The 57,671-nt window shown below is 71.5% G+C and carries 45 protein-coding genes and 1 riboswitch (2 of these 46 running past the window's edge); of the genes, 12 read left to right on the top strand and 33 right to left on the bottom strand.

The genetic code is table 11. The features are described 5' to 3' along the window. On the bottom strand, positions 1-119 hold the start of the coding sequence (locus ABZ154_RS01765) for a GNAT family N-acetyltransferase (protein WP_356828044.1). Its footprint begins 2,815 nt before the window's first position; the window shows 119 of its 2,934 coding nt (coding positions 1-119); it begins with the start codon at positions 117-119; the stop codon falls past the left edge of the window. 164 nt (positions 120-283) lie between these two features. Here ABZ154_RS01765 and ABZ154_RS01760 point away from each other — a divergent pair, with 164 nt between their 5' ends. Beyond that, positions 284-565 (top strand): HPr family phosphocarrier protein, encoded by a 282-nt coding sequence (locus ABZ154_RS01760; RefSeq protein WP_007449776.1) that lies wholly within the window; start codon positions 284-286, stop codon positions 563-565. Positions 566-748: 183 nt separating this feature from the next. On the opposite strand, the gene ABZ154_RS01755 is transcribed toward ABZ154_RS01760, so the two are convergent. The 4 genes from ABZ154_RS01755 to ABZ154_RS01740 form a co-directional block, all read right to left on the bottom strand. Continuing rightward, positions 749-1,456, bottom strand: coding sequence for a GntR family transcriptional regulator (locus ABZ154_RS01755; RefSeq protein ID WP_356828042.1), 708 nt, complete (start codon positions 1,454-1,456; stop codon positions 749-751). Between the two features lie 223 nt (positions 1,457-1,679). Next, positions 1,680-2,495 (bottom strand): M23 family metallopeptidase, encoded by an 816-nt coding sequence (locus tag ABZ154_RS01750; protein WP_356828040.1) that lies wholly within the window; start codon positions 2,493-2,495, stop codon positions 1,680-1,682. Positions 2,496-2,508: 13 nt separating this feature from the next. Beyond that, positions 2,509-2,675: riboswitch (cyclic di-AMP (ydaO/yuaA leader) on the bottom strand. Positions 2,676-2,898: 223 nt separating this feature from the next. After that, positions 2,899-4,269 (bottom strand): pitrilysin family protein, encoded by a 1,371-nt coding sequence (locus ABZ154_RS01745; protein WP_356828181.1) that lies wholly within the window; start codon positions 4,267-4,269, stop codon positions 2,899-2,901. Positions 4,270-4,295: 26 nt separating this feature from the next. Continuing rightward, positions 4,296-5,651, bottom strand: coding sequence for a pitrilysin family protein (locus tag ABZ154_RS01740; protein ID WP_356828038.1), 1,356 nt, complete (start codon positions 5,649-5,651; stop codon positions 4,296-4,298). Positions 5,652-5,931: 280 nt separating this feature from the next. Between ABZ154_RS01740 and ABZ154_RS01735 the strand changes: the two genes are divergently transcribed. Then, positions 5,932-8,385, top strand: coding sequence for a DNA topoisomerase IV subunit A (locus tag ABZ154_RS01735; protein ID WP_356828036.1), 2,454 nt, complete (start codon positions 5,932-5,934; stop codon positions 8,383-8,385). A 36-nt stretch (positions 8,386-8,421) separates the two neighbouring features. Here ABZ154_RS01735 and ABZ154_RS01730 read toward each other — a convergent pair whose 3' ends face one another. Both ABZ154_RS01730 and ABZ154_RS01725 read right to left on the bottom strand, forming a co-directional pair. Beyond that, complete coding sequence (locus tag ABZ154_RS01730) at positions 8,422-9,573, bottom strand: GTP-binding protein (protein WP_356828034.1); 1,152 nt, start codon at positions 9,571-9,573, stop codon at positions 8,422-8,424. A 24-nt stretch (positions 9,574-9,597) separates the two neighbouring features. Then, a complete protein-coding gene (locus ABZ154_RS01725; RefSeq protein WP_356828032.1) occupies positions 9,598-10,752 on the bottom strand; it encodes a citrate/2-methylcitrate synthase in 1,155 nt (384 codons plus the stop codon). Between the two features lie 109 nt (positions 10,753-10,861). Here ABZ154_RS01725 and ABZ154_RS01720 point away from each other — a divergent pair, with 109 nt between their 5' ends. After that, positions 10,862-12,109: a citrate synthase gene (locus ABZ154_RS01720; protein WP_356828030.1), complete on the top strand. Its 1,248-nt coding sequence runs from the start codon at positions 10,862-10,864 to the stop codon at positions 12,107-12,109. 35 nt (positions 12,110-12,144) lie between these two features. Here the strand turns inward: ABZ154_RS01720 and ABZ154_RS01715 are convergent, their stop codons facing one another. Continuing rightward, complete coding sequence (locus ABZ154_RS01715) at positions 12,145-13,164, bottom strand: LacI family DNA-binding transcriptional regulator (protein WP_356828028.1); 1,020 nt, start codon at positions 13,162-13,164, stop codon at positions 12,145-12,147. A 194-nt stretch (positions 13,165-13,358) separates the two neighbouring features. Here ABZ154_RS01715 and ABZ154_RS01710 point away from each other — a divergent pair, with 194 nt between their 5' ends. Then, positions 13,359-15,026, top strand: coding sequence for a sensor histidine kinase (locus ABZ154_RS01710; RefSeq protein WP_356828026.1), 1,668 nt, complete (start codon positions 13,359-13,361; stop codon positions 15,024-15,026). Next, positions 15,023-15,691: a response regulator gene (locus ABZ154_RS01705; RefSeq protein ID WP_356828024.1), complete on the top strand. Its 669-nt coding sequence runs from the start codon at positions 15,023-15,025 to the stop codon at positions 15,689-15,691. Before ABZ154_RS01710 ends, ABZ154_RS01705 begins: the two co-directional genes overlap by 4 nt. 7 nt (positions 15,692-15,698) lie before the next feature. Here ABZ154_RS01705 and ABZ154_RS01700 read toward each other — a convergent pair whose 3' ends face one another. From ABZ154_RS01700 to ABZ154_RS01690, 3 genes are all read right to left on the bottom strand, one after another. Then, positions 15,699-17,291 carry a cation acetate symporter gene (locus tag ABZ154_RS01700; protein ID WP_356828022.1) on the bottom strand — a complete coding sequence of 531 codons (1,593 nt, stop codon included), beginning with the start codon at positions 17,289-17,291 and terminating at the stop codon, positions 15,699-15,701. Further along, positions 17,288-17,764: a DUF485 domain-containing protein gene (locus ABZ154_RS01695; RefSeq protein ID WP_356828020.1), complete on the bottom strand. Its 477-nt coding sequence runs from the start codon at positions 17,762-17,764 to the stop codon at positions 17,288-17,290. Before ABZ154_RS01695 ends, ABZ154_RS01700 begins: the two co-directional genes overlap by 4 nt. Before the next feature lie 181 nt (positions 17,765-17,945). Further along, entirely contained in the window at positions 17,946-20,072 is a 2,127-nt protein-coding gene (locus ABZ154_RS01690; protein WP_356828018.1) for a DNA topoisomerase IV subunit B, read from the bottom strand. Positions 20,073-20,519: 447 nt separating this feature from the next. Here ABZ154_RS01690 and ABZ154_RS01685 point away from each other — a divergent pair, with 447 nt between their 5' ends. Next, positions 20,520-20,756 (top strand): hypothetical protein, encoded by a 237-nt coding sequence (locus ABZ154_RS01685; protein WP_356828016.1) that lies wholly within the window; start codon positions 20,520-20,522, stop codon positions 20,754-20,756. Positions 20,757-20,876: 120 nt separating this feature from the next. Here ABZ154_RS01685 and ABZ154_RS01680 read toward each other — a convergent pair whose 3' ends face one another. The 6 genes from ABZ154_RS01680 to ABZ154_RS01655 all read right to left on the bottom strand — a co-directional run bounded on the left by ABZ154_RS01680 (position 20,877) and on the right by ABZ154_RS01655 (position 28,956). Continuing rightward, the gene (locus ABZ154_RS01680; protein ID WP_356828014.1) at positions 20,877-21,707 is read right to left on the bottom strand and encodes a serine protease; all 831 of its coding nucleotides are present in this window, start codon (positions 21,705-21,707) and stop codon (positions 20,877-20,879) included. A gap of 166 nt (positions 21,708-21,873) precedes the next feature. Further along, positions 21,874-23,421 carry an RNA polymerase sigma factor gene (locus ABZ154_RS01675; RefSeq protein ID WP_031125811.1) on the bottom strand — a complete coding sequence of 516 codons (1,548 nt, stop codon included), beginning with the start codon at positions 23,419-23,421 and terminating at the stop codon, positions 21,874-21,876. A gap of 324 nt (positions 23,422-23,745) precedes the next feature. Next, a complete protein-coding gene (locus tag ABZ154_RS01670; protein WP_356828012.1) occupies positions 23,746-24,636 on the bottom strand; it encodes a FadR/GntR family transcriptional regulator in 891 nt (296 codons plus the stop codon). A 160-nt stretch (positions 24,637-24,796) separates the two neighbouring features. After that, a complete protein-coding gene (locus ABZ154_RS01665; RefSeq protein ID WP_356828010.1) occupies positions 24,797-26,533 on the bottom strand; it encodes an ATP-binding cassette domain-containing protein in 1,737 nt (578 codons plus the stop codon). Positions 26,534-26,679: 146 nt separating this feature from the next. Then, positions 26,680-27,423, bottom strand: a complete 744-nt coding sequence (locus tag ABZ154_RS01660; RefSeq protein ID WP_161267410.1) for an NUDIX domain-containing protein — start codon at positions 27,421-27,423, stop codon at positions 26,680-26,682. A 138-nt stretch (positions 27,424-27,561) separates the two neighbouring features. Beyond that, positions 27,562-28,956: a DUF4192 domain-containing protein gene (locus ABZ154_RS01655; protein ID WP_356828008.1), complete on the bottom strand. Its 1,395-nt coding sequence runs from the start codon at positions 28,954-28,956 to the stop codon at positions 27,562-27,564. Positions 28,957-29,066: 110 nt separating this feature from the next. Here ABZ154_RS01655 and ABZ154_RS01650 point away from each other — a divergent pair, with 110 nt between their 5' ends. Both ABZ154_RS01650 and ABZ154_RS01645 read left to right on the top strand, forming a co-directional pair. Beyond that, positions 29,067-31,238, top strand: coding sequence for a RecQ family ATP-dependent DNA helicase (locus ABZ154_RS01650; protein WP_356828006.1), 2,172 nt, complete (start codon positions 29,067-29,069; stop codon positions 31,236-31,238). A gap of 216 nt (positions 31,239-31,454) precedes the next feature. Next, positions 31,455-32,105: a hypothetical protein gene (locus ABZ154_RS01645; RefSeq protein WP_356828004.1), complete on the top strand. Its 651-nt coding sequence runs from the start codon at positions 31,455-31,457 to the stop codon at positions 32,103-32,105. 76 nt (positions 32,106-32,181) lie between these two features. On the opposite strand, the gene ABZ154_RS01640 is transcribed toward ABZ154_RS01645, so the two are convergent. From ABZ154_RS01640 to ABZ154_RS01615, 6 genes are all read right to left on the bottom strand, one after another. Further along, a complete protein-coding gene (locus ABZ154_RS01640; protein ID WP_356828179.1) occupies positions 32,182-32,832 on the bottom strand; it encodes a hypothetical protein in 651 nt (216 codons plus the stop codon). 62 nt (positions 32,833-32,894) lie between these two features. Further along, positions 32,895-33,605: a ribonuclease HII gene (locus tag ABZ154_RS01635; RefSeq protein WP_356828002.1), complete on the bottom strand. Its 711-nt coding sequence runs from the start codon at positions 33,603-33,605 to the stop codon at positions 32,895-32,897. Between the two features lie 95 nt (positions 33,606-33,700). After that, positions 33,701-35,527 (bottom strand): DUF4173 domain-containing protein, encoded by a 1,827-nt coding sequence (locus ABZ154_RS01630; RefSeq protein WP_356828000.1) that lies wholly within the window; start codon positions 35,525-35,527, stop codon positions 33,701-33,703. 225 nt (positions 35,528-35,752) lie between these two features. Further along, positions 35,753-36,661: an ADP-ribosylglycohydrolase family protein gene (locus tag ABZ154_RS01625; protein ID WP_356827998.1), complete on the bottom strand. Its 909-nt coding sequence runs from the start codon at positions 36,659-36,661 to the stop codon at positions 35,753-35,755. A gap of 12 nt (positions 36,662-36,673) precedes the next feature. After that, entirely contained in the window at positions 36,674-37,333 is a 660-nt protein-coding gene (locus ABZ154_RS01620) for a histidine phosphatase family protein (protein WP_356827996.1), read from the bottom strand. A 113-nt stretch (positions 37,334-37,446) separates the two neighbouring features. Next, a complete protein-coding gene (locus tag ABZ154_RS01615; RefSeq protein ID WP_356827994.1) occupies positions 37,447-38,052 on the bottom strand; it encodes a YdbC family protein in 606 nt (201 codons plus the stop codon). A 207-nt stretch (positions 38,053-38,259) separates the two neighbouring features. On the opposite strand from ABZ154_RS01615, the gene ABZ154_RS01610 reads away from it, so the two are divergent. After that, positions 38,260-38,796 carry a TerD family protein gene (locus ABZ154_RS01610; protein ID WP_356827992.1) on the top strand — a complete coding sequence of 179 codons (537 nt, stop codon included), beginning with the start codon at positions 38,260-38,262 and terminating at the stop codon, positions 38,794-38,796. A 284-nt stretch (positions 38,797-39,080) separates the two neighbouring features. On the opposite strand, the gene ABZ154_RS01605 is transcribed toward ABZ154_RS01610, so the two are convergent. Continuing rightward, positions 39,081-41,972 (bottom strand): vitamin B12-dependent ribonucleotide reductase, encoded by a 2,892-nt coding sequence (locus tag ABZ154_RS01605; protein WP_356827990.1) that lies wholly within the window; start codon positions 41,970-41,972, stop codon positions 39,081-39,083. A 164-nt stretch (positions 41,973-42,136) separates the two neighbouring features. Continuing rightward, positions 42,137-42,649 (bottom strand): transcriptional regulator NrdR, encoded by a 513-nt coding sequence (gene nrdR, locus ABZ154_RS01600; protein WP_356827988.1) that lies wholly within the window; start codon positions 42,647-42,649, stop codon positions 42,137-42,139. A 480-nt stretch (positions 42,650-43,129) separates the two neighbouring features. On the opposite strand from nrdR, the gene lexA reads away from it, so the two are divergent. Then, positions 43,130-43,927, top strand: coding sequence for a transcriptional repressor LexA (gene lexA / locus ABZ154_RS01595; protein WP_026242273.1), 798 nt, complete (start codon positions 43,130-43,132; stop codon positions 43,925-43,927). A gap of 101 nt (positions 43,928-44,028) precedes the next feature. On the opposite strand, the gene ABZ154_RS01590 is transcribed toward lexA, so the two are convergent. Genes ABZ154_RS01590 through ABZ154_RS01570 form a run of 5 tightly spaced genes read right to left on the bottom strand, consistent with a single transcriptional unit; the run spans position 44,029 to position 52,197 of the window. Continuing rightward, positions 44,029-45,999 (bottom strand): ATP-dependent DNA helicase, encoded by a 1,971-nt coding sequence (locus ABZ154_RS01590; RefSeq protein WP_356827986.1) that lies wholly within the window; start codon positions 45,997-45,999, stop codon positions 44,029-44,031. A gap of 38 nt (positions 46,000-46,037) precedes the next feature. Then, positions 46,038-47,981 (bottom strand): IucA/IucC family siderophore biosynthesis protein, encoded by a 1,944-nt coding sequence (locus ABZ154_RS01585; protein WP_356827984.1) that lies wholly within the window; start codon positions 47,979-47,981, stop codon positions 46,038-46,040. A 60-nt stretch (positions 47,982-48,041) separates the two neighbouring features. Then, positions 48,042-48,803: a GNAT family N-acetyltransferase gene (locus ABZ154_RS01580; RefSeq protein ID WP_356827982.1), complete on the bottom strand. Its 762-nt coding sequence runs from the start codon at positions 48,801-48,803 to the stop codon at positions 48,042-48,044. A gap of 36 nt (positions 48,804-48,839) precedes the next feature. After that, positions 48,840-50,774: an IucA/IucC family protein gene (locus ABZ154_RS01575; RefSeq protein ID WP_356827980.1), complete on the bottom strand. Its 1,935-nt coding sequence runs from the start codon at positions 50,772-50,774 to the stop codon at positions 48,840-48,842. A 28-nt stretch (positions 50,775-50,802) separates the two neighbouring features. Next, positions 50,803-52,197: a diaminobutyrate--2-oxoglutarate transaminase family protein gene (locus ABZ154_RS01570; protein ID WP_356827978.1), complete on the bottom strand. Its 1,395-nt coding sequence runs from the start codon at positions 52,195-52,197 to the stop codon at positions 50,803-50,805. Between the two features lie 356 nt (positions 52,198-52,553). Here ABZ154_RS01570 and ABZ154_RS01565 point away from each other — a divergent pair, with 356 nt between their 5' ends. Beyond that, on the top strand, positions 52,554-53,723 hold the full coding sequence (locus ABZ154_RS01565; protein ID WP_356828177.1) for a hypothetical protein: 1,170 nt from the start codon (positions 52,554-52,556) through the stop codon (positions 53,721-53,723). A gap of 130 nt (positions 53,724-53,853) precedes the next feature. Continuing rightward, the gene (locus tag ABZ154_RS01560) at positions 53,854-54,306 is read left to right on the top strand and encodes an ATP-binding protein (RefSeq protein ID WP_356827976.1); all 453 of its coding nucleotides are present in this window, start codon (positions 53,854-53,856) and stop codon (positions 54,304-54,306) included. A 79-nt stretch (positions 54,307-54,385) separates the two neighbouring features. On the opposite strand, the gene hflX is transcribed toward ABZ154_RS01560, so the two are convergent. From hflX to ABZ154_RS01545, 3 genes are all read right to left on the bottom strand, one after another. Further along, a complete protein-coding gene (hflX, locus tag ABZ154_RS01555) occupies positions 54,386-55,906 on the bottom strand; it encodes a GTPase HflX (RefSeq protein WP_356827974.1) in 1,521 nt (506 codons plus the stop codon). A 162-nt stretch (positions 55,907-56,068) separates the two neighbouring features. Further along, positions 56,069-57,523 (bottom strand): M1 family metallopeptidase, encoded by a 1,455-nt coding sequence (locus ABZ154_RS01550; protein ID WP_356827973.1) that lies wholly within the window; start codon positions 57,521-57,523, stop codon positions 56,069-56,071. Between the two features lie 85 nt (positions 57,524-57,608). Next, a protein-coding gene (locus ABZ154_RS01545; RefSeq protein ID WP_356827971.1) for an HD domain-containing protein crosses the window boundary here: on the bottom strand, positions 57,609-57,671 show its 3' end. Its footprint extends 2,103 nt past the window's final position; only the last 63 of its 2,166 coding nucleotides appear in the window; the start codon falls outside the window, past its right edge; it ends in the stop codon at positions 57,609-57,611.

The following is a 57,671-nucleotide window of genomic DNA, read 5'->3' as shown; positions in this document are numbered from 1 at the left end:
TCGGCATCGTCCGTGGTGATCGGTCTGATGCGTGCGGTGCCACCGTCGCGGAGCACCACGTCCGCTTCCCAGTGATCGGGGTACGCGTGATGCGGACTCTGCTCCGGCGTGGGCTCCATGGGCAAAGCCTACGGCCGGTATCCCGGTCGCGGAGGGATCGGTACCGGGGCAGTGTGAGGACCACCCCGGCCAGGCGTGCCGGAGGGGAGGGAGGCCGGGCACAGCATTGCGCACCGCATGAGAGACTGGTCTAGACAACCGTTGATATGTGAAGGGCAGAACCATGGCTGAGCGCCGCGTAAACGTCGGTTGGGCCGAGGGCCTGCACGCCCGCCCCGCTTCCATCTTCGTCCGTGCCGCCACGGCTTCCGGCGTCCCCGTGACGATCGCCAAGGCCGACGGCAACCCGGTCAACGCCGCCTCCATGCTCGCGGTGCTGGGTCTGGGTGCGCAGGGTGGCGAGGAGATCGTGCTCGCGTCCGACGCGGACGACGCCGAGGCCGCCCTGGACCGTCTGGCGAAGCTGGTCGCCGAGGGACTCGAAGAGCTTCCCGAGACCGTCTGAGGAACCCGAGACCGCACAACGGCGACGGACCCTGAGCCGTGGTTCCCCGAGGGGGGCCACGGCTCTTTCGTTATTTCTGACGCCGATGCGTCGCCCCCTCAGAGCTTGGCTCACTCAGGGCCTTATTCAGGCAGCATGGATAAAGCCCTCGGCAATTACTTCTCTTTGTATACGGTGCCCTTGTTAATGACGGGCACCCGCGATGTTTACGCCGTGTTGCGAAGAACTCACCCGGGGCGGCGGCGCCGCTCGCCGGCCGGGGCGGTCCGGGCGGCGCAGCCGGTGTGCCCCGGCGGCTCGTTCCGCATGCTGGGCGGTCAGCACCCTGGCCCGTTCCGTGTCGCCGCGCGCCACCGCGTCCACGATGGCCCCGTGCTCGGCCCAGGAGTCGACCGGGCGGGCCGGCTGCTCGACAGCGTACATCCAGGCGATCTTGTGTCGGAGCTGGGTGAGCAGGGCGATGAGACCGGGGCTGCCGGAGGCCTGGGCGAGGGTCTCGTGGAACCAGCCGCCCAGCGACCGCAGATCCTCCCCTTCGCCCCGGCGGGCCCGCTCCTGGCCCAGTCTGACCAGGCCGCGGAGCACCTTCAGGTGGGCCTCCGTGCGGCGCTGGGCGGCCCGGGCCGCACCGAGCGGCTCCAGGAGCATCCGCACCTCCAGCAGGTCGGCGGCCTCCCGCTCGGTGGGCTCGGCGACACAGGCCCCGGCGTGCCTGCGGGTGACGACGAAGCCCTCGGACTCCAGGGTGCGCAGCGCCTCGCGCACCGGGACGCGGGAGACCCCGTACCGGCGCGCCAGCAGCTCTTCGGTGAGGCGGCTGCCGCGCTCGTAGACACCGGAGACGATGTCGTCACGGATTGCCGTGCATACCGAGTGCGCGGGAACGCGCATGTCCGAACCTCCGCCTTGATCCCCGCGAAACGCGGCCGGCCGACGCCTGTTCCGTGACTCTATTGCAGTCTGCCGCAATTTCCGATGGCAGGCCGGAGTTGCTGGATATCTTCTGGCCAGGGCCGGGGCGGGAGCGACTCGGTACTGGGCTTTCCCCGGCGCATACCGAAGGCCCCGGCGGCAAACCGGGGCCTTCGGAAGTCGGGCGTCGCGCGAGGTGGGGTCAGAGGCTCAGACCGTGCGAGCGCAGGTAGCCGACCGGGTCCATGTCCGAGCCGTACTCCGGGGTGGTCCGGGCCTCGAAGTGGAGGTGCGGGCCGGTGGAGTTGCCGGTGGAGCCGGAAAGGCCGATCTGCTGGCCGGAGGTGACGCTCTGGCCGACGGAGACGCCGATCGAAGAGAGGTGGCCGTACTGGGTGTAGGTGCCGTCCGTCATCCGGAGCACGATGTTGTTGCCGTACGCGCCGCCCCAGCCTGCCTCGACGACCGTACCGGCGCCGACCGCGACGACGGAGCTGCCGGAGGCTGCGCGGAAGTCCACGCCGGAGTGGCTGCCGGAGGACCAGAGCGCGCCACCCGACTTGTAGCCGGTGGTGACGTACGAGCCGGCGACCGGGAGGTGGAAGGCGTTGAGGCGGGCGCGCTCGGCGGCGCGGGCGGCCCGGGCCTTCTCCTCGCGCACCTCCTTGGCGCGGGCGTCGGCCTTGCGCTGGGCCTCGGCCTTCGCCTTGGCCTTCGCGGCCTTGGCCTTGGCTTCGGCGGCCGCCTTGGCCTTCGCCTTGGCGATGGCTTCGGCCTGCTGGTGCTGCGCCCGGGCCTGGGCGTCGATCTGCTCGGCGAGCGTGGCGTCGAGGGCGACGGCCTGCGTGAGTCCAGTCTCGACGGTCTTGGGGGCCTCGGAGTCCGCTGCGACGGCCGGGGAGGCCAGGGAGCCGAGGACTCCGGTGGTGGCCAGGGCCGCGACGCCGGCGACCTGGGCGCTGCGGCGCGTCAGGCGGCTCGGGGCACGGTGCTTCCCGGTGGCACGGGTGAACGCCATGGAGGGGCTGATCCTTTCCTTCCTTCTCGCCTACCGGGTTAGCTGACGGGTTCGGAGCAGGAAGGTCTCCTACGGAGCTCCGCGCCGGGTCACGGCACGGGGATCCGATTCACCCCAGGGACTGCGTGGGTCCCCGGCTCCCCAGGCTCGCGCCTGACGGGGACTCGGCGATGGCTGCCCGGCGCCGCGGATGCGGCATACGGGTTACGGACAGCTGGGCCGACGCTAGGCGGGGCGGCTTCCCGCCACCAAACGGACAGGGCGATTTGTCGCGCATCCCACAGGGCATATATGCGCTCTCTCCAATGAATGGAATGAATAGCCCTTAACGGACAAATGCGAGGACCCCGGCGGATCGCACTCCGCCGGGGTCCTCTTCGTCCTGTTGTGTACCGACGACGCGTCAGCCGCTGACGACGGTCACCTCGCCGATGCCGAGCGCCTTCACCGGCTCCGCGATCTGGGCCGCGTCCCCCACCAGGACCGTGACCAGCCGGTCCACCGGGAAGGCACTGACCACGGCCGCGGTCGCCTCCACGGTGCCCGTCTCGGCGAGGCGGGCGTACAGCTGGGCCTGGTAGTCGTCGGGCAGGTGCTGCTCGACCTGGTCGGCCAGCGTGCTCGCGACCGAGGCGGCCGTCTCGAACTTCAGCGGGGCGACGCCCACCAGGTTCTGCACGGCCGTCTCGCGCTCGGCGTCGGTCAGCCCCTCGGCCGCCAGCGTCCGCAGGACCTTCCAGAGGTCCTCCAGCGCCGGGCCGGTGGACTCGGTGTCCACCGAACCGCTGATGGCGAGCATCGCCGCGCCGCCCGAGTCGGGGCCGGTGGAGCGCAGAACCTGGGCGAAGGCGCGTACGCCGTAGGTGTAACCCTTCTCCTCGCGCAGCACCCGGTCCAGCCGGGAGGTGAGCGTGCCGCCCAGGCAGTACGCGCCGAGCACCTGGGCCGGCCAGACGCGCTCGTGCCGGTCGGCGCCGATGCGGCCGATCAGCAGCTGGGTCTGTACCGCGCCGGGGCGGTCCACGATGACCACACGGCCGGTGTCGTCGGCGGTGATCGGCGGGACCGGACGGGCCTGGCCCGCGTTGCCCGACCAGTCACCGAGGGTGTCGGCGAGCAGGGCGTCCAGGTCGATGCCGGTGAGGTCGCCGACGATCACGGCCGTCGCGGTGGCGGGGCGGATGTGGGCGTCGAAGAAGGCGCGCACGGCGGCGGCGTCGATCCGCCGCACCGTCTCCTCGGTGCCCAGACGCGGGCGGGACATCCGGGCGGTGGCCGGAAAGAGCTCCTTGGAGAGCTGCTTGGCGGCGCGCCGGGACGGGTTGGCCTGCTCGTGCGGGATCTCGTCGAGGCGGTTGCCGACGAGCCGCTCGATCTCGCTCTCGGCGAAGGCCGGGGCGCGCAGAGCCTCGGCGACCAGGCCGAGCGCCTTGGCCAGCCGGGAGGCCGGGACCTCCAGGGAGACCCGGACGCCGGGGTGGTCGGCGTGCGCGTCCAGGGTGGCGCCGCACCGCTCCAGCTCGGCGGCGAACTCCTCGGCGCTGTGCTTGTCGGTGCCCTCGGAGAGCGCGCGCGACATGATCGTGGCCACGCCGTCCAGGCCCTCGGGCTCGGCGTCCAGCGGCGCGTCCAGGAAGATCTCCACCGCGACGACCTGCTGGCCGGGGCGGTGGCAGCGCAGCACGGTCAGCCCGTTGGGCAGGGCGCCGCGCTCGGGCGCGGGGAACGCCCACGGCCGGGCGGTGCCCGGGGTCGGCTGCGGGTGGTACTCCATGGCTACTCCAGTCACGGCGGCGTCGCTCACTTGTCCGCCCCCTCGGGCGCGTCGATGGCCTCGTCGGCGTCCTCGGCCGGCTCGATCGGCTCGTAGACCAGCACCGCCCGGTTGTCGGGGCGCAGAGCCGCCTGGGCCGCCTCGCGCACCTCCTCCGCGGTGATGTCCAGGACGCGTCCCACGGCACTCAGGGCGAGCTGCGGGTCGCCGAACAGGACCGCGTAACGGCACAGTTCGTCGGCGCGGCCCGCGACCGTCCCCAGACGGTCCAGCCACTCACGCTCCAACTGCGCCTGGGCCCGCTCCATTTCCTCGGGCGTGGGCCCCTCGGCGGCGAACCGGGCCAACTCCTCGTCGACCGCGGTCTCGATCTGCTCCACCTCGACACCGCCGGAGGTCTTCACGTCCAGCCAGCCCAGCGAGGGCGCCCCGGCGAGCCGCAGCAGCCCGAAGCCCGCCGCCACCGCCGTACGGTCGCGGCGGACCAGGCGGTTGTGCAGGCGGGAGGACTCGCCGCCGCCCAGCACGGTCAGCGCCAGGTCGGCCGCGTCACAGGCGCGGGTGCCGTCGTGCGGGAGCCGGTAGGCGGCCATCAGCGCTCGCGCCGGGACCTCCTCGTGGACCACTTCGCGCAGCTGCTCGCCGATGATCTCGGGCAGGGTGCCGTCGCGCGGCGGCTGCTTGCCGTCGTGGGACGGGATGGAGCCGAAATACTTCTCGACCCAGGCGAGGGTCTGCTCGGGGTCGATGTCCCCGACGATCGAGAGCACCGCGTTGTTGGGCGCGTAGTACGTACGGAAGAACGCGCGGGCGTCCTCCAGCGTGGCCGCGTCCAGGTCGGCCATGGAGCCGATCGGGGTGTGGTGGTACGGGTGGCCCTCGGGGTAGGCGAGGGCGGTGAGCTTCTCGAACGCGGTGCCGTAGGGCACGTTGTCGTAACGCTGGCGCCGTTCGTTCTTGACGACGTCGCGCTGGTTCTCCATGGACTCCTCGTCGAGGGCGGCGAGGAGGGAGCCCATACGGTCGGCTTCCAGCCAGAGAGCCAGCTCCACCTGATGGGTGGGCATGGTCTCGAAGTAGTTGGTCCGCTCGAAGCTGGTCGTCCCGTTGAGCGAGCCGCCGGCCCCCTGGACGAGCTCGAAGTGACCGTTCCCCTTGACCTGTCCCGAGCCCTGGAACATCAGGTGCTCGAAGAGGTGAGCCAGGCCGGTGCGTCCCTTGACCTCGTGGCGCGAACCGACGTCGTACCAGAGGCAGACCGCGGCGACCGGGGTCAGATGGTCCTCGGAGAGCACCACACGCAGGCCGTTGGCCAGGCGGTGCTCGGTCGCTGTCAAGCCGCCGGAGCCGGCCTGTGCTGTGGCCGTGTGACCCATGGGCATGTACGTCCCTTCGATCGCGATACTGGACTTCCTGCCAGACCTGCCACTCTAAGCAAGCGCACCGGCACCTGGCGAAGTTCCCGTTCCGCCGATGTTTCCGTCGATGGTGTCGTGGGCGCCGCGGGCCGGGCCGCCGAGGACCGCTTGGGACGGGTCGAGGTCGGCGTTGTCAGTGCGGCGGTCCACAATGGTCCGCGACAGCAGCTCGTCCTGTCAGCTCGTGTCGCCCCGAACAAGTTCAGGTTGTCCGAACAGAATCCGTGAAGGAGTCGCAGCCGCGATGGCCCGCCGTAGCACGAAGACCCCGCCGCCGGACGACTTCGAGGAGAAGATCCTCGACATCGACGTCGTCGACGAAATGCAGGGCTCCTTCCTCGAGTACGCGTACTCGGTGATCTACTCCAGGGCCCTGCCCGACGCCCGCGACGGCATGAAGCCGGTGCACCGGCGCATCGTGTCCCAGATGAACGAGATGGGGCTGCGTCCCGACCGCGGCTACGTGAAGTGCGCGCGCGTCGTCGGCGAGGTCATGGGCAAGCTGCACCCCCACGGTGACGCGTCGATCTACGACGCCCTGGTGCGGATGGCACAGCCCTTCTCGATGCGGCTGCCCCTGGTCGACGGCCACGGCAACTTCGGTTCCCTCGGCAACGACGACCCGCCGGCCGCGATGCGGTACACCGAGTGCCGGATGGCCGACGCCACGTCACTGATGACCGAGGCGATCGACGAGGACACCGTCGATTTCCGGTCGAACTACGACGGCCAGGAGCGCGAGCCGGTCGTCCTGCCTGCGGCCTATCCCAACCTCCTGGTCAACGGGGTCTCGGGGATCGCAGTCGGCATGGCGACCAACATGCCCCCGCACAACCTGGGCGAGGTCATCGCCGCCGCCCGCCATCTGATCAGGCACCCGGGCGCCGACGTCGAGACGCTGATGCGTTTCGTTCCCGGCCCCGATCTGCCCACCGGCGGCCGGATCGTCGGGCTCACCGGCATCAAGGACGCGTACACGGGGGGCCGCGGCACGTTCAAGATCCGTGCCACCGTCGCCGTGGAGGACGTGACACCGCGCCGCAAGGGCCTCGTCGTCACCGAACTCCCCTTCACCGTCGGCCCGGAGAAGGTGATCGCCAAGATCAAGGACCTGGTCTCGGCGAAGAAGCTCCAGGGCATCGCCGACGTGAAGGACCTCACCGACCGGGCGCACGGCCTGCGTCTGGTCATCGAGGTGAAGAACGGCTTCGTGCCGGAAGCGGTGCTGGAGCAGCTCTACAAGCTGACGCCGATGGAGGAGTCCTTCGGCATCAACAATGTGGCGCTGGTCGACGGCCAGCCGCTCACCCTGGGCCTCAAGGAGCTGCTGGAGGTCTATCTCGACCATCGCTTCGAGGTCGTGCGCCGGCGCAGCGAGTTCCGCCGCACCAAGCGCCGCGACCGGCTGCACCTGGTCGAGGGGCTGATCGTCGCCCTCCTCGACATCGACGAGGTCATCCGGATCATCCGGGACAGCGACAACTCGGCGCAGGCGAAGGAGCGCCTGATGGCGCACTTCTCGCTGAGCGAGATCCAGACGCAGTACATCCTGGACACGCCGCTGCGCCGGCTCACCCGCTTCGACCGGATCGAGCTGGAGAGCGAGCAGGACCGGCTCACCGGCGAGATCGACGCGCTGACGGCGATCCTGGAGTCGGACGCGGAGCTGCGCAAGCTGGTCTCCTCGGAGCTGGCCGCCGTGGCGAAGAAGTTCGGCACGGACCGGCGCACGGTGCTGCTGGAGTCGGCCGCGTCGCAGATCGCGTCCGTACCGCTGGAGGTCGCCGACGACCCGTGCCGGGTGCTGCTCTCCTCGACGGGTCTGCTGGCTCGTACGGCCAACGCGGAGCCGGTCGAGATCTCCGAGGACGCCCGGCGGACCAAGCACGACGTGATCGTCTCGGCGGTCGCGGCGACGGCGCGCGGCGATGTGGGGGCGGTGACCTCCACCGGGCGGCTGCTGCGGCTCTCGGTGATCGACCTGCCCCAGCTGCCGGACACCCATGCGGAGCCCAACCTCTCGGGTGGGGCGATGATCTCGGAGTTCCTCAACCTGGAGGCGGACGAGGAGCTCATCTGCCTCACGACCCTCGACGAGGCGTCGCCGGGGCTGGCGGTCGGCACACTCCAGGGCGTGGTGAAGCGCGTCGTGCCGGACTATCCGGCCAACAAGGACGAGCTGGAGGTCATCACCCTCAAGGACGGTGACCGCGTCGTGGGCGCGGTCGAGCTGCGCACGGGCGAGGAGGACCTGGTCTTCATCACCTCCGACGCCCAGCTCCTGCGCTACCCGGCGGCCTCGGTGCGTCCGCAGGGGCGGGCCGCCGGAGGCATGGCGGGCGTCAAGCTGGCGGCCGGGGCCGAGGTGCTGTCGTTCACGGCGGTCGATCCGGTGGTGGAGGCGATCGTGTTCACGGTGGCCGGTTCGCACGGGACGCTGGACGACTCGGTGCTGACGTCGAAGCTCACTCCGTTCGACCAGTATCCGCGCAAGGGCCGGGCGACCGGCGGGGTGCGCTGCCAGCGGTTCCTGAAGGGCGAGGACGTCTTGGTCTTCGCCTGGGCGGGCGCCACTCCGGCCCGGGCCGCCCAGAAGAACGGCGCCCCGGCGAAGCTGCCGGAGGCGGACCCGCGCCGCGACGGTTCGGGGACGCCGCTGCTGCAGCCGGTGGCCGTGATCGCGGGGCCGCCGCTGTAGGCGGTCCGGGACGATACGGGGAGCGGTCCGGGGACGTTACGCCTCGGCGGCCGCTTCCCGCACGTCCACGGGTACGTCTCCGGGGCCCGGTTCCCGTTGTACGTACCGGAGCACGCCCCACATCCTGCGTTCGGCGTCCGGGGCGTCGAGGCCGTCGGCGGAGGTCCGCGCCGGGTCCGGGCTCTCCGACGGCTCCGCGCGGCAGGCGGTGAGCCCGGCCCGCAGCGCCTCGCCGTCGGTTCCGGCGCCGATCATGACGAGCTGGGTGAGCCGCTGTTCGCCCCGCGCCCACGGCTGCGGTACGAAACGCAGGAACCGGCCGACCGCGTGCAGCGCGTACTTGTTGTCCCGGTCCCCCACGCCGAAGTCCGCGAACCCCTTGATCCGGTAGAGGCCTTCGGGGCGGGAGTCGAGGAACGCCAGGAAGCGGCGCGGGTCCATGGGGACGTCCGAGGTGAAGTCGACGCTCTCGTAGGCCGCGTGAAAGTGGTCGGCGTGGCCCTCGTGCCCGTCGTGCCCGCCCTCCTCCCGTAGCAGATCCTCGAACGTGAGCTGACGGGCCTTCTCCTCGCCGTCGGGCCGCAGCGCCGGGTCGAAGAGAAGCTCCGGGTCGATCCGGCCGTGCACGGCGGAGATCACGGCGGCGGGTCCGCTCAGCTCCGCGACCGTCGCGCGCAGCCGCTCCTGCTCGGCCTCCCTCACCCGGTCGGTCTTGTTCAGGACGACGAGGTCCGCGACGGCGAGATGGCGGTCGATCTCCGGGTGGCGCTCCCGGGTCCCGTCGAACTCGGCGGCGTCGACGACCTCGACCAGACCCCCGTACAGGATGTGCGGGTTGTCGCTGGCCAGCAGCATCCGTACCAGCTCCTGGGGTTCGGCGAGGCCGCTCGCTTCGATGACGATCAGGTCCAGCCGGGCGGAGGGGCGGGTGAGCGTCTCCAGGAAGGTGTCGAGTTCGCTCGCGTCGACCGCGCAGCACAGGCAGCCGTTGCCCAGGGAGACCGTCGATCCGACCTGCCCCGCGACCGTCATGGCGTCGATCTCGATGGCACCGAAGTCGTTGACGATCACACCGATCCGGGTGCCCGCGCGGTTGCGGAGCAGGTGGTTCAGGAGCGTGGTCTTGCCTGATCCGAGAAAGCCCGCCAGGACGACGACCGGGATCTGCTGGGTGCGGGGCGGGGTCAACGGGTGCCTTCCTCGGATGGGCGGTCAAGGTGCGGGCACCGGCTGCGGCGGAGGTGTGCCGATGTAGCGGGCCGCGGGGCGGATGATCTTCGAGTCCTCCGCCTGCTCCAGGATATTGGCGCTCCACCCGATCACCCGCGCCGCACAGAAGGTGGGCGTGAACATCGCACGCGGCAGCCCGCAGAGCTCCATGAGGACCCCGGCGTAGAACTCCACGTTGGTGTGCAGCTCCCGCCCCGGCTTGAGCTCCGCGAGGATGGCCTCGACCTGCCGTTCGACCTCCACGGCGAAGTCGACGAGCGGGCCGCCGAAGCCCTGCGCGATCGACTTGAGCATCCGGGAGCGCGGGTCCTCGGTGCGGTAGACGGGGTGGCCGAAGCCCATGATGCGGCGACCGGAGAGGACCTGCTGGCGGATCCAGCCGTCGATGCGGTCCGGGGTGCCGATGGCGTCCAGGGTGTCCAGCGCACGGCTCGGCGCCCCGCCGTGCAGCGGTCCGGAGAGCGCACCGACGGCGGCGATCAGACAGGCGGCGAGGTCGGCGCCGGTGGAGGCGACGACGCGGGCGGTGAACGTCGAGGCGTTGAAGCCGTGGTCGACCGTGGAGATGAGGTACTGCTCGACGGCCCGGACCCGGTCGGGCTCCGCCTCGGTGCCGGTGAGCATGTAGAGGTAGTTGGCCGCGTACGGCAGATCCTCGCGGGGCTCGACGGGTTCGAGGCCCTCACCGAGGCGCTGGAGCGCGGTCAGGATCGTGGGTACGGCGGCGCAGGCGGCCAGCGCGTCCGCGCGGCGGCGGTCGGCGTCCAGGTCGTAGACCGGGCGGTATCCGCTGGAGGCGCCGAGCAGCGACAGGGCCGTACGGAGTCCGGCGAGCGGTCCTGAGACGGCGCCCGCACGGGCGATCGCGGGCAGGGCCTCTCGTACGTCGGCGGGGAGCGCGCGCAGGCTCGCCGTACGACCGGCGAAGTCGGCGGCCGCCGCCCGGCCGGGCAGCTCGCCGTGGAGCATCAGGTACCAGACGTCCTCGAAGCCGCGGGTCTGCGCGAGCTCGATCGCCGAGTACTGGCGGTAGTGGTAGAAGCCCTCGCGGCCGCGGACATCGCCGAGCGCGGTGTCGGTGACGACGACGCCGGCGAGTCCGCGGGGGACGGCAGGGACGACAGGGGTGGTGGTCATGGCCCTTCTCTCCTCCGTGCATGAAACATTGATTCGACTGTCCATGCTTGACTGGAAGTCTGTCAATGTTGATTCAATCAACGTGGAGGCGGTGGATACGGTGGTCCCCATGACGGATCAACGAGAGCCCGGTCGGCCGGACGCACCCCGGCTGACCACCCGCGAGGCGGCCGAGCTGCTGGGGGTGAAGCCGGAGACGGTGTACGCGTACGTCAGCCGTGGCCAGCTCAGCAGCGCGCGGGCGGCCGGGGCCCGGGGCAGCACCTTCGACGCCGACGAGGTACGGGCCCTGGCGCGCCGCTCGGGGCGGCGCGAGCCGTCACCGGCCGGGGGCGACCTCGTGTTCCGTACCGGCATCACCCTCATCGAGGAGGACCGGTACTCCTTCCGCGGGGTCGACGCGACGGAGCTGGCCCGGCGCCACAGCTACGAGGAGGTCGCGGAGTGGCTGTGGACCGGCGAGCTGCAGCCGGGCGTCCGCTTCGTGGCGCCCCCCGAGACCCTGGCGGCCGCCCGCCGGACGGTCGGCGCGCTGCCCGCGCACAGCGGTTCGACGGACCGGCTGCGGGTGGCGGTGACCGCCGCCGCCGCCACGGATCCGCTGCGGTTCGACCTGTCGCCCGAGGCGGTGCTGAGCAGTGCGCGGAGCCTGATCCCGACGCTGGTGGGAGCGTTGCCGGCGGTGGGCGCACCGGAGGCCGACGGTGATTCCCTGGCCCGGCAGCTATGGCCCCGGCTGACCGCGCGACCGGCCGACGCCGCGGCCCTCGCCGTCCTGGACGCCGCCCTGGTCCTGCTGATCGACCACGACCTCGCGGCCTCCACCCTGGCCGCCCGGGTCGCCGCCTCGGCGCACGCCCACCCTTACGCCGTGGTCTGCGCCGGCCTCGGGGTCCTGGAGGGGCCGCTGCACGGCGCCGCGAGCGGGCTGGCCCACCGCATGCTCCAGGAGGCCGTGGACCGGGGCAGCGCGGTCCCGGTGGTCGCCGACCACCTGCGGACCGGGCGCCGGGTGCCGGGGCTGGGCCACCGGCTCTACCGGGGCGAGGACCCGCGGGCCAGGACCCTGTTCGCCCTGCTGGAGGGCGTACCGCAGGCGGCCGGGGCACTGGCGGCGGCCCGGGAGGTCGTCGCCACGACGGCCCGCCACGCACCGCTGCACGCCAACATCGACCTGGCGCTCGCCGTCCTCTCCGTCTCCTGCGGGATGGCGGCGGAGGCGGGCGAGACGGTGTTCGCGGTCTCCCGCACGGCGGGCTGGATCGCGCACGCGCTGGAGGAGTACGGGGAGCGCCCGCTGCGGATCCGGCCGAACGGGCAGTACACCGGCCCCCGGCCCCCGCAACCCACGCCTTGAACCCCAGGTCCGTCCCAGTGCAAATGAGCTACGGATCAGAGGAAATTCTCGCGCGGCGGCTGGGCGGTGGAGCCGCGCACCACCAGTTCGGGCTCGAAGAGCAGCTCGTCCGAGGGCACGGACCGCCCGCCGATCTGCACCGAGAGCAGCTCCACGGCCGCGCGCCCCATGGCCTCGATGGGCTGGCGGACGGTGGTCAGCGGCGGCTCGGTGCAGTTCATGAACGCCGAGTCGTCGTAACCCACGACCGATACGTCGCCGGGCACCGAGAGCCCCCGGCGGCGGGCGGCCCGGACCGCGCCCAGGGCCAGCGGGTCGCTGGCGCAGATGATGCCGGTGACACCTCGCTCCAGCAGGCGCATGGCGGCGGCCTGTCCGCCCTCCAGCGAGAACATCGCCCGTGCCACCCACTCGTCGGGGATGCTCGTGCCGGTCTCCTCGGCGAGCACCCGGGCGGCGGCGAGCTTGCGCTGCGAGGGCACGTGGTCGGAGGGGCCGAGGACGAGGCCGATGCGCTCGTGGCCGAGCGAGACGAGGTGGCGCCAGGCCTGTTCGACCGCCACGGAGTCGTCGCAGGAGACGCCGGGGAAGCCGAGGCTGTCGATGGCCGCGTTGATCAGGACGACGGGGATCTTGCGGTCGGCGAGCACCTTGTAGTGGTCGTGCGGTGCGTCCTCCTGGTGGTAGAGGCCGCCCGCGAAGACCACACCGGAGACCTGCTGCTGGAGGAGGAGCTCGACGTAGTCGGCCTCCGAGACCCCGCCCTTGGTCTGCGTGCAGAGCACCGGGGAGAGCCCCTGCTGGGCGAGCGCGCCGCCGACCACCTCGGCGAAGGCCGGGAAGATCGGGTTCTGCAGCTCGGGCAGGACCAGCCCGACCAGCCGCGCCCGCTCCCCCCGCAACTGGGTGGGCCGCTCGTAACCGAGGACGTCCAGCGCGGAGAGGACGGCCTGCCTGGTGGCGTCGGAGACGCCCGGCTTGCCGTTCAGCACCCGGCTGACCGTCGCCTCGCTGACTCCCACCTTCTGGGCCACTTGAGCAAGTCGTCGCGTCATGAACGCAAGATTAACGCAAGAAGCGCAAGTGGATTGCGCTCCTGACGAACTCGCCGCCACCCCCCGGAACGCCCGTGCGAGAACGCTCACAGAAGCTGCGCCGCCAGGCAGGAGGAGGGCGAGACCCCTGGCCCGCCCGCACGCGCCCGCCCACGGATTTCCGCGCGGCCCCAGCGCCCTTTACCGTCTCTACGATGAACGCCCCACCGCTCTCCGACCGGGGACCGCGCCGGTTCGGCTGGCCGCAGCGGGTCTTCTCCCAGGTGCTGCTGATGCAGCTGGCCATCATCACGGGCGTCACCGTGCTGGCCACCGGCCTGTTCCTGGCCCCCCTCAGCGCCCAGCTGGACGACGAGGCGATGCGCCGCGCGCTGGCCATCGCCCGGAGCACGGCCGCCCAGCCGGGCATCGCGGAGGACCTGCGCACCACGCAGCCGTCCGCGCTCGGCCCCGTCCAGTCCGCCGCCGAGCGGATCAGGCGGGCCACCGGCGCGGAGTACGTCGTCGTCATGGACCGCCGAGGCGTGCGCTGGTCGCACCCGGAGGCGGACCGGATCGGCGAAGTGGTCTCCACCGACCCCGGGGACGCGCTCCGCGGCCGGGACGTCATGGAGATCGACAGCGGCACGCTCGGCCGCTCGGCCCGGGGCAAGGTGCCGCTGCTCGGCGCCTCCGGCTCGTCCGAGGTGGTCGGCGCGGTCTCGGTCGGGATCGAGTACGACAGCGTCCGCGCCCGCCTCCTCGGCACGATCCCGGGACTTCTCGCGTACGCGGGGACCGCCCTGGCCGTCGGCGCCCTCGCCGCGTACCTGATCTCCCGCCGGCTCCAGCGGCAGACCCATGACCTGGCGTTCTCCGACATCTCCGCGCTGCTGACCGAGCGGGAGGCGATGCTGCACTCCATCCGTGAAGGGGTCGTCGCGCTCGACGGCACGGGTCGGATCCGGCTGCTCAACGACGAGGCGCAGCGGCTGCTGGGGCTCGGCCCCGAGGCGGCGGGAAGGCCGCTGGAGGAGGTGCTGGACGCGGGCCGGACCGTGGACGTGCTGGCGGGCCGGGTGGTGGGCGAGGACCTGCTGGCCGTCCAGGGCAGCCGGGTGCTGCTGGCCAACCGGATGGAGACGGACGACGGCGGGGCCGTGGTCACCCTGCGCGACCGGACCGAGCTCGAACACCTCGGCCGTGAACTCGACTCCACCACCGGGCTGATCGACGCGCTGCGCGCCCAGGACCACGAGCACGCCAACAGGCTGCACACCCTGCTGGGGCTGCTGGAGCTGGAGATGCACGAGGACGCCATGGAGTTCGTCACGGAGGTGGTGGGCGTCCACCGGGCGACGGCGGAGCAGGTCACCGAGAAGGTGCGGGACCCGCTGCTGGCCGCGCTGCTCGTCGGCAAGGCGACGGTCGCCGCCGAACGCGGCGTCTCGCTGCGGCTGGCCCCCGGCACGTTGCTGCCGGACCGGGTGGTCGACCCGCGCGGCCTGGTCACGGTGGTCGGCAACCTCGTCGACAACGCCACGGACGCGGCGGCGGGCTCGGGGGACGCCCGGATCGAGGTCGGTCTGCGGGCCGAGGGCCGTACGGTGGTGCTGCGGGTACGGGACAGCGGCCCCGGGATCGCCCCGGAGCGGTACGCGTCGATCTTCACCGAGGGCTGGTCCACCAAGGACCTCCCGGCCCACGGCAAGCGCGGCCTCGGGCTCCCGCTGGTCCGCAGGCTCGCGGAGCGCCAGGGAGGCAGTGTGACGGTCGCCGGGGCCGACGGGGGCGGGGCGGTCTTCACCGTCGTCCTCCCGGAGGCGCTCGGCACAGCGTGCCCCACGACGACCCATCCGGCCACGACGGGAGAGAACCGGTGATCCAGGTCCTGATCGTGGACGACGACGTCCGGGTGGCGGAGATCAATGCCGCGTACGTCGCGAAGGTCGCCGGATTCCGGGTGGCCGCACAGGCCCACTCGGCGGCCCGGGCGCTGGCCGTGGTCGAGGAGGTGCCCGTGGACCTGATCCTGCTGGACCACTACCTCCCGGACCGCAACGGCCTTGCCGTCGTACGGGAGCTGCGTCGGCTGGGCCGTCAGGTCGACGTGATCATGGTGACCGCCGCCCGCGACGTGGCGACCGTGCAGGACGCGATGCGGCACGGCGCGCTCCAGTACCTGGTGAAGCCGTTCACGTACGCGGGTCTGCGCTCGAAGCTGGAGGCGTACGCGGCGCTGCGCCACACGCTCGACGGCGGCGGGCAGGCCGAGCAGGCGGAGGTGGACCGGCTCTTCGGCGCGCTGTGGGCGGCGGGCCGGCCGGACCTGCCCAAGGGTCACTCCCCCACCACCGCCGAGCTGGTCAGGCAGGCGCTGCGCGACGCGGACGGCCCTCTCTCCGCCCAGGAGATCGCGGAGAGCGCCGGGATGAGCCGGCAGACGGCGCAGCGCTATCTGAAGCTGCTGGAGCGGACCGGCAAGGTCCGGCTGACGCTGCGGTACGGCGAGACGGGCCGCCCGGAGCACCGTTACGCCTGGGCGTAGGAGCCTTTCAGGCCGCCCCCGCCCCTGTCAGCGCCCGCACCTCGCTCTCGGCGTGCTTGGCCTCGTCCGGCCGCTCGCGCGAGGTGACCGTGCCGAGCCAGCCCGCCAGGAAGCCGAGCGGGATCGAGACGAGCCCCGGGTTCTCCAGCGGGAAGAGCTGGAAGTCGACGCCCGGGAACAGGGACGTGGGGCTGCCCGATACGACGGGTGAGAACGCGACCAGGACGACGGCGGGGACGAGGCCGCCGTACACCGCCCAGACCGCGCCCAGGGTGGTGAAGTTCCGCCAGAACAGGGAGTAGAGCAGGGCCGGGAGGTTCGCCGAAGCGGCCACGGCGAAGGCGAGGCCGACCAGGAACGCCACGTTGAGGTTCTGCGCGAGCAGGCCGAGTGCGATGGCGACCGCCCCGATCCCGGCGGCGGCAACCCGGGCGACGGCCACTTCGCCGTACTTCTTGCGGTCCGGGCGGCGGAGCGAGGCGTAGAGGTCGTGGGCGACGGAGGCCGAGGAGGCGAGCGTGATGCCCGCGACGACGGCCAGGATGGTGGCGAAGGCGATGGCGGCGACAACGGCGAACAGAACCGTTCCGCCGGTGGAACCCTCACCGCCGCCGAGCACCAGGGCCAGCAGCGGTACGGCGGTGTTGCCGGCGGCGTTCGAGGAGCGGACCTCGGCGGAGCCGACCAGGGCCGCGGCGCCGAAGCCGAGCACGATCGTCATCAGGTAGAAGCTGCCGATGAGGCCGATCGACCAGACGACGGACCGGCGTGCCGCCCGGGCTGTGGGCACGGTGTAGAAGCGCGACAGGATGTGCGGCAGCCCCGCGGTGCCGAGGACGAGGGCGACGCCCAGGCTGATGAAGTCGAGGCGAGCGGTCCAGTCGCCGCCGTAGCGCAGTCCGGGGGCGAGGAAGTTTCTGCCGTGGCCACTGCGTTCGGCCGCGGTGGTGAGCAGACCGTTGACGTCGCCGCGGAAGTGGACCAGGACGAGCACGGTGAGGGCGACGGCTCCGCCCATCAGCAGCACGGCCTTGACGATCTGGATCCAGGTGGTGGCGCGCATCCCGCCGAAGGAGACGTAGACGACCATCAGCGCGCCGACACCGACCACGGTCCAGGACCGGGCCGCGTCGCTCGTCCCCCCGAGCAGGAGGGCCACCAGGGAGCCCGCACCGACCATCTGTGCGACCAGGTAGAGCACGGAGACGGTGACGGAGGAGGTGCCGAGCGCGGTACGCACCGGGCGCTCCGCCATGCGTGCGGCGACCACGTCGGCGAGGGTGAACCGGCCGCAGTTGCGGACGAGTTCGGCCACCAGCAGCAGGACGACCAGCCAGGCGACCAGGAAGCCGACCGAGTAGAGCATGCCGTCGTAGCCGAACAGGGCGATCAGCCCGGAGATGCCGAGGAAGGAGGCGGCCGACATGTAGTCGCCGGCGATGGCGAAACCGTTCTCCATGGGCGAGAACAGGCGTCCGCCGGCGTAGAACTCCTCCGCGGAGCCCTGCCGGTTGCGGCTGACCCAGGTGGTGATGAAGAGCGTCACCGCGATGAACGCACAGAACAGCAGCAGGGCGAGTGTCTGGTGGTCGCCTCTCAACGTCCCAGCCCTCTCGTCATCTCCTGGGTGTCCCACCGCAGTTCGAGGGCGGCCCGATCCCTGCGCAGCCGCGCGTGGCGTGCGTACGCCCAGGTCAGGAGGAAAGTGGTGAGGAACTGGCCGAGACCCGCCACCATCGCCACGTTGACCGCTCCGGCGACCGGGCGGGCCATCAACGCGGGTGCCGTGGTGGCCGCGACGACGTACGCGAGGTACCAGAGGAGGAAGGCGAGGGCGGCGGGCGCCACGAAGCGGCGGTAGCGGCGGCGCACCTCGCGGAAGGCCGCGCTGCGGTGCACCTCCAGGTAGATCTCGGCCGCGCCGGCCCCGGGCCGCTTCTCCCCGGGGCCGCGCGGGCCGTCGGGCTCCGCGCCTCCCACGCCCTCCGCCTCGTCCCAGACCGCGGCCGACGCCTCGTACCACGGGTCGTCGAACCGCACTCCCGCGGCCGTCGGCCCTGCTTCCTTCTCCACCGAGCAACTCCCTTGTCCACGGACCTTTTCGGCCGCGTGGCCCACCATGGGCGGTGAAGGAAGGCCCCAGGTGCGTCATTCGCCCGAATTCACCTCTTCAGGTGACAGAAGTCCCGAACGCAGGCGGCCCCCGCTCCCCGGTGGTCCGGGAGCGAGGGCCTCAGGCGTGGCTACGGAGGCCTTACGCGTCGATGCGCGAGCGGTCCAGGGTCGCCGCCGAGCTGGTGATGAACTCCTTGCGGGGCGCGACCTCGTTGCCCATCAGGAGGTCGAAGACCTGCTCGGAGGATTCCAGGTCACCGATGTTGATCCGGCGCAGCGTGCGGTGGCGCGGGTCCATCGTGGTCTCGGCCAGCTGATCGGCGTCCATCTCGCCCAGGCCCTTGTAACGCTGGATGGACTCCTTGACCCGGACGTTCTTGCGCTGGAACTCCAGCAGCGTCTGGCGCAGCTCGTTGTCCGAGTAGGTGTACACGTACTTGTCCTGGCCCTTCTTGGGCTGGACCAGCTCGATCCGGTGCAGCGGGGGCACCGCCGCGAACACCCGTCCGGCCTCGACCATCGGGCGCATGTAGCGCTGGAAGAGGGTCAGCAGCAGGGTGCGGATGTGGGAGCCGTCCACATCGGCGTCGGTCATCATGATGACCTTGCCGTAGCGGGCGGCGTCGATGTCGAAGGTCCGGCCGGACCCGGCTCCTATGACCTGGATGATGGCGCCGCACTCGGCGTTCTTCAGCATGTCCGAGACGGACGACTTCTGGACGTTGAGGATCTTGCCGCGGATCGGCAGGAGCGCCTGGAACTCGCTGTTCCGGGCCAGCTTGGCGGTGCCGAGCGCCGAGTCGCCCTCGACGATGAAGAGCTCGCTGCGCTCGACGTCGTCACTGCGGCAGTCGGCGAGCTTGGCCGGCAGCGACGAGGACTCCAGCGCGGTCTTGCGGCGCTGGGCGTCCTTGTGCTGGCGGGCCGCGATCCGCGTACGGGCGGCGGCGACGGCCTTCTCCAGCACCGACCGGGCTTGCGCCTTGGCATCCCGCTTGGTGGAGGTCAGGAACGCCTTCAGCTCCTTGGCGACCACGGCCGCGACGATCCGGTTGGCCGCCGAGGTGCCGAGCACCTCCTTGGTCTGCCCCTCGAACTGCGGCTCCGCCAGCCGTACGGTGACGACCGCGGTGAGCCCTTCGAGGGCGTCGTCCTTGACCACGTCGTCCTCGGCGACCCGCAGCATCTTCGCGGAGCGGAGCGCCTCGTTCACCGTCTTGGTGAGGGAGCGCTCGAAGCCGCTGACGTGGGTGCCGCCCTTGGGGGTGGCGATGATGTTGACGAAGGACCGGACGGTGGTGTCGTAGCCGGTGCCCCAGCGCAGCGCGATGTCGACGCCGAGCTCCCGGGTGACCTCGGTCGCGGTCATGTGACCACGGTCGTCGAGGACCGGGACGGTCTCCTTGAACGTGCCCGTGCCGGTCAGCCGCTGGACGTCGCAGACGGCCTTGTCCTGCGCCAGGTACTCGCAGAACTCACTGATGCCGCCGTCGAAGCGGAACGTCTCCTCGGTCTTGCCCTCGCCGTCGATCCCCCGCTCGTCGCGGACGACGATGGTGAGGCCGGGAACGAGGAAGGCCGTCTGGCGGGCCCGCTGGTAGAGCGTCTCCAGATTGAGCTTGGCGTCCTTGAGGAAGATCTGCCGGTCCGCCCAGTACCTGACCCGGGTACCGGTTCGGGTCTTGGGGACCCGCTTCCCCTTGCGCAGGCCGTTGGCCGGGTCGAAGGGGCTCTCGGGGCCCTGCTCGGTGAACATGCCCGGGACGCCGCGCCGGAAGCTGATGGAGTGGGTCGCGCTGTTGCGGTCCACCTCGACGTCCAGGCGGGCGGAGAGTGCGTTGACCACGGAGGCGCCGACGCCGTGGAGGCCGCCGGAGGCCGCGTAGGAGCCGCCGCCGAACTTGCCTCCGGCGTGCAGCTTCGTCATGACGACCTCGATGCCGGAGAGCCCGGTCTTGGGCTCCACGTCCACCGGGATACCGCGGCCGTTGTCCCGGACCTCGACGGAGGAATCGTCGTGGAGGATGACCTCGATCTGGTCGCAGTGACCGCCCAGGGCCTCGTCGACGGAGTTGTCGATGATCTCCCAGAGGCAGTGCATGAGCCCGCGGCTGTCGGTGGACCCGATGTACATCCCGGGGCGCTTGCGGACCGCCTCAAGCCCTTCGAGGACGAGAAGGTGCCGCGCGGTGTAGTTGGAGCTGTCCCGGTCGCCGCCTGCTGCGGTCAGCATCGCGGTGGACGGCACGGACGTTTCGGCGGTCACGCGGTTCGCTCCTCGCTGAATTTCATCTGGGCCCTTGATGGGTATCACGGTCGGCTTCGGTTGCCGCTGAGAGCCTACAGAGGCCTGGTAGAGCGGTTGTAACGCCACCCTCGGGGAATCCTCATGGTAGTCGAGCTCCATCTGGGCTCGCATGGGTGTTCGATCGATCGTCGGAGTGACGTGCACATCACGTTCCCTTCGAGGCATGAACCATTTAGGCTCCGGGCACGTCCTCATGAACAAACCGGCAAGCCGGCCGGAGGGACCCACCCCCGAGACAAGCAATGCGAAACCGTAGCGCTCCACATACGGCACATTCGCCGCCAACCGGCAACTGACAGCCATCCCGAGAAGAAATTTCGAAGAAAAGCCACGAGCGGGAACGTTTTCGGCCTGGTTGGATGTTGACCCTGGTACGACAGCTCGTCGAGCTAGAGAAGAGGCGACGTGACTACTGTTCTGACCCCCGCGAGCCCGCTGACCGCAGCAGACCGCTGTGACCGTTGCGGCGCCCAGGCCTATCTGCGCGTCGTCCTGATCAGCGGCGGTGAACTGCTCTTCTGCGCCCACCACGGGCGCAAGTTCGAGCCGGAACTCAAGAAGATCGCCGCGGAAATACAGGATGAGACGGATCGGCTCACTGCCGCACAGGCGACTGCTGCAGCCGACGAGGAACAACACTGACACCTCGCATCCACGACGAGCCAGGGGCCGGTCCAGGACCGGCCGACGGGCGGCACCCCTACCCAAGGGGCGCCGCCCGTTCTCGTTCGTCTGCGGGCGCCCAGCGGCCCGTCCAGCCGCTCAGACGCGGCCTTCGGCCCACCCCACGGCGGCGGAGACCCGGGTGTACACCCCGGGGCTGCCCGCGCGCCCGCAGCCGCTTCCCCAGGACACCAGGCCGATGAGCCGCCCACGGGCCACCAGCGGCCCGCCGCTGTCGCCCTGGCACGCGTCCCGCCCACCCGCCGGATCGCCCGCACAGAGCATCCCTGAGGCGTCGTACGTGCCCTCCCGGCCGCCCGGGTAGGCCCGGGCGCAGTCGCGGTCCGGCAGGACCTGGACCCGGGCGGAGCGCAGCACGGAGGCGTACGTACCGCTTCCGGTCGTGTCCCCCCACCCGTAGACCGCCGCGGCCGTCCCGGGCCGGTACGCCTCGTCCCCGGCCCGGGCCATCGGGATGACGCCGCTCTTCGGCAGGGCCCGGGACAACGTCAGCACCGCGAGGTCGCCGGCGTTGGTGGCGGGGTCGTACGCCGGATTGACCCAGACCCCCCGGACGGGGATCTCCTGGCCGCTCGTGCCACTCAGCCGGTCCCTCCCGGCGATGACGCGCAGGTCCTTCACCCGGCTCACCGGCCCGCCGAGCGCCTCTTCCCCCAGACAGTGGGCGACCGTCAGGACCTTCGTGGGCGCCACGGCGACGCCGCCGCAGAACTGGCCCGAGCGCGCTCCTCCGAAGCGGTCACGGCTCGACAGGGCCACCGCCCAGGGGCTGTCCGCCACGGGGGCGGGCTGCCCGCCGACGACGATGCTGTCCGCGGCCGCCGGGAGCGGCGAGGCGAGCGGGGCCGCGACGGCCGCGGCGGTCAGAGCGAGGACCCCGGTCAGGGCACGGGCGAGGGGACGGGGCATGAAGGCTCCTGACACTGAGGTGACAACGGACCCGCCCAGCGTGATCGAGCCCGCGCGTCTGTGCACCCGCGGACACGCCGGAGGGCCCGGTTCCCCTGGGGGATCCGGGCCCTCGGCCGGTGAACTCTCGTTCTACCGGTGAAACTCTCGCCGCGGTCGGGCGCTCCTAGTCGAGGTAGTCGCGCAGGACCTGCGAGCGCGACGGGTGACGGAGCTTCGACATCGTCTTCGACTCGATCTGACGGATGCGCTCACGCGTCACCCCGTAGACCTTGCCGATCTCGTCCAGCGTCTTCGGCTGGCCGTCGGTGAGACCGAAGCGCATCGAGACCACGCCGGCCTCACGCTCGGAGAGCGTGTCGAGCACGGAGTGCAGCTGCTCCTGGAGGAGCGTGAAGCTGACAGCGTCCGCCGGGACGACGGCCTCGGAGTCCTCGATCAGGTCACCGAACTCGCTGTCGCCGTCCTCGCCGAGCGGGGTGTGCAGCGAGATCGGCTCGCGACCGTACTTCTGGACCTCGATGACCTTCTCAGGGGTCATGTCGAGCTCCTTGGCCAGCTCCTCCGGGGTGGGCTCACGGCCCAGGTCCTGGAGCATCTGGCGCTGCACACGCGCGAGCTTGTTGATGACCTCGACCATGTGCACCGGGATACGGATGGTGCGGGCCTGATCGGCCATGGCGCGGGTGATCGCCTGACGGATCCACCAGGTGGCGTACGTGGAGAACTTGTAGCCCTTGGTGTAGTCGAACTTCTCGACCGCGCGGATCAGACCGAGGTTGCCCTCCTGGATCAGGTCCAGGAAGAGCATGCCGCGGCCGGTGTAGCGCTTGGCCAGGGAGACCACCAGGCGGAGGTTGGCCTCCAGGAGGTGGTTCTTGGCGCGGCGGCCGTCCTCGGCGATGATCTCCAGCTCGCGCTTGAGCTTCGGCGCGAGCTTGTCGGCGTTGGCCAGCTTGTCCTCGGCGAAGAGACCCGCCTCGATGCGCTTGGCGAGCTCCACCTCCTGCTCGGCGTTGAGGAGGGGGACCTTGCCGATCTGCTTGAGGTAGTCCTTGACCGGGTCGGCGGTGGCGCCGGCGACGGCGACCTGCTGGGCAGGCGCGTCGTCCTCGTCGTCGTCGGAGAGGACGAAGCCCTTGTTCTCGCCCTCGCCCTCCTCTTCCTCGCCCTTGCCGGCCTTGACCTCTTCGACGGCCTCGTCACCGTCGAGCAGCTCGTCGTCCTGCTTGCCGGACTTCTTCGCCGCTGTCTTCTTGGCCGCCGTCTTCTTCACGGCGGTCTTCTTGGCAGCCGTCTTCTTGGCTGCCGCCTTCTTCGCCGGGGCGGCCGCGACGGCGTCGCCGGCCACCGCGTCCGCACTCTCGGCCGCCGGGGCGGCGGTGGCCGCGACGGTCCTCGTCACGGTGGTCTTCGCCGCGACAGTCTTGGTGGCGGTGCGCTTGACCGGGCTCTTCGCTGCGACGCTCTTGCGGGCGCGCTTCGGCGACTCCGCGGCACTGACCATCAGCGTCACACCCTCTTCCTCGAGGATCTGGTTGAGGCTGCGCAGAACATTCTTCCACTGGGTTGGCGGAATCTGGTCAGCCTCGAAGGCCCGACGCACGTCATCGCCGGCGATCTGCCCATCAGCCTTTCCCCGCTCGATGAGCGCCATCACAGACTCGGACTCGGCGATCTCCGGCGGGAGCGTACGGGATGTGCTGGCCGACACGAACAACCTCTCGGAACGATGGAAACGGCTTCCGGCCCTGCCCTGGAGAGGGCTGGAACCGACGACCGCCGACTGGGGATGTCGTCGACGGCGCGGGTTTGGCCTCAGAACTGAACAGCGCACCCAAGGGCTGCTGTATTCCTTCCGCGGCGGTCACCTCTTAAGTCATCGCGCTGCTTCGAGGAGTGTTACGCCCAATCCGCGTGGCCCGAGTCACACCCCATTCGCGACGAACCGTGCCAGGGCAGGCATCTCATCACAATTGTGCCGCCGGACCCGTGCGGTCCGGCGGCACAGGGCCTGCCCACCCCGGCCGTGGACCGGTCAGTGCTGCTCGCGGGGCGCGGGGACCACACGCTCCACGTCGGGGTGGACGACGAGCAGCTGGCGCATGGCCGTCTCGGCCCCCGCGGAGTCGCCCGAAGCCAGGGCGTCGACGATGCGCACGTGGTGGGCGAGCGAGGCCTCACCCGGACGGTCGCAGCCGGTGACCGGGCCGCCGGAGACGTGCAGGGCGGCCGAGACGATGCCGGAGAGGTGCTCGAGCATCCGGTTGCCCGCGGCCTGGATGAGCAGGGCGTGGAATTCGGCGTCGGCGCGGGAGAAGGTGATCGTGTCCCCCTGCCCCATCGCGTGCCCCATGATCTCCACCATGTCGCCGAGGCGTTGCTGAAGGTCCTCCCGGCCGTGCCCGGCGGCGAGGCGGGCGGCGAGGGGCTCGATGGTCCAGCGGAGCTCGGCCAGCTCGCGGCGCTGGTCGTCGCGCTGCGGACCGAAGGCCCGCCACTCGATGATGTCGGGATCCAGCAGGTTCCAGTCGCTGACCGGGCGGACCCGCGTACCCACATTGGGGCGCGCGCTGACGAGCCCCTTGGCCTCCAGGACGCGCAGGGACTCGCGTACGACGGTGCGGGAGACCTCGAAGCGCTGGCCGATCTCCTCGGGAACAAGGGGGCGGTCCGCGCCGAGGTCGCCGGAGACGATCATCTGGCCCAGCTGCTGGACGAGTTGGCCGTGCAGGCCGCGTCCGCGGCTGGCCGCCCCCCGTCGGCTCGCCCGCCCCAACTCGGAATCGGAACCGCCCCAGGGCCGGGCTGCGGCGCGCTCGCCGGCCGGTGCTTCCGTATAGGGATAGCGATCGAGTTCGCCCGGGCCGGCCAGGCCGGAATCGGCGGAGCGGGCGGCGGTCATCATGGTGTGCGCAAGGGTACTCACGCATCCTTTGTCGGCGTGGCTCGTCCGCCCCTTGAGGTCTTTGCTGAAAAGCACACGAAAGGGTGATCGACGTCCGCGCCGCAATTGACGCCATATGAGCCTGAACCAGGCATTTCCTACGGAGTTACGGGCTCCCCTCTTCGACGCCGGGCTGCGGTGATCACCAACGCACCTTCCCGCGAAGACTGGTGAACAGATACGCACAGACCAGGGCCGACAACGACAGGGTGAGCGCGGCGCCCACGGGCTGTGCCACCACCCGCGCGACGGCCAGGACCCAGCGGTCCGCCTCCTGCGGCAGCTGCCACCAAGCCAGTTCGCGCAGTCGGCCCGGAAATCCGGTGACCGAACGTGCGGACGGGACGGCGAACACCTTCTGCACCAGCGGAACCACCAGCACCGGAACAGCCAGCACGGCGGCGATCCCGGCCCCGGCCACCCGGAAGACACCCGCCGCCAGCAGCCCCGCCCAGGCGCAGCCCACGGTCAGGCAGGCCCAACTCGCGCCGAGCACGACGGCATTGGCCGGAGGGGTGAGCAACTCCGGGCCGTAGAAGAGCCGGAGACCCTGCGCGCCGCAGACGACGGTGCCAGACGCCAGCAGGAGGGCGAATCCGGCGGTCACCGTCAGCTTGGCCAGCAGCAGGCCGATCCGCCGGGGCACGGTGCCGCGGCCGGCGGCGAGCGCCGGGTAGCGGAACTCGTCGCCGAAGGAGAGGGCGCCCAGGATGCCCGCGCCCAAGGCGGCGGGCGGCAGCGGCAGCAGCTCGGGCCAGGCGGCGAGCGCGCGCGGCAGGGGCGTACCGCCGGTGCGCGCCAGGAGGACGGAGAGCGCGGCGGAGACCAGCAGTACGGAGGCCATGATCATGGCCGTCGTCCGGACGCCGAGGGAGCGTCGCAACTCGTACCGGAGCGGACGCAGGGGCCCGCGAGCGGGGCGGGCCCGGATCGGCGGTGGCAGTTCGGAGAGGGCGGCGGCGGAGGGCTGCCGGGCCTCGCTGCTGTCCGGCGGCGGGGCGGCGGGGCCGGTGTCGCCGATCTCGTCGGCGAGTTGGTGGACCGGGACACCGTGCCGGAACGCGGTATCCCCCACCTCGGCGCAGGTGCTGCCGTACACGGTCAGCCGCCCGTTCGCCTCGGGGACCACCTCGACCGAGCGCTGCGCGGCCCGGGCCTCTCTGCTGACGACTGCGGCGAGCCGGGCCGCGTGAGGGGTGCGGACGGCGACGCGGGGGCGGAGCCGGGTGCGGGCGAAGTCGGCGACCTGCTGGTCCGCGACGAGGCGGCCGCCGTCGACGGTGACGACGTGGTCGGCCGTGCGGGCGGCCTCCTTGGGGTCGGCGGTGGCGTACAGGACCGTTCCGCCCTGGGCCGCGTGGGCGCGCAGCAGCCCGTACAACCAGCTGTTCTCGCGCGGGGAGAGGCCCTCCGCGGGTTCGTCCAGGACCAGGGTGTGCGGGTCCCCGAGGAGGGCCGAGGCGAGGCCGAGCCGACGGTCCATCCCCACCGAGAGGGTGCCCAGGCGCTGGTCCCCGAGCCCTGCCAGGCCCACGACCTCGAGCATCTCGTCGGCGCGGGCCGCGGGCGTTCCGGCGGCCGCACAGAGCATCCGGAGCTGGCCGCGGGCCGTACGGGAGGGGTGCCCCGGTACGTCACCGAGCAGTACGCCCACTTCGCGCGCCGGGTGGGCGATGCGGTGCAGCGGCCTGCCGCGGAAGTAGGCGACGCCCCGGCCGGAGTCGAGTTCGAGCATCAGCCGCAGGGCCGCGGTCTTGCCCGAGCCGGGGGCGCCCAGCAGAGCGGTGACGCGGCCGGGCGGGGCCTCGAAGGTCAGGTCGTCCACGGCGGGCGGAGCGTCGCGACGGGGGGTGCTGGTGAGTCCGATGGCCTGGAGCATCGCTTCTCTCGCGTTCTCTCACGGAAGGTGAGACCGCTCGGCGGCAGAGGGGTACCGCAGCAACATAACGCGACATTTCCGACTTTTCGTGCAGCAGTGGCCCCCCGGGTGTTCCGCACTCCCCGGACCGCCGACAGGCCCCGCCGTCAGACCTCCGGACGCAGCATCGGCGGGTTGAGCACCGTGGCCGCACCGGCCCGGAACAGCTGCGCGGGCCGGCCGCCCTGCCGTGTGGTGGTCCCGCCGGAGGGCACCAGGAAGCCGGGGGTGCCCGTGACCTTGCGGTGGAAGTTACGGGGGTCGAGGACGACACCCCATACCGCCTCGTACACCCGGCGCAGCTCCCCGACCGTGAACTCCGGCGGGCAGAACGCCGTGGCCAGCGAGGAGTACTCGATCTTGGATCGGGCGCGCTCCACCCCGTCGGCGAGGATCCTCGCGTGGTCGAAGGCGAGCGGCGTCGCCTGCTCGCCCTCCCTGAGCAGGTCCTCCACGGGCGCCCAGCGGGCGCTGTTGGCGTCCCCGCCCGCCCGGGGCGCGGGCAGATCGGGGGCGAGGGCGAGGTGCGCGACACTGACGACCCGCATCCGGGGGTCCCGCGCCGGGTCCCCGTAGGTGGCCAGCTGTTCGAGGTGCGCGCCGTTGCCCACGGCGGGCTTCGCCGGATCATGGGCGCACAGCCCCGTCTCCTCGACGAGCTCACGCGCCGCCGCGGACCCGAGATCCTCGTCGGCCCTGACGAAACCGCCGGGCAGCGCCCACCGGCCCTGGAACGGCGTTTCTCCGCGGCGGACCACCAGCGCGCAGAGCGCGTGACGGCGCACCGTGAGCACGACCAGGTCCACGGTGACGGCGAAGGGCGGGAAGGTCGACGGGTCGTAGGGCGGCATGCCGCGATCATAGTCGTCTGCCTGACGATAAACACTCCCTTCGTCACTCCGGTGATCAGGGAGATCCCGTGTGCGGCCGGATTCGGCCGCACACGTCGAGGGCACCCCCCACTCACCGCGCTGCCGGCCCCGTCGCCCTCAGCGACGCGTACCGGCGCCGCGCCTGCCGTACCGCCGGACGTCGCGCATGCGGCGCCCGGTGGCCACCGGCCCGGGCCTGGCGGTGCCGGGCGTCGGTGTGGTCCCCCCGGTGTCCGACGCCCCGCGACCGCTCCCGCGCCGCCGTGCCCGGTTCGCCGCCGGCCTGACTCTGCGGACATGCAGCGCAGGCCCCCTGGCCACCCCGGCCCCCGTCCCCGCTCCGGCCTCCTCCCCGCCACCCGTCACCGCTGCCTGCGGCCCTGCACCGCCGCCGCCGTCACCGCGCAGGCAGCGGCGCAGGGTCTCCGGGTCCAGCCCTTCGTTGCACGCCCGGTGCAGCAACTGCGCGAACGTGTACTCCGGGTCCGCCCGGAGCGCCATGGCCAGAGCGACCCGCGCGCCGGGCTCGTCGCCGGTCGACCAGGAGACCCAGCCGGCCAGGGTCAGCGGTGCCGCCGCGTGCTCGCCGTACGGCCCGACGCAACGCCGGGCGAGTGTCCGCCACAGCCTCAGCGCGCAGTGGCCGTCGGGACCTTCCATCCAGGCCGCGGCCTTGTCACGGGTCTCCCGGTCCTGGAGGCCGAGGATGACGGCGGCGGCCTCGTCCTCGTCGATCAGCTGGTCGTCCCCGAGGTCGGAGACGGCTTCCGGAGCGGGCTGCGTGCGCCCGAGGCGGCCCATCAGGGTGTGGGCGAGCGTGAGGGTCTCCTTCGCCACCTGGGCCTTCGCCCGCTCGTCCAGGATCCGGGTCACCAGCGACGGCGCGACCCGGTCCAGCGCCTGCAGCTGTGCGGATGCCTCCTCCGGCGTCTGCCAGGGAGCGAGCCGCGCCTCCATCTCGCGCAGCGTCCCCCGTACCTGGATCCCCGCATAGGCGGCCGCGGCGGCCATCACCGTCGTACCGGGCATGGCCAGGGGATTTCCCTGGGGCGGGCAGCACCGGCCGTCGGGGCAGCAGTAGGACCAGTACCGGCCGTCCGAGAGGCAGAGCGCTTCGAGCACAGGCACGTCGAGCGCTCCGCACGCCGTGCGCAGGCTCTGGGCGAACGGACGCAGGCGCTCCATGGTCAGGCGTCCGCTCTCGCCGTCCGGCGAGTCCTGGCAGAGGAAGATCACGATCGCGTCGGGCCGTCCGTCGCGGCGCTCGCTCCCCGAGATGAGGCTCTCCGCCAGCTGTTCGGCGACCGGTCCCCATTCACCGGGCGCCTGCGGAATGCCGAGCCGGAGCCGGCCGCCGAACCGGCCCCGGCCGCCGTGCAGGGCCACCATCACGACACTGTCGCTGGGGTGGAACCCCATCAGATACGGGAGGGCATCGGCGAGTTCGGCGGGGCCTCGCAGGGTGATCTGCTGACCGTCGGACGGGCCGGTGGATTCATGGTGCTTGTTCATGGCTCGACGGTCCCGCGGTCCGCCGGATCCCGCGACCCCTGTGGATAACGTTATCCACAGGCTCGCCCCGCCGTTCGCGGTTTGCGGTCGTCATCGGGTTGCATGGGGGGATGACCAACGCAGATCGTGCAGCACTCAGAGCTTCGGCCGACTCCGTCCTCGCCCGCCTCGTCGGGGATGCCACGGGTGAGGCCAGGCTGCGCGAGGACCAGTGGCTGGCGATCGAAGCGCTCGTGGCCGACAAGCGCCGGGCGCTGGTCGTGCAGCGCACCGGGTGGGGCAAGTCCGCGGTCTACTTCGTGGCGACCTCGCTGCTGCGCGCGCAGGGCAGCGGCCCGACCGTGATCGTGTCGCCACTGCTGGCGCTGATGCGCAACCAGGTCGCGGCGGCCGCGCGGGCGGGGATCAGCGCCCGCACGATCAATTCGTCCAACACGGAGGAGTGGGAGAGCGTCCAGGCCGAGGTGGCGGCCGGTGAGGTCGACGTGCTCCTGGTCTCCCCGGAGCGGCTGAACAATCCCGACTTCCGGGACCAGGTGCTGCCCCGGCTCTCCGCCGCGACGGGTCTCCTGGTGGTCGACGAGGCGCACTGCATCTCCGACTGGGGGCATGACTTCCGGCCGGACTACCGGCGGCTGCGGACCATGCTCGCCGATCTCCCCACCGGCGTGCCGGTGCTGGCCACCACCGCCACGGCCAACGCACGCGTGACGGCGGACGTCGCGGAACAACTGGGCACGGGAGCCGGCACGGACGCGCTGGTGCTGCGTGGTCCGCTGGACCGGGAGAGCCTGAGTCTGAGCGTGCTCCGGCTGCCCAATGCCGCGCACCGGCTGGCCTGGCTGGGCGACCACCTGGGGGAGCTTCCCGGTTCCGGGATCATCTACACGCTGACGGTCGCGGCGGCCGAGGAGGTCACGGCCTACCTGCGGCAGAACGGTCATCCGGTCACCTCCTACACGGGGCGGACCGAGAACGCGGACCGCCAGCAGGCGGAGGACGACCTGCTGGCCAACCGTGTCAAGGCGCTGGTCGCCACCTCCGCGCTGGGCATGGGTTTCGACAAGCCCGACCTCGGCTTCGTCGTGCACCTTGGCTCGCCCTCTTCCCCCATCGCCTACTACCAGCAGGTCGGGCGCGCGGGGCGCGGGGTCGAGCACGCCGAGGTGCTGCTGCTCCCCGGCAAGGAGGACGAGGCGATCTGGCAGTACTTCGCCTCGGTCGCCTTCCCTCCCGAGGAGCAGGTGCGCCGCACCCTGGACGTCCTGGCCGGGTCGGAGCGGCCGCTCTCCCTGCCGGCGCTGGAACCTCTGGTCGACCTCCGGCGGACCCGCCTGGAGACGATGCTCAAGGTGCTGGACGTCGACGGCGCGGTGAAGCGGGTCAAGGGTGGCTGGATCTCCACCGGCGAACCATGGGTCTACGACTCCGAGCGCTACGCCTGGGTCGCCCGGCAGCGGGCCGCCGAGCAGCAGGCCATGCGCGACTACGTCACGACGACGGCTTGCCGGATGGAGTTCCTGCGGCTGCGGCTCGACGACGAGGAAGCCACCGCCTGCGGGCGCTGTGACAACTGCGCGGGCGCCCGCTTCGACGACAAGGTCTCCACCGCGGCCCTGGACGGCGCCCGCAGCGAGCTGGGCCGGCCGGGGGTGGAGGTGGCCCCCCGCAAGATGTGGCCCACCGGTCTGGCCGCGGTGGGTGTCGACCTCAAGGGGCGTATCCCCGCCGGTGAACTGTCCTCCGCCGGACGTGCGCTGGGCAGGCTCTCCGACATCGGCTGGGGCAATCGGCTGCGCCCCATGCTGGCGGCGCAGGCACCGGACGCGCCGGTGCCGGACGATGTCACGGACGCCGTGGTCACCGTGCTCACGGACTGGGCCAGGGGCCCCGGAGGCTGGGCCTCCGGGGCACCCGACGCCGCGCCCCGGCCGGTCGGCGTGGTCACCCTCGCCTCACGCCGCCGACCGCAGTTGGTGGAGTCGCTCGGCCGACGCATCGCCGAGATCGGCCGGATGCCCCTGCTCGGGACGGTGACGTACGCGCCGGGTACGGAGGATCTGCCGATGTCGCAGACCAACAGCGCACAGCGGGTGCGGGCCCTGCACGAGGCCCTGGCGGTCGAGCCCGAGCTGGCACAGGCACTGCGGTCCGCCGACGGTCCGGTCCTGCTCGTGGACGACCTGTCCGACACCGGCTGGACGCTGGCCGTCGCCGCGCGACTGCTGCGGCGGGCCGGAGCCCGGGGGGTGTGCCCGCTGGTCCTCGCGGTTCAGGGGTGACGGAAGGCGTCATCCGGGCCGGGGCCGGGCAGGGATATCAGTGTCATTCCGGCTGATTCCCGTCAGCCGCGCCAATTGCTCGTTGCCGCCCGCCGATACGCCAGGAAGAATTGGGACTGCTCCCCGCACAGTTCTCGTCGGGCCCGGAAGGGCTGTGCCGCGGCGCGCCCTGATTCGACCCTGCCCGCACCATGGGCGCGTAGCGAAGGGAGGACCATGACCTTCGGATTCGCCCCGTCCTCAGCCACTTCGATATCGGCGTTCTCGACCCCACCGGGTGCCGCGGACTCCGTCAACCGCCTTGCCCGGATGCTCGAACCCGCCGAGTGGGCCTCGGCGGGCATACCGCTGCTGCGCAGTCCGCGGGAGGTCGTCAGCGGGCTGCACTCCCGGCACCGGCCGACGCCCGCCACCGCCGTGGTCGCGGTCCTCGATCATGAGGAACGGCTCACGGCGAGCGCCTCGTTCACGCGCCGGGACGCGGTGGCGGCGGACGGCTGGGACTTCCGCAACGCCCTGCTCGACCAGCTGCGGCGTGTCATCCCGCACGATCTGCGCCGCCGTACTCCGGTGCGTACAGCGGTGCTTCTCTACTGCCGTGACGGCGACGAGCGGTGGACCGAGGAGGACGGAGCGTGGATGTGGGGCCTGCGGGACGCCTGCACCTTGCACGGACTCCGGTGCGGTGCGTACATCACGCTGACCAGCGGGGGCTGGCAGGTGCTCGGCGAGGGGCGGGGCGGACGGCGGCCCAGTTCCCTGTCGGAGCCGGCCCCGCTGGCCGACCTCGTCGCCGGACAGCAGCCCGCTCTGACGCGGACCGGTGGCGGGTCGGCCCAGGCGCTGCGCCGCTCGGCCGCCCGGTGAACGGGAGGCGCACAAGAAGCTGAGCCCCGGCCGCCCGTGACGGCGGCCGGGGCTCCTGTACGACCGGTGCGACGGTTCAGACGCCCGCGCCGAGTGCGGAGTTGATCGTCTGCGGGTCTCCGCAGACGATCAGCAGCGCGGCGGCACGGTCACGTGCGACGGGCAGCGCGCGGACGACGGTGTCACCGGCGTCCCCGTTGACCGCCACGACGACCACGGGCCGGGGCTCGGCCCGGTCGACCGCGGAGGCGTCCGCGAAGAAGACGTCGTCGCCGGCGTCCTGCTGGGCCCAGTACGCGGCGTCACCGAAGGACAGCTCGTGGGCGGCCCACGGATGCTGCTCGCCGGTGGTGAGCACCAGGATGTCGCCCGGCGCGCGGCCGGACTCCAGCAACAGGTCGACCGCTTCCTCGGCCGCGTCGAGGGCTCCGCCGGCCGGGGCCGGGATCAGCTGGAGCTGTGGCGCGGAACGATTCTCCGGTCGGCTCGGAGCGCTCGTCGGCGCTACGGGAGCCGGTGCGGGCGCGGGTACGGAGGCGGGGTGTGCGCGCTGTGCCGGAGGCGTAGGGCGCGCCGGGCCGGGGACCGGACGGCCGGGACGCGGCGTGGCCGCGGAACGCGGGCCTGGTACGGGACGGGGGGTCGGCGCGGTACGGCCGGCGGCCGGAGTGACGCGGGGACCCTGGGCACTCTCGTGAATCTGAGGCTCCTGAAGGAAGAGAGGCAGGAAGGTGGTCTGTCGTGGGCCGACGTGGGCGGTCGGCATCGCTGGTGGGCGCCTGCGCGCGATCAGAATTCGAAGCCGAGCTGGCCCCCGCTTTCGAGTGCGGCCGCCTCGGCGGAAAAACGGACCTTCTTCAGGTGCTGCCACCGGGGCAGCGCGTCCAGATACGCCCAGGAGAGGCGGTGATGGGGTGTGGGCCCCCGCTCCTCCAGTGCGGCCCGGTGCACCGGCGAGGGGTACCCCGCGTTGGCACCGAAGGCGAAGTCTGTGTACTCCTCGGACTCCCCGCCCAGTTCGGCCATCATCCGGTCGCGGTGCACCTTGGCGATGACCGAGGCGGCCGCCACCGCGACGCAGGACTGGTCGCCCTTGATGACCGTACGGACCTTCCAGGGGACGCCCAGGTAGTCGTGCTTGCCGTCGAGTATCACCGCGTCGGGCCGCACCGGCAGCCCCTCCAGGGCCCGTACGGCGGCGAGCCGGAGAGCCGCGGTCATGCCGAGGTCGTCGATCTCCTGCGGAGAGGCGTGCCCCAGGGCGTGGGCCGTGACCCAGCTCTCCAGCACGGGGGCGAGCGCGGCACGCCGCAGAGGCGTCAACAGCTTGGAATCGGTGAGGCCTTCGGGCGGTCGGCGCAGGCCGGTGACCGCGGCACACACGGTGACGGGTCCGGCCCACGCCCCGCGTCCGACCTCGTCGACACCGGCAACGGTCCTGGCACCGGTGGTAGCGCGAAGCGAGCGCTCGACGGTGTGCGTGGGTGGTTCGTACGGCATGGCGCCAGTCAGCGTACGCCGAGAGCGACGGCAGCGACACCCCGGGGCGCCGTGCACACGGAGATTCTGCCGACGGGCGCCGGTCCGGGGTGGGATCAGTAGGGGTCGTAGTCGTCGTGGCCCTGCTCGTAGCCGCCCCGCTCGCCCTCCCGGACACCGTCGGTGCCCAGGCCGTAGCAGGTGCGGTGGTCAGCGGTCGCGGGACGCTCGCGGAGGATCTCCTCGGCCCGCGCCTCGCCCCAGCTGGTGGCGTACCAGGGGGAGTCGGAGCCGCGCAGTTCGCGCTGGATGACCCGGAGCGCGCAGGAGCGCTGCGGTTCCGGCAGCTTGTCGAGGGCCGGGACGGCGTCGGCGGAGAGGTTCTTGAGGTAGTCGAGGTCGATCGAGGTGGGGTCGTCCTCGAAGCGCTGGACGTTCTGCTCGGCGACCACCGCGTCCGGGGAGATCACCCCGAAGGCCAGTACGGCGGCCGCGGCGCTGACCGCGATCGCGCGCGGCAGGAACTTGGCGCCGAAGACTCCGGCGGCCAGGATCAGGACGAACACGACGCCGAGCCAGAGCTCCATCGCGGCCACGGAGATCCGGAGCCGGGTGAGCCCGTACTCCTCGACGTACAGGTCCATGCGGCGCAGCGCCGAGGCGACGACGACCAGGGTGAGCACGCAGAGGGTGCCCAGCACGGCGCGTACCAGCGTCCGGTCCCGGCTGCCGCCGCGCGGTGCCCAGCGCAGGGCCAGGGCGATCACGAGGAGGGTGAGCAGGGTGGCCCAGAGCAGCTGCCAGAAGCCCTGGCGGGCGTACTCGGCGTGGTCGAGCCCGGTCTCCTCCCGCACCTTGTCGTAGCCCCCGGTGAGGACGACGAGCTGAAGGGTGATGAACGCGGCGAAGAGCAGGTCGAGGACGATGAGCGGAAGGGCCCACTCCGTACGTCCGCGGGGCTTGCCCGCCTTGACGCTGAGGCCGTCCCAGCGCACGGGGGCGGCGGCGGTGCGGGCGGCGGCCAGTGCCCCTACGAGGCCCACGAGGAAGAGGAACGTCCGCCACGGGCCGTCGACGACCGACACGTCGGGGGTGAGCTTGCCCAGCAGGTCGGCGAAGGCGGCGTCGGCGCTGGCGAAGAGCGTCCCGAACACCACGAGGAGCCCGACGGCCACGGCCGTGGTGCGTACGGCGGTGCCCCAGCGCCCCCGGGAGCCGTCGGCCCGCTCCCGTACCCCGCGCCAGCCCCACCGGATCCCCGACGCGACCGAATCCAGGGTGCCCACGGACCCGATCAGCACCCCGAGCCAGCTCCGGCTGCCGTGCAGCGCCAGCGAGCCCAGGGCGAAGGCCGACACGACAGCCAGGAACGTGGGCCAGCCCGCGTCCCGGAGCGCGGGCACCGCGAGCAGGGAGAGACCGCCGACGGCCCAGGTGGCGGTCCAGGGCCGCGGGCGGCGCCCCGCCGCCCGGGCGGCGAAACCGGCGGCCAGGGCGGCTGGCACCACGACGATCAGGAGGTTCACGCCGAGACCGTCGCCGAGCAGGAGCGCGCTGAGTACGGCGGTGGCCAGGGCGGCCCACAGGACGGCGTGCGGGATCAGCGGGGGTGCGGCCGGGCGCAGCTTGGCCGTCGCGCCGGGACGCTTGACCGGGGGCTGCCAGGGGCGGCCCGGCTGCCAGGCCTGTTGCGCCCCCTGGGCCCGCTGCCGCTGGGCGTGGAGGTGCGCGGGGGTGGCCGGCGACTCGACGCCCTGGGCGGCGGGGGGGCCGGGCCGCGGTGCCGGTGGCAGGGTCGCGGCCGGGGCCATCGGCTCCGCGGGCGGTGACGCCTGCCCCGGCGGCTGCGGCTGCGGCTGCGGCTGCGGCGAACCGTCGGCCGGCGGGCCTGACGCCTTGGGCGGCTCGGACGACCCGGGCGGCTCGGACGGTCGTTCGGACATGGGACCCCTCCCCCACCGACGACCCGCGCACACCCCGGGAGGGCACGTGGTCCCGGCATCTCATTCGGCGCGCGTCCATGGACGTCGACCGGCGAAGATCGACCAGGGGACGGCGTGGCCGAAAGATTAATTCCGAACCGGTGTTCGCGAACACTCAGAGTGAGGCCTGTGGCAGGACCGTGACAGACGGTCGGCCCGGCCCCCTCCGCAGGAGCGTTCGTACGGTCAGTGGTGCGCCGGGAGCAGCCAGCCGGGCGGGGCCTCCGTCTGCGCCAGCCAGTCGGCGGGCGGCGCCCCGGCCGTACCGGCGGCGATGACTCCCCCGACGATGGCGCAGGTCGTGTCGACGTCACCGCCCGCCTGAGCCGTCAGCCAGAACGCCTCCTCGAAGTCTCCGAGGCTCCTGGCCGCCGACCAGAGGGCGAACGGCACGGTGTCGTGGGCGCTCGTCCTGCGGCCGTTGCCGAGAACCGCGGCGACCGTCCCGGCGTCCTGGTAGTCGAGCATGTCGCGGGCCCGGCGCAGTCCGGCGCCGACCGCGCTGCGGGGCACGAGCGCGATCACGCCGTCGAGGAGCTCCTCGGGCTTCGGCGGCCCGTCCGGGGCGGCGGCGAGCGAGGCGGCCGCCGCGACGGCCATCGCGCCGACGACGGCCTCACGGTGCTGGTGGGTGGTGTACGAGGAGATCTCGGCCTGGTGGGTGGCCTGCTCCGGGTCGTCCGCGTACCAGGCGCCGAGCGGGGCGATCCGCATGGCCGAACCGTTGCCCCACGATCCCTGCCCGTTGAAGAGCGCCGACGCCAGCTCGCGCCAGTCGCCGCCCTCCCGTACGAGCCGGAGGAGCCGGTTCACGGCGGGGCCGTAGCCCCGGTCGAAGTCGTGGTGCTCGGCGAAGGAGTGCGCGAGCGCGTCCTGGTCCACGCGGCCATGGGCAGCGAGCACGGCCAGGACCGAGGAGGCCATCTCGGTGTCGTCGGTCCACTGCCAGGGGCCGGGCGGCAGGAGGCGCTGTCTGAGCAGCGGGTAGTTGACCGGGACGAAGAACTGGGAGCCCAGGGCGTCTCCCACGGACAGGCCACGCAGGCTGGCCAGGGCGCGTTCGAAGCGCCGCTCGGAAGCAGAATCAACGGTCATCGCTCTGCCACTCTATCCGGTGGGCCCGTACGGCTCAGGGGTACGCCAGCGCTGGAAGGGCCGGTCGAGGGTGTAGCGGCCGTTCTCGCCGAGGAGCAGGGTCCTCGTCTCCCCGTTGCCCGGGTTGGACAGCGATTCGAACTCCGCGACCGACCAGTGGAACCAGCGCATGCAGAACAGCCGCATGGTCAGTCCATGAGTGACCAGCAGGACGTTCTCCGGGTGGTCCGGCTCCTCGAAGCTGCGGTGCAGGCTCTCCAGGAACGCGCCCACCCGGTCGTACACGTCGGCGCCGGATTCCCCCTGGGCGAAGCGGTAGAAGAAGTGCCCGTAGGCGTCCCGGTAGGCCTTCTGGAGCCGTACGTCGTCCCGGTCCTGCCAGTTGCCCCAGTCCTGCTCGCGCAGCCGGGGCTCCTCGCGGACCCTGACCCGGGCGGGATCGAGACCGAAGGCCCGGAAGGTCTCGTGGGTCCGCCGGTAGGGGGAGACGTAGACGCTCACCCTCTCCTCGCCGAACTGCTCACGCAACCGTGCCCCGGTCTCCTTGGCCTGCCGCAGTCCCGTCGCGGTCAGCCGGAGCGCGTGGTCGGGCTCCCGCTCGTACACCGTGTCGTCGGCGTTGCCCTCGGACTCGCCGTGCCGGACGAGGACGATGCGCTGCGGTCGTGCCATGCACCGACCCTAGGTGGTGTGCGGCGATCACGCGTGACCCGCAGAGACGGCGTATGCCCCACAGAGACCGCCGTATCGCCCACAGAGACCGCGTATCCCCCACAGGGACGGTGTCAGACCGTCCAGGAGGGTTCCAGCGCGACGACGTCCCCCGACAGCGCGGCCACGTCCGTCTCGGTCTGCGCGCGCGCCGCCAGGCGCTCCGCCCCGTCCGCGCGGTACTTGCCCCGCTCGGCACTCGACTTCCACATGGACAGGACGAGGAACTCGTTACCGGGCGCCTCCCCGAAGATCCCGCGCAGCATCCCGGGGGAACCGGCCATCGCCGGGTTCCACACCTGCTTCTGCATCAGCACGAAGTGCTCGGCCCGGTCCTCGTGCACGCTGCTGTGCGCGACCCTGACGACATCCGCCTCCGTGAAGTCCGGCTCGAAACCCGTCTTCACGTCGAACCGGCGCTCGAAGAGCATGACGTGCATGTCACGGAAGGTGCCGGCCTGCCCGGTCGCCTGGCGGTCGTGTCCGCGGGCCATGAACGAGTCGTAGAAGACGCGGTTCTCCCAGAAAGCGAAGACGTGGGCGACATCGGGGCGCGTTCGGCTCCACCCACCGCTCTGCCCCCTGAACCCCGGCTCGCCGAGCAGCCCCGCCCACTTCCGCTGTCCCCGCTCGAAACCATGACGGTCCACCACGGAGCAGCGAATCCACTTCACCAGCACCGCGCCATCGTACGGCGCGGAACGTCGCACGGGTCACGGTCGTCCACGGACCACCCGAGCCGGACGTTCCGCCGGCGGCCCCGGGCGCGTGGCCCGAATCAGCCGTCCGTCACAGGGGCAGTTGGCGGCACGGCCCGTTCCGTACATGATCGGGTGAATCGGATGAAGAGAACGGTCCATGGACCGTCGGCCAGGAGGGGAAGTCCGGTGAGCACTCCGAACAAGGACATCGAGAAAGTCGAAGTACGGATCAAATGGGACCCCAGCCCGCACGGTGAACCGGACATCGACCTCGACATCATCGCGGCCACCTACCCGGCGGACGCGCCGTACGGCAGCCCCTCGTACCTGGTGCACTTCGACAGCCGCTCGCCGGACGGGACCATCACGCTGAACCGGGACAGCAGAACCGGCCAGGGGTTCGGCTTCGACGAGGTCATGACGATCGAGCTGGACCGGCTGGCGGACCGGTACGGCCGGGTCGTGGTAGGCGTCGCCATCCAGCAGCGCGAGGGCCGCAAGACCTTCGGCGAGGTCGGCAGCACGGCGGTGGAGATCCGGGAGGGCTACACGAGCCTGATCGAGGACGACTTCGCGGGTGTGGCGTCGTCGACGGCGGCCGTCGTCGGGGAGTTCTCCCGTACCGGTTCCGGGCAGTGGATCTTCCGCGCCGACGTACGTGGCTTCGACGCCGACCCGAACGCCTTCGCCGCGGTCATGGGCAACCGCGACCCCGGGACCTGACATCGGCGCCCTGACACCGACGTCGTGACGCGACGTCTTTCGGCCAACCAGGGTGCCGCGGGTCCTGAGCACAGGGCCCCCGGCATCACGGTGCGGCGGCCAGGGGCCCCGGGGGGGCTGCCAGAACCGCGGCGACCGCGCTCTTCCCTGCCCGGACAGACCGGCCATATGGCCGGCCCTTACGCCGGAGGGGCGTCAGCCCGAGGCTGACGCCCCTCTCAACAGGGACTACTTGTCAGGGTGAAGCTTGCCGAGTGGTGTACTCGACGCCCTTGCGCCCCGTTTCAGCTGCAACCGCTGGTCGAGCCGCAGCCCTCGCAGATGTAGCAGGAGCCGGCGCGCTGCATCTTCGTACCGCAGGAGAAGCAGAGCGGGGCGTCCGCGCTGATGCCGAGCTGCATCTCGACCAGCTCGGCCGAGGTGTGCGCCGTCGCCGGAGCCGGCTTCTCGGCGGACTCGCGGGAAGCCGCCACCGCCTTCAAGGGCTGCACCGGTGCCGACTGGGCGAGGCTCTCGGAGTCCACGCCATCCGCCTCGAAGGACGGCTCGTACGAACCGGTGTCGAGGTGGCGCTGGCGCTCCTCGGCGGAGTGGATGCCGAGGGCGGAGCGGGTCTCGAAGGGCAGGAAGTCGAGCGCCAGGCGGCGGAAGATGTAGTCGACGATCGACTGCGCCATCCGCACGTCCGGGTCGTCCGTCATGCCGGCCGGCTCGAAGCGCATGTTCGTGAACTTCGAGACGTACGTCTCCAGCGGGACGCCGTACTGCAGACCGACCGAGACGGCGATGGAGAAGGCGTCCATCATGCCCGCGAGGGTCGAGCCCTGCTTGGACATCTTCAGGAAGACCTCACCGAGACCGTCGTCCGGGTAGGAGTTGGCGGTCATGTAGCCCTCGGCGCCGCCCACCGTGAAGGAGGTGGTGATGCCGGGGCGGCCCTTGGGGAGACGCTTGCGGACCGGGCGGTACTCGACGACCTTCTCGACCGCCGTACGGATGGTCTCCTCGGCCTTCGCGGTGACCTCTTCCTTCTCCTTGTCCTTCGTCTTGGCGGAGAGGGGCTGGCCGACCTTGCAGTTGTCGCGGTAGATCGCGAGCGCCTTGACGCCCAGCTTCCACGCCTCGAAGTAGACCTCTTCGACGTCCTCGACGGTGGCCGTCTCGGGCAGGTTGACGGTCTTGGAGAGCGCGCCGGAGATCCACGGCTGGATGGCCGCCATCATCCGGACGTGGCCCATCGCGGAGATGGAACGCTCGCCCATCGCGCAGTCGAAGACCTCGTAGTGCTCGGGCTTCAGGCCCGGCGCGTCGATCACATTGCCGTGGTCGGCGATGTGGGCGACGATCGCCTCGATCTGCTCCGGCTGGTAGCCCATGCGGCGCAGGGCCTGCGGCACCGTGCCGTTGACGATCTGCATCGAGCCGCCGCCGACCAGCTTCTTGAACTTGACCAGGGCGAGGTCGGGCTCCAGGCCCGTGGTGTCGCAGGACATGGCGAGACCGATGGTGCCGGTGGGCGCGATGACCGAGGCCTGCGCGTTGCGGAAACCGTTCTTCGCTCCGAGCCGGATCACGTCCTGCCAGGCTTCCGTCGCCGCCGCCCAGACGGGGGCGTCCAGGTCGTCGGTGCGGATGGCCTTGGCGTTGGCGTCGGAGTGCTGCTTCATGACGCGCTGGTGCGGCTCGGCGTTACGGGCGTAGCCGTCGTACGGGCCGACGACCGCGGCGAGCTCGGCGGAACGCTTGTAGGAGGTGCTGGTCATCAGCGAGGTGATGGCGCCGGCCAGGGCGCGGCCACCGTCGCTGTCGTACGCGTGGCCGGTCGCCATCAGGAGGGCGCCGAGGTTGGCGTAGCCGATGCCGAGCTGGCGGTAGGCGCGGGTGTTCTCGCCGATCTTCTGCGTCGGGAAGTCCGCGAAGCAGATCGAGATGTCCATCGCGGTGATGACCAGCTCGACGACCTGGGAGAAACGCTCGGACTCGAAGGACTGGTTGCCCAGGCCGTCGTCCTTGAGGAACTTCATCAGGTTGAGGGAGGCGAGGTTGCACGAGGTGTTGTCCAGGTGCATGTACTCGCTGCACGGGTTCGAGCCGTTGATCCGGCCGGACTCCGGGCAGGTGTGCCAGGCGTTGATGGTGTCGTCGTACTGGATGCCCGGGTCGGCGCAGGCCCAGGCCGCCTCGGCCATCTTGCGGAAGAGGGACTTGGCCTCGACCTCTTCGATCACGTCGCCGGTCATCCGGGCACGCAGCCCGAACTTGCCGCCCGCCTCGACGGCCTTCATGAACTCGTCGTTCACACGGACCGAGTTGTTGGCGTTCTGGTACTGGACGGACGTGATGTCGTCGCCGCCCAGGTCCATGTCGAAGCCCGCGTCACGCAGGGCGCGGATCTTCTCCTCCTCCTTCACCTTGGTCTCGATGAAGGCCTCGATGTCAGGGTGGTCGACGTCGAGGATGACCATCTTCGCCGCACGGCGGGTGGCGCCGCCGGACTTGATGGTTCCGGCGGAGGCGTCGGCGCCGCGCATGAAGGAGACCGGGCCCGAGGCGTTGCCACCGGAGGAGAGGAGCTCCTTGGAGGAGCGGATACGGGAGAGGTTCAGACCGGCCCCGGAGCCGCCCTTGAAGATCATGCCCTCCTCCTTGTACCAGTCGAGGATCGACTCCATGGAGTCGTCGACGGCCAGGATGAAGCAGGCGGAGACCTGCTGCGGCTGGGGCGTTCCGACGTTGAACCAGACCGGGGAGTTGAAGCTGAAGACCTGGTGCAGGAGGGCGTACGCCAGCTCGTGCTCGAAGATCTCGGCATCCGCGGGAGAGGCGAAGTAGCTGTTCTCCTCACCGGCCTTCCGGTACGTCTTCACGATCCGGTCGATCAGCTGCTTGAGACCGGTCTCGCGCTGCGGCGTACCGACCGCGCCGCGGAAGTACTTGCTGGTGACGATGTTGACCGCGTTCACCGACCAGAAGTCGGGGAACTCGACGCCACGCTGCTCGAAGTTGATCGAGCCGTCGCGCCAATTGGTCATGACGACGTCACGGCGCTCCCACGCCACCTCGTCGTACGGATGCACGCCGGGGGTGGTGTGGATGCGCTCGATGCGCAGACCCTTGCTCGCCTTGGCGCCCTTGGTGCGGGAACCTCGTGCCGGGCCGCTCGCCGTCTCTGTCATGCCGCCTCCCATATGTGGGCAAAAACGCCCTGAAGTGCCCGGTTCTTCCCAGGCACAGTGTGTGTCCGTCGTCCCGCGAGCCACGTAGGCCCCGGGAACAGGTTCTGCATCGCCCGGTCACCGGCCGACGGACATGACTCCGGACGGTGACGGGCCGGTGCCGCTCAGTCGGCGGCAGCGGCAGGGGCGGGGACCTCAAGGGTCTCGCCGCTCCCGCAGTCCTCTGCGGTGGGCCGCTGCGCGCGCAACTCCACGATGGCGGCCTCGAAGTCTTCCAAAGAATTGAACGCCCGATAGACGGACGCGAAGCGCAGGTACGCGACGAGGTCGAGTTCCTGCAGGGGGCCGAGTATGGCCAGACCCACGTCATGGGTGGTCAGCTCGGCACTGCCGGTGGCACGCACCGCCTCCTCGACCCGCTGGCCGAGCTTGGCGAGGGCGTCCTCCGTGACGGGCCGGCCCTGGCATGCCTTGCGGACACCGGAGATGACCTTGGTGCGACTGAAGGGTTCGGTCACGCCGCTGCGTTTGACCACCATCAGCGAGCACGTCTCCACCGTGGTGAAGCGGCGGGAGCAGTCGGGGCACTGGCGGCGGCGACGGATCGACGTCCCGTCGTCGGTGGTGCGACTGTCGACGACCCGGCTGTCGGGGTGCCTGCAGAAGGGGCAGTGCATGGCTCCCAACCCTCCTTCACAGCGCGACCGGACAACGTCTCCGGCCAACCCTTGCGGGCCCCTCGGAGGCAGTCCCCAGCATAGGCGATGAGGCTGGGCCGAATGAACCCGGGACCACAACTTCTGGGCGGCCGGAACGATCCAACCACTAGATCTAGGGTTGAGTCGCAATTTCGACCCTTCCGCGTGTCGCACCCCGGGGGGCAGCCGTGGGCGCCCGGGCCAGGCAAGAGGGTACGGGAATCGCGCGGTCCGCGAGTTGCCGGGGGTCGGAGGTGCGGGGCCGGATGAAAGACTGGTGCCTGGACCCGGCGGGGAGCCCGCCGAACCCCGTACGCACCCTTCCGTCTCGTGCTCATACACCTGAGGGAAGGATGGCGGGAGCCCTTTATTCGTTTTTCACTCGAACGTGTGTTTGGCGCAACCTTTCGAAAGCTACTACCGTTGTCCAGCTAGGGAGAACATTCGAGAGGGGCCGACGTGACCACGACCGCAGACAGTGCCACCATCACCGCGCGGGACCACCGCTCCCAGAGCCGACTTGAGCCGGTGCATGCCATGAATGACTCAGTCACGAACACGGACGGGCCCGAGCCCGCGCGACCCGGGCGCTCCTTGCCCGGGAGGCCGCCAGGGATCAGGGCGGACAGCTCGGGTCTCACGGACCGGCAGCGGCGGGTCATCGAGGTCATCCGCGACTCCGTGCAGCGCCGGGGATACCCGCCGTCCATGCGCGAGATCGGTCAGGCGGTGGGCCTGTCCAGCACGTCGTCCGTCGCCCATCAGCTGATGGCCCTGGAGCGCAAGGGGTTCCTGCGACGGGACCCGCACCGGCCCCGTGCGTACGAGGTGCGCGGATCGGATCAGCCCAGCACCCAGCCGACCGACACGACGGGGAAGCCCGCCGCGTCGTATGTGCCGCTGGTGGGCCGGATCGCAGCCGGTGGGCCGATCCTCGCGGAGGAGTCGGTCGAGGACGTCTTCCCGCTGCCGCGCCAGCTCGTCGGTGACGGCGAGCTGTTCGTCCTGAAGGTCGTCGGTGACTCGATGATCGAAGCGGCGATCTGTGACGGCGACTGGGTCACCGTGCGCCGCCAGCCCGTCGCGGAGAACGGGGACATCGTCGCCGCCATGCTGGACGGCGAGGCGACGGTCAAGCGCTTCCGCCGCGAGGACGGCCATGTGTGGCTGCTGCCGCACAACGCCGCGTACCAGCCGATCCCCGGTGACGAGGCGACGATCCTCGGCAAGGTGGTGGCGGTGCTGCGGCGGGTGTGAAGAGCATCGGTCGTTGATCCCAAGGACACGCCTCAAGGACATGACGGAGCCCCGGGACGCTCTACGGCGACCCCGGGGCTCTTCGTCGCCCCCGCACCCTCCTACTTGCCGTCCGCCTTGGCCAGGGCGTCGATCGCGGCGAGTGAGCGGCGCGCCTGGTTGCGGTCCGTCGTGTACCAGAAGTCCGGCATCGAGGCCCGCAGGTAGCTGCCGTACCGCGCGTTGGCGAGCCGGGGGTCCAGCACGGCGACGACACCCTTGTCGCCCGTGGCCCGGACGAGGCGGCCCGCGCCCTGGGCCATCAGCAGCGCGGAGTGCGTCGCGGCCACCGCCATGAACCCGTTGCCGCCGGCCTCCTCGACCGCCTTCTGGCGTGCGCTCATCAGCGGGTCGTCGGGCCGGGGGAACGGGATCCGGTCCATGACCACCAGCTGACAGCTCGGCCCCGGCACGTCGACGCCCTGCCAGAGCGAGAGGGTGCCGAAGAGGCAGGTCTCCGGGTCGGCTGCGAAGTTCTTGATCAGCTCGCCGAGGGTCTCCTCGCCCTGGAGCAGGATCGGCTTGTCCAGCCGGCCCCGCAGCTCCTCGGCGGCCGCCTTGGCCCCCCGCATGGAGGAGAACAGCCCCAGCGTGCGGCCGCCCGCCGCCTCCACCAGCTCCGCCAGCTCATCGAGCATGTCCGTACGGGACCCCTCGCGGCCCGGGGTGCTCAGATGCCGGGCGACATAGAGGATGCCCTGCTTCGGGTAGTCGAACGGGGAGCCGACATCCAGCCCCTTCCACTGCGGGATGTCGTCGCCCGCGGTGCCCTCGGGGGCGAGCCCCAGGGATGCGCCCACCCCGTTGAAGTCCCCGCCGAGCTTCAGCGTGGCCGAGGTCAGGACCACGGAACGCTCGGCGAAGAGCTTCTCGCGCAACAGCCCGGAGACGGAGAGCGGAGCCACCCGCACGGAGGCGCCGAACCGGTCGTGCTGCTCGTACCAGACGACGTCGTACTCCGAGCCCTGGGTGATGCGCTCGGCGACCCCGTGGATCGACTCGACCGAGGCCAGGGCCTGCTTGCGGACGGCGTTCTCGTCCTCGACCGACTTGTCCCGGGTTGCTCCGATCGCGGAGATCACCGTACGGGCCGCGTCACGCAGCGCCATCAGCGCGTACCCGAGGTCTTCGGGCACCTCCTCCAGCCGCCCCGGGAGCGCCAGCTCCATCACCCGCTCGAACCCCTCGGCGGCGGTCTGGAGCGCGTCGGCGGCCTTCTCGTTGACCAGCTTCGCCGCCCGGCGGACCGCCCGGTTGACCTGGGCCGGGGTCAGCTCGCCGGTGGCCACCCCGGTCACCCGGGAGACCAGCTCATGCGCCTCGTCCACAATCAGCACCTCGTGCGAGGGCAGCACCGGGGCGCCCTCGATGGCGTCGATCGCGAGCAGGGCGTGGTTGGTGACCACCACATCGGCGAGCTTGGCGCGCTCACGGGCCGCTTCCGCGAAGCACTCGGCGCCGTACGCGCACTTCGTCGCGCCCAGGCACTCGCGCGAGGAGACCGAGATCTGCGCCCAGGCCCGGTCCGAGACGCCGGGGGTGAGGTCGTCCCGGTCGCCGGTCTCCGTGTCGCTCGACCAGTCCCGCAGCCGCAGCAGATCCTGGCCCAGCTTGCTGGAGGGCGCCGCCGCCTCGAACTGGTCGAAGAGCCCCTCCTCCTCGTCCTGCGGGACCCCTTCATGGAGCCGGTGCAGGCAGAGGTAGTTCGACCGGCCCTTGAGCATCGCGTACTGCGGGCGCCGACGCAGCAGCGGGTGCAGGGCGTCCACCGTGCGCGGAAGGTCCCGCTCCACCAGCTGGCGCTGGAGGGCGAGGGTGGCCGTGGCCACGACGACCCGCTCCCCGTGCGCCAGCGCGGGCACCAGGTAGCCGAGGGACTTGCCCGTGCCGGTACCGGCCTGGACGAGCAGGTGGGATCGGTCGTCGACCGCCTCGGCGACAGCCTCGGCCATGGTGGCCTGGCCGGGCCGTTCCGTACCGCCGACGGCGGTGACGGCGGCGTGCAGGAGCTCGGGGAGGAGTGGCTTCGTCATAGCCCGACCACCCTACGGCGCACCAGTGACAACGGCGATCACCCCCGGATCCGGGCAGCGGGGTGCAGCGGGTTGGGAACCCTGCCGTGGATCGCCGCGTGCGGCCGGCTGGAGCGGTCGCGATAGCCGTCCACGTGCAGCCGGTTGCGGTTGAGACAGAGCCGTTCGATCTCGGGGGTGAGCATGTCGAACAGCTCGAACCGCTCCTTGAGCTCGGGAAAGCGGGCGTGGTGGCGGACGATCTCCGCCCGGACGAGTGACCAGAAGGCGTCCTCACTCACCCCCAGCTGCTCCTCGCAGAGCGGGGACAGATAGCGGAAGACACCGACGAAGAGGCCGGAGTGGATGAACTGGGTGAGGAAGGACGGCGCCTCGGTGAGGAGGACGGTGCGGACCTCGTCGGGCATGGTGTCGTGCTCCGGCAGCGGGTGGGCGCTGACGTTGACGTCGTCCACGAAGTCCTTGATCGCGAGCCGTACCGGCACGTCGTTGTCGTCGAAGACGACGATGGCGTTCTCGCCGTGCGGGGAGAACACCGTGCCGTAGCGGTAGAGGAAGTGCAGCAGGGGCGGCAGCAGGGCGGCGAAGAGGCGCGTGAGCCAGGCCTCCGGGGCGAGGCGGGAGCGCTCGACGAGTTCGGCCGTGAACGCGCGGCCCGCCGGATCCGTATGCAGGAGGGAGGCGAGCGTTCGGGCGCGTTCGCCCGGTGCGAGGCGGGGCGGCAGGGGCTCCCGCCAGATCGCGCCGAGGATTTCCTTGTACTGGTAGGGGGCTTCGGGGAGGTGGTCGTAGAGCGGGTGTTCCACGGCGACGGAGGCGACCTCGCCGAGGAGGATGACGCGGCAGGTGTCGCGCAGGAACGGATCGGCCTCGCACAGGCCCTGGACCCAGGCGGTGACGGCGGGGGCGGCGAGGGTCCGCTCGGTGGGCAGGCCGCGCCAGACCAGGGTGTTGAGGATGGACAGCGGCAGCTTCACGGTGTGCCGGTCGGGGCGGGCGACGTTGGCGAAGGTGCGGACGGACTGCTGGGCGAGGCGTGCGTCGCCGTCGGTGTGCAGCGCCACGATGTCCCCGTCTGCGATGGCGGGGGCGAAGAGCGGCACGATCCATTCGTCCCACTGCCAGGGATGTACGGGGAGGTAGAGGTAGCTCTCCGGGTCGACCCCCCGGGCGTGCAGCTCGGCGGCGAACGAGGCGCGCACGGAGGGGTCGAGCTCCTGGGCGTAGAGGTGCTCGTGGGTGGTGAGGCGGCCCACGCCCCGGTACTGCGCGATGCGGGTGCTCACGGCGATCCACGGCAGCTGGAGGGGGCTGCGGGTCTCGGGCGTGAAGCGGGCCGCGTCGGCGGCGGAGAAGCCGAGCCGCCCCTTGCTCGCCACCAGCCAGGGGTGGCCGGTCTGGTGGCCTTCCAGCTCTGCGTAGTCGACGTCGGCGAGCTCGCGCGCGGTGAGGGCGGTGTGGTCGAGCCGGGCATCGGCGGAGAGCGTGAGGGTCAGCTCCCGGATGAGGTGGCCGAGGGTGGCGCCGTCGAGGCCGAGGAGACCTCGGGCGCGGGCGAGGAACCGCAGCGGGTCGCGGAAGGGGCGGGTCCCCTCGGACGAGCCATTGGCCGACGCGGTGGAGGAAGAGGCGTTGGAGGATGCCCTGGGCGAGGGTGAACCGGAGGGCGGGGACGAGCCGTTGGAGAGGGCGGCCGCGGAGCTCTGCACCGTCTCGATGGAATCGGGGTCGACGCGCCAGCTTCCGTAGACGCCCCGGTCGGCCGAGAAGCGGAGCTCCGTACCGTCGTCGAGCGACAGGGAGTGCAGGCGGCCGTCGCCGGGCCGGCGTTCGGGCTCGATGATCTCCTCGTAAGCGAACTCGCCGAGCATCTTGGCGAGCAGCCGCGCTGCGGCCCTGTCCCAGACCTGCCGGTTCAGTTCCGGGGGGCTGAGGAGAGGGTGAGGCTCGACTGAATCATGGCTCGCGGGATATGTCGGCACGGGGACTCCTCCGGGTGGAACCGATGGGGTTCGAGCGGTATGGACGGTGCGGCGCGATGTTCACAGGTGATCACGGTACGTTCGGTCGCGGATCATGAGAGCGGCACGTTTGTCGGGGAGGTCCACTTCTGCGGAGAAGCGGAATCCTGCGCTCAGGAACGCCGCTATGGACGGGGTGTTGCGCAGGTCCGGCTCGGCGACGACCCGGCCGCATCGCGGAAGGTTGTCCAGTACGAGGTCGGCGACCGCGCGGAGCAGGGTGGTGCCCACGCCCCTCCCCCGGTTGCCCACGCCCCCGATGAGGAGGTGGATGCCGGTGTCGTGGAGGCGGGCGGGGTAGTGGCGGGCCAGCGGGTCCAGGTCGGCGCGGTAGATCTCCCAGTAGCTCATGGGCGTTCCGTCGAGGACGCCGAGGCAGGGGAGGGAGCGGCCGTCCCCTTCGAGCTGCGGCCTCAGATGGTCGGCGGTGACGGATTCGGGCCCGGCGAGCTCCCAGAAGGCGGCGACGGCGGGGTCGTTCATCCAGCGGCTGAGGACGGCGAGATCGCGCTGCAGGTCCACCGGGACCAGGTGGAAGACCCCGGCCTCGGTGGTCGCGCCGGGCCAGGTGGCCGGGTCACCGAGCAGCTCGCCGGCGGGGTCGCACCGACGAGCTGCCCTGTTCCGGTCCTCTGAGATGAGGGCGAGGAGTTCCTCGGTGAGCTTCAGGTCGAGAGTGTCTTCTGTGCCGGTGGGCGCGGTGGGGGTTCCCCGGCCGCCGGGCCCGGAGCCCGGTTCCGGAGGCTCCGCGTCGGATTCGGCGGGCGCGTCGGCGGGAGGCACGGTGACACTCTCCTCTCTGGAGCGGGGCCGGGCCCCTCAGGCGTGCAGCGGGTTGGCGACGGAGACGTAGACGGACTGGGTGTCGACCGGACCGACCAGCTCGTCCAGTCCGTGCAGCCGGGTCAGCAGGTTTGCCTTGCAGCGCAGTTGGCGGTTCTGGAGAAGATACGCGGGCAGGGGCGAGCCCAGTTCCGCGTTCTCGGTGAGGAATTGACGGAGGACGGCGAGAAGGGCCTGCTCGTCGGCGAGGCGCTGGGCGCCGAACGCGCCGATGAGGCCGAGGACGTTGTTGATGCCCAGGTAGTAGGCGAACCGCTCGTCGGTGACCTGGTCGGATACGAAGGTGTCGCTGACGGTGGAGATGCCCGGGAGCCGCCGCTCCAGCTCGTCGCGGCGGGAGTCCCGGAAGTAGTAGCCCTGGTTGTCACGGTAGCGTCCGCCGACCGGCCAGCCGTCCGGGTCGAGCAGGACCAGGGTGTTCTGCTGGTGGGCCTCCAGGGCGACGCCGGCGTGGGCGTCGAGCCAGAGGACGGGGCGTACGACGCGGTCCAGATAGCGCCGGAACCACTCGGCGGAGACGTCCGCGAGCGGGCGGCCCGTCCGGGCGATCAGGGCGGCGACGGCCTCGGCGAGCCGCGAGCGCATCAGGGGCTGCCCGGGCCGGGGCCGCTGTGCGGTGAGTCCGGCGATGCAGACGGCGTCGTCGCCCGGGCCGAAGGGGTTCTGCCGGAGCATCACGTCGAGGCCGGTGACGGGGGTGCCCTCGGGGTCGTCGACGGCGAGCCAGGCGGGGTCGCGGACGATGTCGAAGCCGGGGTGTTCCCGCTGCCAGCTCTCGGCCAGTCCGGTGGTCAGGAGGCGGTGGACCTCGACGCCCCGGTGCAGCTCCTTGCGGAGGTTCTCGCGGCGGGAGTTGGTGATGCGGACGCCGAGGGAGAGCTTGAGCATCACGCGGGCGCCGGGGCGGTGGACGGTGCGGATGGACGAGGTGGGGTGCCAGTGCTCGCCGTACGGGCCGAGGTCGTGCAGCAGGCCGGTCTCCTGGAGCGCGGCGACCTGCGGACGGCTCAGCAGGTCGGCGGCCTGCCAGGGGTGCAGGGGGAGGGCGGCGGTGCCGGACGGCAGGCGCAAGCCGTCGCGGTGCGGGGCGAGGAGCTCCTCGGCGGACGCCTCCCCGCCCTCGCTCCAGGCGGAGTCGGTGGCGGTCAGGGAACGGTCCACGGCGAACCAGTGGAGTGGGAAAGAGCCGTGGAGCTCCGGCGAATAGCGCCGGGACTCCGCCTCGGAGAGCCCTTCGCGGCTCTTTGGGGTGGGGTGGAGCGGGTGGCCGAGGAGGAGGGACTGCTCGGCGGTGAGGAAGAGGTCGGCGTCGGCCGGGTCGGCGGGGCGGCGCCGCCGCTGTTCGACGAACCCGGCGGTGTGGCGTACGGAGTCGGCGACCCGGGCGACCAGGTCGGCGGATCCGTTGCGGTCGGCTTCCCGGCCGATCAGGACGGCGACGGTGACGGCGTCGGCGGACGGGGCCTTCTCGGGCGCGCCTTCCAGGACCGGGGCGCCGAAGCGGTGGGCGCCGGTGGCGGACCAGTAGTGAACGGGGACGAGCAGCGCGGTGCCGGTGGCAGGGAAGGCGACGCGCAGGGTGTCGCCGTCGGGGCGGGGCAGGTCGTTCTCCCGGGTCCAGCACCGCAGGAGGCTCTCGGTGCCGGCGGCGTCGGCGGCCCGCAGCGGGTCCGGGTGGTCCAACAGGTCCTGGCCGTCCCGGAGTCCGTCGTACGGCGCTGCGGCGTCGAGGGCTTCCGGGGCGCCGGGCTCCGTGGGGGCGTACGCCGGGTCGCTCACGTCGTCGCCCTGCACCGCTTTCTGACGGGGCACGGTCGTCGCCTCGACCGTGCCGGGGGCGGCCGGTCCGTCCTGCCCTCGGTGCTGGGGGGTACCGGGGCCGTCGGCCTCGGAGGCGGGGATGGGGTTCACGGCGGTCTTCCTTGTGTGGTTCCGGGGATCAGGAGGTCGGCCCGGCCGCGGCCCTGCGGTGCGGCGAACGCTCCGCGGCCGCCAGCGCGTCGGCCAGACGGTCGACGACGGCACTCGCCTGCTCGTCGGTGAGGGTGAGCGGGGGCAGGAGGCGGACCACGGCGCTGTGCCGGCCGCCGAGTTCGACGATGAGGCCGCGGTCCAGGCACTCCTGCTGGACGGCGCGGGCGAGGGCCGGGTCCGGCGGCGGGGCCGGGGCGTGGTCGTCGGCCTCGGCCGGCAGGGGCGCGGCCTCGGGGTCCACCAGCTCCAGGCCGATCATCAGTCCGCGCCCCCGTACGTTGCCGATCCCCGGATGGTCCGCCCGCAGCGTCCGCAGGCTGTCGAGCATGCGGGCGCCCAAGGCCGCCGCCCGTTCCGCCAGTCCGTTCTCCCGGACGTACGCGAGGGTGGCCGCGCCCGCCGCCATGGCGAGCTGGTTGCCACGAAACGTACCCGCGTGGGCGCCCGGCTGCCAGAGGTCCAGCTCAGAGCGGTAGACGATGACCGCGAGCGGGAGGGAACCGCCGATCGCCTTGGAGAGGACCATGACGTCCGGCACGATGCCGCTGTGCTCGACCGCCCAGAAGGCACCGGTCCTGCCGACGCCGGTCTGCACCTCGTCGGCGATGAGCGGGATACCCCGGGCCCGGGTGATCTCGCGCATCCTGCGCAGCCAGGCGTCCGGCGCGGGGTTGACGCCGCCCTCGCCCTGGACCGGCTCCACGATCATTCCCGCCGGGGCCGGGACCCCGCCCTTCTCGTCGTCCAGCAGGTGCTCCGTCCACCGTGCGCCCAGGGCGGCCCCGCGCGCGCCGCCGATCCCGAACGGGCAGCGGTAGTCCTGCGGGAAGGGCAGCCGGGTCACCCGGACGTCCCGGGCGCCGCCGGAGGCCCCCAGCGCCCCGGCCGTCATGCCGTGGTAGGCGCCGGTGAAGGTCAGCAGACCGTCGCGCCCGGTCGCGGCGCGGACCAGCTTGAACGCGGCCTCGACGGCGTCCGTACCGGCGGGGCCGCAGAACTGGATGCGGGCGTCGTCGGCGAGCTCGCGCGGCAGCGTGGCGAACAGCTCGGTGGTGAAGGCGTCCTTGACCGGGGTGGCGAGATCGAGCACATGCAGGGGGGCGCCGGAGTCCAGGACCTTCCGGATGGCTTCGAGCACGACCGGGTGGTTGTGGCCGAGCGCCAGGGTGCCCGCGCCCGACAGGCAGTCCAGATACCGCCGTCCGTCCGCGCCCTCGATGGTGAGCCCGCGCGCCCTGACCGGGACGATCGGCAGGGAGCGCGCGTAGGTGCGGGCGGCCGACTCTCGCAGCGACTGGCGACGGAGGATGCCCTCGTGCGCAGGAGGCGGTGCCACCGGAGCGGGTTCGGTCACGGACACGGCTCTTGATCCTCCTGCGGTAACAGTTGCGTTGCACGTCGGTACGTTTTCGCGCGGACGGAGTGCGGGGGTGAACGCTGCCCTGGTGTCCCCCGTACGTACCAACGACGCCGAACGCAAGGGATCACGGGTAAATCGGAACATCCTTGCGGGGACGGAACCGCGGACCTGCCGCGTACCGTCCCCATCGGCACCGGCATAGTGGGGGTCGCACCGAGGACCGGAGAACCTGCTCCCCGGCCCCGAAGTGTCCGAAAAGCAACGCGGAGTACCGAGTGACGAAGTCCCAGGGGGATCACCAGATGCGACCCATTCGCCCGACCGACACCGCACGCCGCGGCAGGCGCGTACGGCGCATGCCTTCCGGTGTGCTCGCCGCGACGGCGGCCGTCGCCGTCCTGGCGCTCACCGCCACCGCCTGCGGTCCGGAGGAGGACATCGGCGGCGGTACGACGCCCAGCGCCCCGGCCGGCCAGGCGGACGGCAAGGTCACCATTCCGGACGATCTCAAGGACCGGCTCAAGGAGCACGGGATCGACCCGGACAAGTGGCGGGACGGCGAGTGGAAGAACTGGGACAAGGACACGTGGCTGCGTGAGGCCAAGGACTTCGTCAACCCGATCATCGACGGCCTCTGGGACCCGGACCGGATGCGGGAGGCCGACAAGCCCCCGGAGAACCCGGTCGACAACGACATCTCCGGTGACGACGGTGTGACGGACCCGGCGCCCGCACCCGTCCAGGCGGCCGGTGTCGCGACGCCGTACCACGACAACGCGCCGGAGGCCGGGAAGCTGCTCTTCGACGGCCCCAAGGGCCCGATGGTCTGTTCCGCGACCGTCGTGAAGGACCCGGCGAACCCCGGCAAGTCCAACATGGTGTGGACCGCCGGGCACTGTGTGCACGCCGGTAAGGCGGGCGGCTGGTACCGCAACATCGCCTTCGTCCCGTCCTACAACAACGACAACCTCTCCCTGACGGAACTGGAGACCGCGCCCAAGGAGAAGATCGCTCCCTACGGCCTGTGGTGGGGCCGGTGGGCCCAGACCTCCGAGCAGTGGATCGCCCAGGGTGCGGCGACCGGCGGGCAGGGTGCCCCGTACGACTTCGCGGTGCTGCATGTGACGCCCGAGAAGGGGTCGACGGGCAAGTCGCTGGAGGAGACGGTCGGTTCGGCGCTGGCGGTCGACTTCAACGCCCCCGCCGTACCGCAGATCGCGGACATGACGGCCACCGGCTACCCGGCCGCGCCGCCGTTCGACGGCCAGAAGCTGCTCCAGTGCAAGGACCGGCCGGGCCGCCTCTCGGTCCGGCAGGACGAGCCGACGATGTACCGCATCGGCTGCACGATGACCGGTGGTTCCTCCGGTGGCGGCTGGGTCGCGGCCGGCTCGGACGGCAAGCCCGCCCTGGTCTCGAACACCTCGATCGGCCCGGTCTCGGCGGGCTGGCTGGCCGGTCCCCGGCTCGGCAAGGAGGCCGAGGGCGTCTACCGCGCGGTCAGCGAGAAGTACGCGGGGCAGTAGGGCCTTCCCGCCCGCGCACGACAGCTGTGAACACCGTTCCGCCCCTCGGCGGGACGGTGTTCGGCGTTCCGGCGGGTACACGGAAGGCGACCGAGTGCCGAATCCGTGTGGCCGACCGAGAGGCATGGCGATGACCGATTCCACGATGAGGGCGGTGGGCTGGGCGCAGTCCTTCCCCATATCCGAAGGAGTGCGCGCGGGGCGGAACTGGGCGCGCGAGCACCTCGAATCCCTGGAGTGGGCCCGGAACGCGCCCGACACCGTGGACTCGGTGCTCATCGCCGTCTCCGAGCTCATCACCAACGCGCACAAGCACGCCCACAGTGACGCCCAGCTCATCCTGACGTGGGACAGCACGTGTCTGCACGTCAGCGTCCACGACTCCAGTTCGCGGCCGCCCACTCAGCGCGAGGACGACCCGGGCGCACTCGGTGGTCGCGGTATGGCCATCGTGGACGCGCTGGCCGACAGCTGGCAGCACCATCCGCAGCGGGACGGCAAGACCGTGACCGCGTGCTTCGTGCCCCCTGGGTACGAGGACTCCGAAAAGGCTGCGGGGCGCGAAGACCCAGGAAACAGGTGACGCCCGGCCGGGGGTCCCGGTCGGGCGTCTCTGTCATGGTGTGTGCCGTGCGGTGATTACGGCCTTTGGCGTGCGGTGATCAGTGTGCGGCGGGGACGAACGTCTCCAGCTCCGCTGCCAGTTCCTCGTGGACCTGGGCCTTGAGCAGGGTGCCCTCGGCGGTGTGCTCCTCGGAGAGGACCTCACCCTCGGCGTGCACCCGGGAGACCAGAGCCCCCTGGATGTACGGCACGAGCACCTCGATCTCGACGGACGGACGCGGCAGCTCGGCGTCGATGAGCGTGAGCAGCTCGTCGATCCCGTCACCGGTCCGGGCCGAGACGGCGATCGCGTACTTCTCGTTGCGCAGCAGTCGCTGGAGGACCAGCGGGTCCGCCGCGTCCGCCTTGTTGATCACGACGATCTCGCGCACGTTCACCGCGCCGACGTCCCGGATGACCTCGCGCACCGCGGCGAGCTGCTCCTCCGGAACGGGGTGCGAGCCGTCCACCACGTGCAGGATGAGATCGGACTCGCCGACCTCCTCCATGGTGGAGCGGAACGCCTCGACGAGGTGGTGCGGCAGGTGCCGTACGAACCCGACGGTGTCGGCGAGGGTGTAGATGCGGCCGCTCGGTGTCTCGGCCCGGCGCACGGTCGGGTCCAGAGTGGCGAACAGGGCGTTCTCCACCAGGACACCGGCTCCGGTGAGGCGGTTGAGCAGCGAGGACTTACCCGCGTTGGTGTATCCGGCGATGGCGACGGAGGGCACCTTGTTGCGCTTGCGCTCCTGCCGCTTGATCTCGCGGCCGGTCTTCATCTCCGCGATCTCCCGGCGCATCTTCGCCATCTTCTCGCGGATCCGCCGCCGGTCCGTCTCGATCTTGGTCTCACCGGGACCACGGGTCGCCATGCCGCCACCGCCGCCGGAACCGGCGCCGCCCATCTGACGGGAGAGCGACTGGCCCCAGCCGCGCAGTCGCGGCAGCATGTACTGCATCTGCGCCAGCGAGACCTGCGCCTTGCCCTCACGGGACTTGGCGTGCTGGGCGAAGATGTCGAGGATGAGGGCGGTCCGGTCGACCACCTTCACCTTGACGACGTCTTCCAGATGGATCAGCTGGCCCGGGCTTAGCTCACCGTCGCAGATGACGGTGTCGGCCCCGGATTCGAGGACGATGTCACGCAGCTGCAGCGCCTTGCCGGAACCGATGTAGGTCGCCGGGTCGGGCTTGTCCCGCCGCTGATACACCGCGTCCAGCACCTGTGCGCCCGCCGTCTCGGCGAGTGCGGCGAGCTCCGCGAGGGAGATCTCCGCGTCACGCACCGTCCCCGAGGTCCAGACACCGACCAGCACGACGCGCTCCAGGCGCAGCTGGCGGTACTCGACCTCGGTGACGTCCTCGAGCTCCGTGGAGAGACCGGCGACGCGCCGCAGGGCGGCTCGCTCGGAGCGGTCCAGCTGGTCGCCGTCGCGCGCTCCGTCGATCTCCTGGCTCCAGGCGACGTCCTCTTCCATCAGGGCGTCGGCCCGAAGGCTCTCGGTGAGGCTCTCGGGCATGTTCTCCGTGGCGCTCTGCGCGTCCTGCGCGTCCTGGGGAAGGGAAGAAGAGGAGGTCATTGGATCCTTATGTCGATAGAAGTCTTTACGTCAGTCACAACGTGTGACCTGTCCGGATGATTCCCGATCATTCCCGCCGGGGAATCCGGTGCGGTCCGCCGTGCCGACGTGTCGATAGTGGCACGGCCCCACCGGGCCCGTCACTGGGGTTTTCCCCCGCCCTCAGGGGGTGGCGGCGGGCTCGGCCGCACGCCAGTCGGGGTGTCCGGGCATCGCCGGGGTCTTCTTCCCGTACAGCCAGTCCTCGAAGAAGGCCGTCAGGTCCCGTCCCGCGATACCGGACGCCAGCCGGGTGAAGTCCGCGGTGGTCGCCGTACCGTTCCGGTGGATCCGGACCCAGGCGCGCTGCAGCCGGTCGAAGGCGGCTGCGCCGATCTCCTGGCGCAGGGCGTAGAGGACCAGGGCGCTGCCGTCGTAGACGACGGGCCGGAAGAGGCTCAGCTTCTCGCCTTCGGCCGGGCCGTCCGGGTGCGCGGGCGGGCCGCCGTTCGCCCGCCAGCCGTCGGAGAGCTTGTACGCCTCGCGCATCCGCCGCTCCAGCGTCGCTCCGCCGTTCTCCTCCGCGTACAGGCCCTCGTACCAGCTGGCGTGCCCCTCGTTGAGCCAGAGGTCGGACCAGGAGGCCGGCGAGACGCTGTTGCCGAACCACTGGTGGGCCAGCTCGTGGACCATGACGGAGTCGACGTACCACTCGGGGTAGGCGGGCTCGGTGAAGAGGGACCTGCCGAAGAGGGAGAGCGTCTGGGTCTCCAGCGCGAACCCGATGCGGCTGTCGGCGACGAGAACCCCGTACGTCTCGAAGGGGTAGCGGCCGACCCGCCGCTCCATCCACTCCAGCTGGGCGGGGGTCTTCTTCAGCCAGGGCTCCAGCTTCTCGCGGTCGGCGGCCGGGACGACGTCGCGCAGCGGCAGTCCGTGCGGGCCCGTGTGGTGGTGGACGGCGGACCGGCCGATGGAGACCTGGGCGAGCTCGGTGGCCATGGGGTGCTGGGTGCGGTAGGTCCAGGTGGTCGTGGCGCCGTTACGGGTGTGGCCGGCGGGCAGTCCGTTGGCGACGGCCGTGAGGTCCTTGGGCGCGGTGACGCGGAAGGTGAAGTGCGCCTTGTCCGAGGGGTGGTCGTTGCTGGGGAAGACCCGGTGGGCGGCGTCGGCCTGGTTGGCCATGGCGAGGCCGTCCGCGGTACGGATCCAGCCGCCGTTGCCCGAGGTTCCGGACGGGTCGCTGGTGTGCCGGACGGTGATGTTCAGCGGTACGCCTTCGGGGAGGCGCCGTGGGGCCTGGACTACGAGGTCCTCGTTCTTGCTGCCGAAGTCGGCGGCCTGCCCGTTGACCTCGACGCCCTGGACGGTGCCCCGGGCGAAGTCGAGGTTGATCCGCTCCAGCGGTGCGGTGGTGCGGGCCCTGATCTTGGTGACGGCGTCCAGAGGCTTGCTGTTGCTGCCGTGGTAGGTGAAGGAGAGGTCGTACGTGAGGACGTCGTAGCCGGGGTTGCCGAGCTCGGGGAAGAGCCGGTCGCCGATGCCCAGGGGCTCGGGGGCGGGCAGGGCGGCGGCGACGAGGGTGAGCGACGCGGTGGCCAGGAGGGCGGCCCGCAGGCGGCGGGAGAGGTGCGGCATGGACTACCGCTATCAGCGCCGGGCGCTTTCCCGGGGGTGCCGCGCGCCGCGCCACCCGAACGAGGCGGCCTCCCTGGGATGGGGGTCAGCCGGTGGCGGCCGGGTGCTGGGCGCGGCTGACGTCGTAGACCCCGGCGACCTCGCGCAT

This window comes from Streptomyces sp. NPDC006261 (genome assembly GCF_040613515.1).
In the GTDB taxonomy this organism is placed as follows: Bacteria; Actinomycetota; Actinomycetes; order Streptomycetales; family Streptomycetaceae; genus Streptomyces.
This window is presented reverse-complemented; position numbering and strand designations above follow the sequence as displayed.

Coding starts and splice junctions, on each gene's coding strand:
- ABZ154_RS01725 (WP_356828032.1), bottom strand. CDS start 10,752: ATGACCACCACCCCTGTCGTCCCTGCCGTCCCCCGCGGACTCGCCGGC.
- ABZ154_RS01750 (WP_356828040.1), bottom strand. CDS start 2,495: ATGGCGTTCACCCGTGCCACCGGGAAGCACCGTGCCCCGAGCCGCCTG.
- ABZ154_RS01550 (WP_356827973.1), bottom strand. CDS start 57,523: ATGCCGCACCTCTCCCGCCGCCTGCGGGCCGCCCTCCTGGCCACCGCG.
- ABZ154_RS01560 (WP_356827976.1), top strand. CDS start 53,854: ATGACCGATTCCACGATGAGGGCGGTGGGCTGGGCGCAGTCCTTCCCC.
- ABZ154_RS01720 (WP_356828030.1), top strand. CDS start 10,862: ATGACGGATCAACGAGAGCCCGGTCGGCCGGACGCACCCCGGCTGACC.
- hflX (WP_356827974.1), bottom strand. CDS start 55,906: ATGACCTCCTCTTCTTCCCTTCCCCAGGACGCGCAGGACGCGCAGAGC.
- ABZ154_RS01755 (WP_356828042.1), bottom strand. CDS start 1,456: ATGCGCGTTCCCGCGCACTCGGTATGCACGGCAATCCGTGACGACATC.
- nrdR (WP_356827988.1), bottom strand. CDS start 42,649: ATGCACTGCCCCTTCTGCAGGCACCCCGACAGCCGGGTCGTCGACAGT.
- ABZ154_RS01620 (WP_356827996.1), bottom strand. CDS start 37,333: ATGGCACGACCGCAGCGCATCGTCCTCGTCCGGCACGGCGAGTCCGAG.
- ABZ154_RS01605 (WP_356827990.1), bottom strand. CDS start 41,972: ATGACAGAGACGGCGAGCGGCCCGGCACGAGGTTCCCGCACCAAGGGC.
- ABZ154_RS01740 (WP_356828038.1), bottom strand. CDS start 5,651: ATGCCCATGGGTCACACGGCCACAGCACAGGCCGGCTCCGGCGGCTTG.
- ABZ154_RS01565 (WP_356828177.1), top strand. CDS start 52,554: ATGCCTTCCGGTGTGCTCGCCGCGACGGCGGCCGTCGCCGTCCTGGCG.
- ABZ154_RS01715 (WP_356828028.1), bottom strand. CDS start 13,164: ATGACGCGACGACTTGCTCAAGTGGCCCAGAAGGTGGGAGTCAGCGAG.
- ABZ154_RS01665 (WP_356828010.1), bottom strand. CDS start 26,533: ATGCTCCAGGCCATCGGACTCACCAGCACCCCCCGTCGCGACGCTCCG.
- ABZ154_RS01735 (WP_356828036.1), top strand. CDS start 5,932: ATGGCCCGCCGTAGCACGAAGACCCCGCCGCCGGACGACTTCGAGGAG.
- ABZ154_RS01760 (WP_007449776.1), top strand. CDS start 284: ATGGCTGAGCGCCGCGTAAACGTCGGTTGGGCCGAGGGCCTGCACGCC.
- ABZ154_RS01630 (WP_356828000.1), bottom strand. CDS start 35,527: ATGTCCGAACGACCGTCCGAGCCGCCCGGGTCGTCCGAGCCGCCCAAG.
- ABZ154_RS01650 (WP_356828006.1), top strand. CDS start 29,067: ATGACCAACGCAGATCGTGCAGCACTCAGAGCTTCGGCCGACTCCGTC.
- ABZ154_RS01745 (WP_356828181.1), bottom strand. CDS start 4,269: ATGGAGTACCACCCGCAGCCGACCCCGGGCACCGCCCGGCCGTGGGCG.
- ABZ154_RS01710 (WP_356828026.1), top strand. CDS start 13,359: ATGAACGCCCCACCGCTCTCCGACCGGGGACCGCGCCGGTTCGGCTGG.
- ABZ154_RS01645 (WP_356828004.1), top strand. CDS start 31,455: ATGACCTTCGGATTCGCCCCGTCCTCAGCCACTTCGATATCGGCGTTC.
- ABZ154_RS01590 (WP_356827986.1), bottom strand. CDS start 45,999: ATGACGAAGCCACTCCTCCCCGAGCTCCTGCACGCCGCCGTCACCGCC.
- ABZ154_RS01655 (WP_356828008.1), bottom strand. CDS start 28,956: ATGAACAAGCACCATGAATCCACCGGCCCGTCCGACGGTCAGCAGATC.
- ABZ154_RS01680 (WP_356828014.1), bottom strand. CDS start 21,707: ATGCCCCGTCCCCTCGCCCGTGCCCTGACCGGGGTCCTCGCTCTGACC.
- ABZ154_RS01660 (WP_161267410.1), bottom strand. CDS start 27,423: ATGCCGCCCTACGACCCGTCGACCTTCCCGCCCTTCGCCGTCACCGTG.
- ABZ154_RS01635 (WP_356828002.1), bottom strand. CDS start 33,605: ATGCCGTACGAACCACCCACGCACACCGTCGAGCGCTCGCTTCGCGCT.
- ABZ154_RS01625 (WP_356827998.1), bottom strand. CDS start 36,661: ATGACCGTTGATTCTGCTTCCGAGCGGCGCTTCGAACGCGCCCTGGCC.